Source organism: Halomonas sp. 72 (assembly GCF_052379785.1).
GTDB lineage: Bacteria > Pseudomonadota > Gammaproteobacteria > Pseudomonadales > Halomonadaceae > Vreelandella > Vreelandella citrativorans.
In genome coordinates this window covers 227,960-272,697 of record NZ_JBQSYY010000005.1, presented here as the reverse complement: position 1 = coordinate 272,697, position 44,738 = coordinate 227,960, and the positions used below count along the sequence as shown (strand labels likewise).

The 44,738-nt window shown below is 55.2% G+C and carries 36 protein-coding genes and 1 tRNA gene (1 of these 37 cut by a window edge); 17 read left to right on the top strand and 20 right to left on the bottom strand.

Going from position 1 to position 44,738, the window contains the following annotated elements:
- Window positions 1-124: 124 nt before the first annotated feature.
- The 12 genes from ACT3T6_RS08085 to ACT3T6_RS08030 all read right to left on the bottom strand — a co-directional run bounded on the left by ACT3T6_RS08085 (window position 125) and on the right by ACT3T6_RS08030 (window position 20,364).
- Window positions 125-634 (bottom strand): REP-associated tyrosine transposase, encoded by a 510-nt coding sequence (locus ACT3T6_RS08085; protein ID WP_172116192.1) that lies wholly within the window; start codon window positions 632-634, stop codon window positions 125-127.
- 179 nt (window positions 635-813) lie between these two features.
- Window positions 814-1,227, bottom strand: a complete 414-nt coding sequence (gene rnk, locus ACT3T6_RS08080; protein WP_193053109.1) for a nucleoside diphosphate kinase regulator — start codon at window positions 1,225-1,227, stop codon at window positions 814-816.
- Window positions 1,228-1,378: 151 nt separating this feature from the next.
- Window positions 1,379-2,731, bottom strand: a complete 1,353-nt coding sequence (gene gdhA, locus ACT3T6_RS08075) for an NADP-specific glutamate dehydrogenase (RefSeq protein ID WP_193053110.1) — start codon at window positions 2,729-2,731, stop codon at window positions 1,379-1,381.
- 152 nt (window positions 2,732-2,883) lie between these two features.
- A complete protein-coding gene (locus tag ACT3T6_RS08070) occupies window positions 2,884-3,150 on the bottom strand; it encodes a hypothetical protein (RefSeq protein ID WP_287077758.1) in 267 nt (88 codons plus the stop codon).
- Window positions 3,151-3,718: 568 nt separating this feature from the next.
- Window positions 3,719-5,326, bottom strand: coding sequence for a gamma-glutamyltransferase family protein (locus tag ACT3T6_RS08065; protein WP_193053880.1), 1,608 nt, complete (start codon window positions 5,324-5,326; stop codon window positions 3,719-3,721).
- A gap of 116 nt (window positions 5,327-5,442) precedes the next feature.
- Window positions 5,443-5,988, bottom strand: coding sequence for a transcription/translation regulatory transformer protein RfaH (rfaH, locus tag ACT3T6_RS08060; RefSeq protein WP_193053879.1), 546 nt, complete (start codon window positions 5,986-5,988; stop codon window positions 5,443-5,445).
- A 4-nt stretch (window positions 5,989-5,992) separates the two neighbouring features.
- Entirely contained in the window at window positions 5,993-7,342 is a 1,350-nt protein-coding gene (locus ACT3T6_RS08055) for an aminotransferase class I/II-fold pyridoxal phosphate-dependent enzyme (protein ID WP_193053878.1), read from the bottom strand.
- On the bottom strand, window positions 7,339-14,688 hold the full coding sequence (locus ACT3T6_RS08050; RefSeq protein WP_193053877.1) for a type I polyketide synthase: 7,350 nt from the start codon (window positions 14,686-14,688) through the stop codon (window positions 7,339-7,341). The genes ACT3T6_RS08055 and ACT3T6_RS08050 overlap by 4 nt, the downstream gene beginning before the upstream one ends.
- A complete protein-coding gene (locus tag ACT3T6_RS08045; RefSeq protein WP_193053876.1) occupies window positions 14,685-16,316 on the bottom strand; it encodes an LTA synthase family protein in 1,632 nt (543 codons plus the stop codon). Before ACT3T6_RS08045 ends, ACT3T6_RS08050 begins: the two co-directional genes overlap by 4 nt.
- 1 nt (window position 16,317) lies before the next feature.
- Window positions 16,318-17,127 carry an SDR family NAD(P)-dependent oxidoreductase gene (locus ACT3T6_RS08040; protein WP_193053875.1) on the bottom strand — a complete coding sequence of 270 codons (810 nt, stop codon included), beginning with the start codon at window positions 17,125-17,127 and terminating at the stop codon, window positions 16,318-16,320.
- A complete protein-coding gene (locus ACT3T6_RS08035; RefSeq protein ID WP_193053874.1) occupies window positions 17,124-18,359 on the bottom strand; it encodes a capsule biosynthesis protein in 1,236 nt (411 codons plus the stop codon). Before ACT3T6_RS08035 ends, ACT3T6_RS08040 begins: the two co-directional genes overlap by 4 nt.
- 1 nt (window position 18,360) lies before the next feature.
- Window positions 18,361-20,364, bottom strand: coding sequence for a capsular polysaccharide biosynthesis protein (locus ACT3T6_RS08030; protein WP_193053873.1), 2,004 nt, complete (start codon window positions 20,362-20,364; stop codon window positions 18,361-18,363).
- Between the two features lie 604 nt (window positions 20,365-20,968).
- On the opposite strand from ACT3T6_RS08030, the gene ACT3T6_RS08025 reads away from it, so the two are divergent.
- Together ACT3T6_RS08025 and ACT3T6_RS08020 are read left to right on the top strand one after the other, a co-directional pair.
- Window positions 20,969-21,916 (top strand): AEC family transporter, encoded by a 948-nt coding sequence (locus ACT3T6_RS08025; RefSeq protein WP_193053872.1) that lies wholly within the window; start codon window positions 20,969-20,971, stop codon window positions 21,914-21,916.
- Between the two features lie 67 nt (window positions 21,917-21,983).
- Window positions 21,984-22,060: transfer RNA gene (locus tag ACT3T6_RS08020), tRNA-Arg, on the top strand.
- Between the two features lie 4 nt (window positions 22,061-22,064).
- On the opposite strand, the gene ACT3T6_RS08015 is transcribed toward ACT3T6_RS08020, so the two are convergent.
- Window positions 22,065-23,429, bottom strand: a complete 1,365-nt coding sequence (locus ACT3T6_RS08015) for an aminotransferase-like domain-containing protein (protein ID WP_193053871.1) — start codon at window positions 23,427-23,429, stop codon at window positions 22,065-22,067.
- Between the two features lie 178 nt (window positions 23,430-23,607).
- Between ACT3T6_RS08015 and ACT3T6_RS08010 the strand changes: the two genes are divergently transcribed.
- From ACT3T6_RS08010 to hmpA, 7 genes are all read left to right on the top strand, one after another.
- Window positions 23,608-23,841, top strand: coding sequence for a hypothetical protein (locus tag ACT3T6_RS08010; RefSeq protein WP_193053870.1), 234 nt, complete (start codon window positions 23,608-23,610; stop codon window positions 23,839-23,841).
- Between the two features lie 2 nt (window positions 23,842-23,843).
- Entirely contained in the window at window positions 23,844-25,196 is a 1,353-nt protein-coding gene (locus tag ACT3T6_RS08005) for a tripartite tricarboxylate transporter permease (RefSeq protein WP_192528551.1), read from the top strand.
- Between the two features lie 99 nt (window positions 25,197-25,295).
- Window positions 25,296-26,555, top strand: coding sequence for a hydroxymethylglutaryl-CoA reductase, degradative (locus ACT3T6_RS08000; protein WP_193053869.1), 1,260 nt, complete (start codon window positions 25,296-25,298; stop codon window positions 26,553-26,555).
- Between the two features lie 9 nt (window positions 26,556-26,564).
- A complete protein-coding gene (locus ACT3T6_RS07995) occupies window positions 26,565-27,470 on the top strand; it encodes a hydroxymethylglutaryl-CoA lyase (RefSeq protein WP_193053868.1) in 906 nt (301 codons plus the stop codon).
- Between the two features lie 135 nt (window positions 27,471-27,605).
- Complete coding sequence (locus ACT3T6_RS07990; protein WP_193053867.1) at window positions 27,606-27,845, top strand: DUF333 domain-containing protein; 240 nt, start codon at window positions 27,606-27,608, stop codon at window positions 27,843-27,845.
- Between the two features lie 129 nt (window positions 27,846-27,974).
- On the top strand, window positions 27,975-28,466 hold the full coding sequence (locus ACT3T6_RS07985) for a CreA family protein (RefSeq protein WP_193053866.1): 492 nt from the start codon (window positions 27,975-27,977) through the stop codon (window positions 28,464-28,466).
- A gap of 207 nt (window positions 28,467-28,673) precedes the next feature.
- Window positions 28,674-29,843: an NO-inducible flavohemoprotein gene (gene hmpA, locus ACT3T6_RS07980; protein ID WP_193053865.1), complete on the top strand. Its 1,170-nt coding sequence runs from the start codon at window positions 28,674-28,676 to the stop codon at window positions 29,841-29,843.
- Window positions 29,844-29,991: 148 nt separating this feature from the next.
- Here hmpA and ACT3T6_RS07975 read toward each other — a convergent pair whose 3' ends face one another.
- From ACT3T6_RS07975 to ACT3T6_RS07960, 4 genes are all read right to left on the bottom strand, one after another.
- Window positions 29,992-30,969: a cation diffusion facilitator family transporter gene (locus ACT3T6_RS07975; protein ID WP_193053864.1), complete on the bottom strand. Its 978-nt coding sequence runs from the start codon at window positions 30,967-30,969 to the stop codon at window positions 29,992-29,994.
- Complete coding sequence (locus ACT3T6_RS07970) at window positions 30,966-31,646, bottom strand: transporter substrate-binding domain-containing protein (RefSeq protein ID WP_226913465.1); 681 nt, start codon at window positions 31,644-31,646, stop codon at window positions 30,966-30,968. The genes ACT3T6_RS07975 and ACT3T6_RS07970 overlap by 4 nt, the downstream gene beginning before the upstream one ends.
- A 201-nt stretch (window positions 31,647-31,847) precedes the next feature.
- A complete protein-coding gene (locus ACT3T6_RS07965) occupies window positions 31,848-32,009 on the bottom strand; it encodes a four-helix bundle copper-binding protein (protein WP_328514786.1) in 162 nt (53 codons plus the stop codon).
- 541 nt (window positions 32,010-32,550) lie between these two features.
- Window positions 32,551-33,726, bottom strand: a complete 1,176-nt coding sequence (locus ACT3T6_RS07960) for an alpha-hydroxy acid oxidase (protein ID WP_193053862.1) — start codon at window positions 33,724-33,726, stop codon at window positions 32,551-32,553.
- Between the two features lie 114 nt (window positions 33,727-33,840).
- Here ACT3T6_RS07960 and ACT3T6_RS07955 point away from each other — a divergent pair, with 114 nt between their 5' ends.
- The 8 genes from ACT3T6_RS07955 (at window position 33,841) to uxuA (ending at window position 42,494) form a co-directional block, all read left to right on the top strand.
- Window positions 33,841-34,587 carry a GntR family transcriptional regulator gene (locus ACT3T6_RS07955; protein ID WP_193053861.1) on the top strand — a complete coding sequence of 249 codons (747 nt, stop codon included), beginning with the start codon at window positions 33,841-33,843 and terminating at the stop codon, window positions 34,585-34,587.
- Window positions 34,584-35,795, top strand: a complete 1,212-nt coding sequence (gene manD, locus ACT3T6_RS07950) for a D-mannonate dehydratase ManD (protein WP_192526269.1) — start codon at window positions 34,584-34,586, stop codon at window positions 35,793-35,795. Before ACT3T6_RS07955 ends, manD begins: the two co-directional genes overlap by 4 nt.
- Before the next feature lie 30 nt (window positions 35,796-35,825).
- Complete coding sequence (locus ACT3T6_RS07945; RefSeq protein WP_193053860.1) at window positions 35,826-36,848, top strand: Zn-dependent oxidoreductase; 1,023 nt, start codon at window positions 35,826-35,828, stop codon at window positions 36,846-36,848.
- A gap of 65 nt (window positions 36,849-36,913) precedes the next feature.
- Window positions 36,914-37,882, top strand: a complete 969-nt coding sequence (locus ACT3T6_RS07940) for a TRAP transporter substrate-binding protein (RefSeq protein WP_193053859.1) — start codon at window positions 36,914-36,916, stop codon at window positions 37,880-37,882.
- Window positions 37,883-37,965: 83 nt separating this feature from the next.
- The gene (locus ACT3T6_RS07935; protein ID WP_193053858.1) at window positions 37,966-38,547 is read left to right on the top strand and encodes a TRAP transporter small permease; all 582 of its coding nucleotides are present in this window, start codon (window positions 37,966-37,968) and stop codon (window positions 38,545-38,547) included.
- 2 nt (window positions 38,548-38,549) lie between these two features.
- Window positions 38,550-39,833 (top strand): TRAP transporter large permease, encoded by a 1,284-nt coding sequence (locus tag ACT3T6_RS07930; RefSeq protein ID WP_192526273.1) that lies wholly within the window; start codon window positions 38,550-38,552, stop codon window positions 39,831-39,833.
- 2 nt (window positions 39,834-39,835) lie between these two features.
- On the top strand, window positions 39,836-41,308 hold the full coding sequence (locus ACT3T6_RS07925; RefSeq protein ID WP_193053857.1) for a mannitol dehydrogenase family protein: 1,473 nt from the start codon (window positions 39,836-39,838) through the stop codon (window positions 41,306-41,308).
- A gap of 10 nt (window positions 41,309-41,318) precedes the next feature.
- The gene (gene uxuA / locus ACT3T6_RS07920) at window positions 41,319-42,494 is read left to right on the top strand and encodes a mannonate dehydratase (protein ID WP_193053856.1); all 1,176 of its coding nucleotides are present in this window, start codon (window positions 41,319-41,321) and stop codon (window positions 42,492-42,494) included.
- Between the two features lie 117 nt (window positions 42,495-42,611).
- On the opposite strand, the gene ACT3T6_RS07915 is transcribed toward uxuA, so the two are convergent.
- The 3 genes in view from ACT3T6_RS07915 to ACT3T6_RS07905 are tightly spaced (at most 35 nt apart) and all read right to left on the bottom strand, a layout consistent with a single transcriptional unit that may run on beyond the window.
- On the bottom strand, window positions 42,612-43,307 hold the full coding sequence (locus tag ACT3T6_RS07915; RefSeq protein ID WP_226911979.1) for an HAD family hydrolase: 696 nt from the start codon (window positions 43,305-43,307) through the stop codon (window positions 42,612-42,614).
- Window positions 43,304-44,278, bottom strand: coding sequence for a 2-hydroxyacid dehydrogenase (locus tag ACT3T6_RS07910; RefSeq protein ID WP_193053855.1), 975 nt, complete (start codon window positions 44,276-44,278; stop codon window positions 43,304-43,306). Before ACT3T6_RS07910 ends, ACT3T6_RS07915 begins: the two co-directional genes overlap by 4 nt.
- 35 nt (window positions 44,279-44,313) lie before the next feature.
- Window positions 44,314-44,738: the 3' portion of a sugar kinase gene (locus tag ACT3T6_RS07905; protein ID WP_193053854.1), read on the bottom strand. Its footprint extends 544 nt past the window's final position; 425 of the gene's 969 nt are visible here — the last part of the coding sequence; its start codon lies beyond the right edge, outside the window; it ends in the stop codon at window positions 44,314-44,316.

The following is a 44,738-nucleotide window of genomic DNA, read 5'->3' as shown; positions in this document are numbered from 1 at the left end:
GATTCTGCGCATGCTTCAACCGTAGTGCGGTGTAAGCGTAGCGCACCCGCAGCGGCGGCCCGGCGCAAAGCAGCGCACCGCGCTGCCGGGGTTGGATGCGGCTATAGATGCTGCTCATGGGCTGTTATTCCCAGTCCATTGTGGAAACGTCGGGAATGCGTTCTGAACCCCAATCGCTTTCGTACCACCCTTTTTTTACGTATTGATGGAAGCTTGACCACTTCCAATCGCGAGGTGCTCTGCTCCAGCCGTGTTTCACCGGGTTATAGTGAATGTAATCGATATGCTGCTGCCAGTCGTTTTCGTCCCGAATAACGTGCTCCCAAAAGCCTCGTTGCCAAGCGTTTGGGTTTCCAGGGGGAAGGAGGAAATCTTTCGATGCATACTTTTTGATATCTCTCCAACGAGAAGAGTAATCAGAATCATCTTCCGGGAGGGTCCAAAGGCAGTGAAGGTGGTCGGGGAGAAGTACAAATGCCTCCATCACAAAAGGTTGCTCCTCGCGTACTCGACGAAAAGCTCTCCCAAGCGCATTAATATTGAGTTGATCGGCGAGTAGCGGCTGGCGTGAATGGGTCACGACCGTAAAGAAATAGCTGCCTCCGGGCACGTAGGCTCGCCGATAAATTGCCATTACTGCCTTCCTTTAAAATATTATAAATATTACGAGGTAAGGTTAATGGCTTATGAGGTGTATGTCATCTTGAGGGCATTTTGCTCGCGGGTGCGCTAACGCCACATTACAAGGTTTGAATGTAGTGCGCGGCAGGGCTTTGGCGCGCCCGCGATGGTGCCAAAAGGCGGTAAGAGCGTTTAACGATGGTGCTGCTGTTCGCGTTCGGGCTGCCACAAGATGGCGTCGATACGCAGGCGGACTTCGGAGTTATTGGGTAAAGGCCAATCAATAATATCGCCTACTTTAAGGCCGATAAGGCCCGCGCCAATGGGTGCCATTACCGAAATGCCGTCCTCAACCGTGCTGAGTGCATGTGGGTAAACCAGTGTACGCACCATTTGGCGCCCACGGGTTAAGTCAGTGAAGCGGATTTGGCTGTTCATGCTGACCACGTTGTCGGGGATTTCCTGAGGATCAATCACTTCCCCGCGGGATAGCTCTTCCTCAAGCAGCGTGGCCACGGCAAGTTCCTTATCCGTAGCGTTATCAATCAAGCGCTGCAAGCGCTCTGCATCAAGACGGTTAATAGTAATGGGAGGACGTTGTCCCATGGTCACTCTCCTTGGAAAGCAATGAAATCAATCGGATAATTTTATTTAACAGTAAATAAACGATTTTATAGCTGTCAATAAAAACAGTCCTCCCTGAAAAGGGAGGACTGTTCGCCATGACCAGTGTAAGCGATCTAGCAGAGGAAGGCGATTACATTACTCCTTGCTCAATCATGGCATCCGCCACCTTTCTGAACCCGGCAATATTAGCGCCCAGTACCAGGTTGGTGGGGTCGCCAAACTCTTCCGCCGTGGTGGCGCACTGCTGGAAAATATTGGCCATTATCTCTTTGAGTTTTTGGTCAACTTTTTCCAAGGGCCACTGCTCCATGCTGCTGTTCTGCGCCATCTCCAGTTGGCTTGTCGCCACGCCGCCGGCATTAGCGGCTTTACCTGGGCCATAGGCAATTTTAGCGGCCAGGAAGCAGTCAACAGCCTCGGTGGTCGAAGGCATGTTGGCGCCTTCGCTCACGCAGGTAATCTGATTGGCGAGGAGCGTTTTGGCATCAAGCTCGGTTAGCTCGTTTTGGGTGGCACAGGGGAAAGCGGCGTCTGCCTGAATGTGCCAAACCGCATGCCCACCTTGCGGATAATCCCGTGCGCTAATGTAGTGCGCGTCAGGATGCTCGCTTAGGTACTCTTCAAGCGATACCCGTTTGACTTCTTTAAGCTGCTTAAGAAGCCCAAGGTCGATACCCTTTGGATCGTGGACTGTGCCGCGTGAGTCGCTACAGGTGATGGGGGTGGCGCCCAGCTCATACAGTTTTTCGATGGTGTAAATGGACACGTTCCCCGCGCCAGATACCAGGCAGGTTTTGCCTCCCAGGGTCTCGCCGCGGGCCGCCAGCATGTTTTGCGCGAAGTAAACAGCGCCGTATCCGGTGGCTTCTTTACGACCAAGCGAGCCGCCCCAATTTAGGCCTTTGCCGGTTAATACGCCTTCATAGCGACCTGTCAGGCGTTTGTACTGCCCATACATATAGCCGATTTCACGCGCGCCAACCCCAATGTCGCCAGCCGGTACATCGCGGGTAGGGCCGATGTGGCGGTAAAGCTCTGACATGAAGGCTTGGCAAAAACGCATGATTTCGTTGTCTGACTTACCCTTCGGGTCGAAGTCAGAGCCACCTTTGCCGCCGCCGATAGGCAGTCCGGTTAAGGCATTTTTGAAAATCTGCTCAAACCCTAAAAACTTGATGGTGCCTGCCGTAACGCTTGGGTGAAAGCGTAAGCCGCCTTTGTAGGGCCCAAGGGCTGAGTTGAACTGAATACGATAGCCTTTGTTGACCTGTACGCGGCCAGCATCATCTAACCAGCAAACGCGGAACATGATTTGGCGCTCTGGTTCGACCATACGTTCAATAATGCTGTGCTGTAGGTAGTGCGGCTGGCGCTCAAACAGAGGACGCAAACACTCTAATACTTCTTCTGCCGCTTGATAAAATTCAACCTGAGCGGGACTGCTAAGCTTTAAACGGGACAGCGTATCGTGAACGTAGGGCATGAAAAAATACCATGTGTAATTACTAAAGACGTTGTTAGCTGGTCAGCTATTTGAGGGACATTAAACGAGGGATGCGCTTTCTTGCATACCCTATGTCGTTTCGGAATGGGTAAAAAAATAGTGGAATTTAGACCAAAGTCGCAGTGTTTTGCTTAGAAAAGCAGAATGTTAACAAAGTCAGTTAAACGGTATTTAAACGTAATGCGGTGCATATCGCCAGCCATCATCGCCATGTTGGTGAGGCTCAATCGTAGTGCGGTGTAAGCGAAGCGCACCCGCAGCGGCGGCCCGGCGCAAAAGCAGCGCCCTGCGCTGCCGGGGTTAGGGTTGGGTGCGGCTCTAGGCCAAGGCGGCACATCCGGGCGGCTGGCGCCGCCTTTCGCGGGTGCCGCAGGCTCGTTTCTCGCCTGCGTTACCACGCGCTACAATTCTGCGTATATCGATGCAGAGTGCTGTAACCGTAGTGCGGTGTAAGCGAAGCGCACCCGCAGCGGCGCGGCCCGGCGCAAAAGCAGCGCACCGCGCTGCCGGGGTTGGTGTTGGGTGCGGCTCCGGGCCAAGGCGGCGCATCCGGGCGGCTGGCGCCGCCTTTCGCGGGTGCCGCAGGCTCGTTCCTCGCCTGCGTTACCGCGCGCTACAATTCTGCGCATATCAATGCGGAGTGCTTCAACCGTAGTGCGCGGTAAGCGAAGCGCACCCGCAGCGGCGGCCCGGCGCAAAAGCAGCGCCCTGCGCTGCCGGGGTTAGGGTTGGGTGCGGCTCTGGGCCAAGGCGGCACATCCGGGCGGCTGGCGCCGCCTTTCGCGGGTGCCGCAGGCTCGTTCCTCGCCTGCGTTACCACGCGCTACAATTGCCATGTTGAGGTGGCGTGGCTCAACCATGGGGCTCGGCATTGTTATTGTGGCGATGGTTCATCACATCTCGATGTGACGCACGCCGGGCACGGCATTTGTTATCGTGCGGGCGCGGTAATGGCGTTTATCGGCGCTATACGGGCAGGACGGCGCCATCTGTGCGGGGTTCGGTGCCGCCCTGGAATGTGCCGGTGGCGGCGTTGCGGAGGATGATTTGCCCGCGGCCAAAGGTTAGCGCATCGTTCGTCCTGACAATGTGATGCCCGCGCCGTTCTAATGCTTGGGCGAGGTGGTCGGGAAAGCTGGGTTCCACCTCAACGTTTTTGCCTGCTACCCATTTCCAGCGCGGTAGGTCCAGTGCCGCCTGTGGGTTGAGCCTGTCTTCCAGTAGGCTGGTAACTACCTGTACGTGGCCTTGAGGCTGCATGTAACCGCCCATAACGCCGAAGGGGCCGACCACTTGATTATCCTTGGTGATAAAGCCGGGGATAATGGTGTGGTAGGTGCGCTTGCCGGGGCGCAATACGTTGGCGTCTTCTTCGTTAAGCGAGAATGACCAGCCCCGGTTTTGCAGGCTGATACCGGTGCCTGGCACGACAATACCTGAACCGAAGCCTTCAAAGTTGCTTTGGATAAACGAGACCATATTGCCTTCGTCATCCGCAGTGGCGAGGTATACCGTGCCGCCCAGAAGTGGATTGCCGTGTACGGGGTCAATGGCTTCGTTTCCGATCAGCTTACTGCGCTGTGCCAAGTAGGCCGGTGAGAGCATCTGTTCGACGCTTGGTGTCATATCTTCACGCTCGGTGATATAACGCAGCCCATCCACATAACCCAGCTTGGTCGCTTCGATGCGACGATGCAGCGATTCAACCGCATCGCGTGGCTCATCGCCCAGTGCTTCCAGCATGCCGAGTGCCTGTAGCGCGATTAAACCGCTGCCGTTGGGCGGAATTTCCCAGATATCATGACCGCGATAACGAATGCTAATTGGGTCAACCCATTCAGGTCTAAAGGCTGCAAGATCTTCCTTACGTAGAAAGCCCCCATGCTGGCGCGAAAAAGCATCCATGGCATCGGCTAGCTCGCCTTCGTAGAACGCATTGGCGCCGCTTTCAGCTATCGCGCGTAGCGTGTTGGCCATGTCGGGTGAATGCCAAATGTCGCCCGCTTTTGGGGCATGGCCGTGTGGCGCAAAGTGTTCAAACCAGGGGGCAAACTCAGGGCGGTTGTACTGCTTGTAACGGGTGAAGGCTTTGTGCCATAGCTGACTCACCACGGGAGAAACTGCAAAGCCCTCTTCGGCCAGGGTAATCGCCGGGGCCAACAGTGTCGCAAGGGGAAGCTTGCCAAAGCGCTCAGAAAGCGTGGCCCAGGCAGCGGGGGCGCCGGGTACGGTCACTGGGGTTAGTCCGTGGGCGGGCATTGCATCCAGGCCAAGCTCTCGTACGGCGTCAATACTAATCCCCATTGGGGCTCTGCCGCTGGCATTAAGGCCGTGTAATGTATCCTTCACCCATACCAGGGCAAATGCATCGCTGCCAATACCGTTGGAGGTGGGTTCAACCACGGTAAGTGCGGCGGCTGTCGCAATAGCCGCGTCAATCGCGTTGCCGCCATTACGCAGAATATCGGCACCCACTTGGGCGGCAAGCGTTTGGGAGGTGGCGACCATGCCGCGCTTACCCAACGTCACCATGCGTCGGGAGGCGGCCGGGTAGTAATGAGGGTCGAGGTTCATTGAATTATCCTTGTGCGATATGCCAAGCAGGCCACTGTAGGGCTCAACATTAGCAGGATAATCTTATGAACGTCTTCTGATAGCCTTTTGATTCGAACCGTTGGGGGGCTCACCTTTCAGGGCTTACGCAACAGTTCAATCGGCACGTTAAGGTGTTGCGGGCGCTGGAGTACATTCAGCAACACAATGGCGCGCTCTTCGCCCTTGCAGCGCTCGAATATAGCGTCAAGGTCTTTAAAGGGGCCGTCAGTAATGGTGACTTTTTCGCCTGCGCAGAAATAGGTATGGCTCCCTTCTGAGCGGTGAGGTTGGGCGCGAAGCGTCTCCACCAGTGTATTGGGCACGCTAATGGGCGTATTGCCAAACGTCAGCAGGCGTAATACACCACGGGTAGAGCGAATGGGGCGCCAATTGCTGACAACCAGGTCTAAACGAATAAACAGGTAATAGGGAAACAGCGGTTCGCTCACCGTGGCAAGCTTGCCCTGGCGCTTGCGTTGTACATTCAGTACTGGATGAAACACCTCATAACCCTGGTGAGCGAGGTGTTCGGCCGCGCGGAATGATTCGCTGCCTTTGCACTGAATAACGTACCAGTTGGGCAGGGCGCGCTCTTCAATGCTGGACTCGGAAGTGGTTAGCTCTAGGTCAGTAGGTTCCATGCCGTTAGCTCTGTGCCTGGGCGAGCAGTGTAGCGAGTGCTTCTAGGGTTTGGTCGATATGTGCCTGAGTATGATCATAGGCAAGGAAAAAGCGTAGCCGGGCGCTCTTTTCCGGTACGGCTGGGTAAAGAATCGGCTGAACATTGATGTGGTACTGTTCAAGCAGCGTGTGAGAGAGGTGTGCTGCCAACGGTGAACTGCCCACAATGATGGGAACAACGGCTGCGCCGATGCTGTGCCCGGTATCCATGCCGTGTTTTTTGGCTTGCTGCAGGAAGTAGCGCGAGATCGAGTGAAGTTTTTCCACCCGTTCAGGCTCTTGCTGCATAAGCGCTAGCACTTTGATCGAAGGGGCGGCGACCTGGGCAGGCATTCCCACACTGTACAAGAAACCGGGCGCAAAGTAGCGCAGCGTTTCAACCAGCGCTTTAGTGCCCGCAATGTACCCGCCGCAGCCGGAGAGCGTTTTGCTCATCGTGCCCATCCAGATATCCACATCACGTGGGTCGATGGCAAAGTACTCATGAAGCCCTAAGCCGTTATTACCCATAACGCCGAAGGAGTGTGCTTCATCAACCATCAGCCATACCTGGTGCCGCTTTTTGAGCTCGATAAAGCGAGGCAGATCAGGAATGTCGCCATCCATGCTGTAAAGCCCTTCGATGACGACAATCACCCGTTCAAATTGATGACGGTGGCGGCTAAGCAAGGCATCGAGGGCATCGGGGTCGTTATGGGAAAACGACATGCGTTTGGCGCCGGAAAGCTGCGCGCCAACCAGTGAGCTGTTGTGAATATACTCGTCATGTAGCACGAGGTCTTTAGGCCCAAGCAGATAGCCAAGCGTTGATACGTTAGTGGCATGCCCGCTTACAAATGCGACCGCATCATCGACCTGATACGCCTTGGCAATGGCGTGTTCCAGCTCCCGATGAATAGGGCGCTCACCAGAAACTACCCGGCTGGCCGATACGGAGCTGCCGTAACGCGTCACCGCCTCGCAAGCGGCTTGGTTAACGCGCGGGTCACCCGAATAGCCAAGGTAGTTGTAGCTGGCGAAGTTGATGCACGGTTGCCCCTGAATAACGCTGGTTGCTCCGGCAATGCCTTCATGCACCTTAAAGAAGGGGTCTTTTAACCCCAACTGTTCAGCACCTTGGCGCAGCATGGCAAGCTGCTGATAGCCTGGGTGGGCATCAAACCGTGTAAAGCGCTCGGGCACCGGGCTGGTTGAGTCGTTGCCCGGTGAGGAGCTGGCAGCGTTGGCCATTGCGTGTGGCGTCGTACGTGACGTAGTACGTTTACGTGCTTGTTCCAACAGTTGCCGTTTTAAATCAGAGCGCTTGGCGGTCATGGTGTCTCGGTTGTCGATGATGTTGATGCAGGCTCAGTGAAGCCGTCTGCCCCGTGGCGAGCGGCCAGAGAGGCTAACGCATCTTGCGGTGCTTCTTCAACATCGTCGTCATGCTGATGGAGCTTTTGAATCAGCACACCCGCCAGCTTGTTAAGTGTTGAGGCTTCGCTAAGTATCATTACCGGCACCTGAACACCCAAGCGGTTCTCGATTGCTGTCATCAGCTCGACCCCCATCAGCGAGTCAAAACCCATGTCGTAGACCGAGCGATTAACGTCAATCTTTTCCTCTTCAATTAACAGGATGCTGGCAAGCTCTGCTCGAAGCAGCTCTGTGACCGTACTATGCAACTCTTCCGGGGAAAGGTCGGCAAGCAGAGCGCTGATATCGTCATCGGCATCGTTGCTACTGTCGTCATCGCTGGCACGGGCAATCTCGTTAAAGCGTGGCGCATTGGCGGTCGGCAAGAAGCGGGCGAGCGCGCCCCATTCAAGCTCCAGTACGCCAAGGCTGGGGCCGGGGGATACCAGCATCTGCTCAAGCACGTTAAGCGCATCATCTGAACAAAGGGCAGAACCGCCTAAACGCTCTTGCAGCGCGTCACGCGTGCGCGTGTTGCGCGCCAGGAAGCCGACATCTTCAATGGCACCCCAGCGTACACAGGTTGCAGGAAGACCGGCGGCACGACGATTAGCGGTAAACGCTTCGAGCCAATGGTTGGCGGCCACGTAATTGGCCTGACCTGGGTTGCCAAATAGCGTGGTCGCTGACGAGTAGAGGATAAAGAAGTCCAAGTGCTCATTACGCGTTAGCGCATCCAAGTGGCGAGCACCCTCTATTTTGGGCGCTAGCACCTTTTGAATGCGTTCGGCGTCCAGGTTACGAATCAAGCTGTCATCTATCACCGTGGCGGCATGCACGATACCGCGCAGCGGGCCCAGCTCATCCTTGGCGCGTGCTAACACGTTGGCCAGTGCATCGCGGTTGGTAATGTCGCAGGCTGCGGCCATTACCTGTACGCCCTGAGCATTAAAATCCGCAATAGCAGCTTGTGCTTCTTCGCTGGCCGGGCCGCTGCGGCTAAGCAGAATCAGTTGGCGAGCGCCTTTGCTTACCAGCCATTGGGCGGTTTTAAGGCCGAACCCGCCCAAGCCGCCGGTCACCAAGTAGCTGCCATCGTTTGATAGGCTCAGCGTTTCACGGCCCAGCGCTTCGTTTCTGGGCGGCGCAATAGGCTGCTCATAGGTAACGACGACTTTGCCGATCTGGCGCGCTTGCTGCATATAGCGGAAAGCATCGATGACCTGGCTATGGCTGAACGCGGTAAACGGTAGCGGGCTGAGGGTGCCGTCGTTAAACAGCGCCATCATTTCCCCGAACAACCGCTGGGTCAGCGCAGGCTGTACTTTCATTAGCTGATCAGAGTCGATACCGAAATAGCTTAAGTTATTGCGGAAAGGACGCAGGCCAATGTGGGTATTCTCGTAGAAATCGCGTTTACCCAGCTCCAGGAATCGACCAAAGGGGCGCAGGGCGCGCAGGTTTTGGTTGATGGCTTCCCCGGCAAGTGAGTTCAGTACGATATCGACACCTTCGCCCTGAGTGTCTTCAAGAATTTCTTCGGCAAAGGTGAGCGAGCGGGAATCATAAAGGTGCTCCACGCCCATTAGTCGTAAAAAGTCGCGCTTCTCTTCCGAGCCCACCGTGGCGTAAATTTCCGCGCCAAGCCATTGGGCAATTTGCAGCGCGGCAATACCGACACCACCGGCTGCGCCATGAATCAAGACTTTTTCACCTGGCTCCAGGCGTGCCAAGTGTTTAAGCGCGTAATACACGGTAAAAAACGTGGTCGGGATAGTGGCAGCGGCGGCGTAACTCACGCCTTCTGGAAGAGGCGCTATCGCGTGCTGACTGGCAATCAGCCGGTCACTAAAACTGGCTGGCCCAAAGCCGACGATGGCTTGCCCTGGGGCTACGTGAGTAACGTTGTCGCCCACGGCAATAACTTCACCAGAGAACTCAAGGCCCAGTGTGGGCCCCGCAAAGCCGTTCTCGATCGCTTCGTCAGAAAGCAGGCCGAGCGTGTACATCACGTCACGGAAGTTAAGCCCGGTAGCTTTTACCTTGACCTCAACCTCATCGGCCTTAAGCGCAGGTAACGCTCGTGGGCGCCACTGTAACTGGCGCAACTGCCCGGGTAGCGCAAAGCCGAGGGTCATTGCTTGACGGGCAGGCGTGTTAACGGTTTGTTGAGGTGTTGGTGCAGGCAAGGTGCGCAAGCGGGTGGCAAAGCGTTCACCGCCTGCATGGATGACGACTTCGTTTTCGCTGTCCGCGATAGTCAGCGATGCAGCCCATGTACTTAACGCTGCATCGCTAACCTCATAGGGGATATCCAGCAAGCTGGCCGTATGACCCACGGCTTCATTGGCAAGCGAGCGGCCAAAGCCCCAAAGTGCTGCATCATCGGGTACGTTGTCGTGTGCTTGCTGAGTGTCCCAAAGCAGGCTAACACCTTGAGTGGTAAGCCATAGCGTTGCCGAGGTGAGTTTGGCCGCTTCCAGCGCCAGGCTCCACTGCTGGGCACGATAACAACGCAAGGTTTGCACGGTGGTGTCGTTACCGCCCAGGTCGCGTAGGTCAATCACATTCAACGTTTGAGCAGCATCGCCCCATTCGCCGAGTGCATTTTGCAATAGCGTATCGGGTGCGTCGTCGCTTTGCTCAACCCGGACCTTGGCCTGGTGTGCGGTAAGCGCTTTAGCCAAGCGCGCCGCAAGCGCCTCGTTAGTCGGGTCGGTGATGATTAACTGGCAAGGCGTGTCGGCAAGGCTTTCATCCGCCTGAGAAGCGGCGGATACCAGTGGCAGCTGGGCATGCAGCAGGTAAGCGCCCGCCGAGCTCTCTTCAAGCTCGATGGGGGCTGAAACCATAAAGCCTTGGGCACTTAGCCAATCGCTTAGTGTGCTGTGTTCCAACGCTGCCTGGTCGATGCCTGGCGTTGCCAGCACGTCGTCTAGCCACTGGCTGGGGGCAATGCCCATCACCATAAGGTGGGCGCCAGGGGCCATCTGGGCAGGCAAGGCTTCAATCAGCTGGCGCGTGCGAGCAGGTTGGGTGGCATCGCTGCTGATGAAGGCGAGCTGGGCTTTTTCTGCGTTTGCTAACGTGTGTGGCGCATCATCCAGCGACTGCACATCAATAAGCGGGTAGCGCTCTTGCAGCTGTTCAGCCTGGTGACGTGCGCTGTCATGTGTGGTAATCACTCGGTAATGGTGATTGCCTGCCTGGCCCGCATTGGCTAGCTGTTCCAGCAGTCGCTGGCCCAGCGCAGGCGCGCAGGGGCCCGCTTCAAGCAGTTGCAGGCGCTCGCCTTGGCCCAATAGGGAAAGTGAGGCTTCAATCAGACTGCCAAGCTCAGTGGCAAGCGCTTGCCAACCGCATTCGCCGATCAGTACACGGTTTAGCCTTGCCATTAGCTCAGTGGTAATGCCCAGTGTCTCAAGCGATGTCGTGCCGTTGAGTAGTGCATCACGGTGCAAGCCCAAGCGGCCCACCAGATGAATCGGTGCAAAATAGTCGGGGTAATCCTGCACCAGCAGTTGCCAGATAGCCTCGGGCGCCAGTGCTTCCTCGTCGCCTTCAATGGCATAGCCATGCTGGGTAAATGCTTCGCTTAGGCTATCGAGTAACGGAGCGACTTCCTGGGCGTAGCGTTGACCGGTATATGACGCGTAGTGGCTGCTTAGTTGTGCCAAACGGTTTAGGGCGTCGGCCGCCAAGGGCAGTGGCTTGGCGTCAAGCGGCGCTGGGGTAAGCTCAACATCCAGATAGCTAAACGATTGATGATGCGCGCGGTTCAAACGAATCGCCTTGAAGCGTGTTTGGCTCAGCACGGCCACGGCGTTTCCACTCGCATCGTACAGTTCAAAATCTGCGGTAAACGAGTGGGGTGCGCGTTTGCCCATCACGGCGCGAGCCAGTACCGGCACACCCGCTTCGAGGTTGACCTGTATACGACCAACCCGAACAGGCACGAAAGCAAGCTGTGCGGCAAACTCGCTGTGCTGCGCTAGCAAGGGGATAAACATCTGGAAGGCGCTATCCAGAATGCCGGGATGAAGATGAAGCGTCGCTAGCTGTGCCTGCACATCACTGGATAAATCGATTGCGCCGATGACGGCGTTATCTTCAATCCATCCGTGGCTAATTGCCTGGAAGGCAGGCCCATAGTGCAGGCCGATGCGCTCGGCCATTTGCAGGTGTTCCGTTAGCGTGTAGTCCGGTGCGCGCGAAGGCAGTTTAGGTGCCCGACGGTTGAGCAGAAAGCCACGGCTTTCGTGCATATTGCGCGCTACCGCGTTTAACTGCCATTCGTGACCATTGGCTGGTTCACGGGAGTGAATGGCGATGCGGCCATCTTCCGAATTGAGCGCTAAGCGCAGAGCACGACCATTAGGTCCATCCAGCAGGAGGGGGGCACGAATTTCCAGCTCTTCGATATCCAAAAGTGGGGTATCTTTTTGCTGTAATGCGGCGGCCAGGGTTAGCTCAACAAACCCGGCACCGGGGAACACCGCGCCTTCACCCACCACGTGATCGGCAAGCCAAGGCTGACGTTTAATGTCCAACTGGCTTTCCCAGGTGTGCTCTTGCTGCGCCAGCGGGTAGCCCAGTAGAGGATGCTGGTAATAGCGTGAAAGTAGTCCTTGGCTGTCTTGTGTGCTGTTGACCCAGTGCCGCGTGCGTTGCCATGGGTAGCGGGGCAGTAAGGTGCGTTGGCCTTCCACGGGGAACACATGACGCATATCAAATGAGAGCCCGCTCAACAGTAACTGGCCAACGCTTTGCAGCAGTTGTTCAAGACCAGGCTTGTGCCGCTCAATGGTGCCAATTGCCAGCCCTTTACGCTCTTGCTGGCGTAGTGTTTCATTGAGGTAGCGGCGCAAAATGGGATGCGCGCCAACTTCTACAAATACGTTATAACCCTGTTGTATCAGCGCGGTGGCTGCGTTATCAAACAGGACCGGTTCGCGGATGTTTTTCCACCAATACGTGGCGTCAAGCTCAGTGCCCAGGCTAAGTTCACCGGTAACCGTTGAGTAGTAGGGCAGCTGTGTTTTACAAGGGGTAATGTCGGCCAGGGCATCAATAACCCCCTGCTGGATGCTATCCATGGCAGGGCTATGGAAGGCGTAGTCCAGCGGTAGGCGTTTGGCGAAAGTGCCTTGTTCACTTAACGCGGCTTCAAGCTCGGCCAATTGATCACGGTTACCTGCCAGCGTGATGCCTTTAGGACTGTTAATACCCGCGAGGCAAACCTGGTCAAATTCTGGCTTGGCAAGCCATGGCGCTATGTCTTCGGCACTCATGGCGACGGCGCTCATTTCGCCCTTGCCACGGGTTTTTCCTTGATAAAAACTGCGGAAATAAATGACCTTGACGGCGTCTTCAAGACTGAGTGCGCCTGCAGCCCAAGCCGCAGCGACTTCCCCGACACTATGCCCAAACACAGCGGTAGGCATGATGCCCTGCGCTTTTAGCCATTCTGTTAGCGCGACCTGTAGAGCAAACAGGGCTGGCTGAGCGATTTCGGTAAGCTCGAAGCGGTTCTCTCCGTTCTGCCCCTCAAGCTCAGTACGTAGCGAGAAATCGCCGTGCTGCTGAAACAGGCTGTCCACGCGGTCAATAGCGTCGGCAAAAACGGGGGCTGTATTGAGCAGTTCACGGCCCATGGTTTCCCACTGGCAGCCATTGCCGTCATAAACAAATACCGGGCCACGTGCATTGGGCAGTCGTTCCAGCGTGATCACATGCGGGGTGTCTTCGCCCTTGGCAAATTGGCTCAGCGCCGCTGCGGCTTCTTCTGGCGTTTGTGCAAAGCAAAGTGCGCCAAAGGTGTGCTGTTCACGGTGGTTAAACAGTGTATGGGCAACATTGTAGAAGGCGTCACTGCCTTCCATGAGATGCTCTGCTAATAAGTGAGCGCTATCCGTCAGTGCGTCCTGGCTTTTAGCACTTAGCCGGATGGGCAATGCATGAGCGGAGGTGTGGCCAGCTGCTGCCGGTTTTTCCGGTGCACTTTCTAAAATAACGTGGGCATTGGCGCCGCCAAAGCCAAACGAGTTAATCCCGATGACCAAGCGGCCCTCTTTTTTAAGAGGCTGCGCTTTGGTAACGACATGCAGGTTCCATTCATCAAATTTGATGCGTGAATTAAGCTTGCGAATGCCGATGGTAGCAGGCACTTCACGGTGTTGCAGGCTATAAAGCGCTTTGGCAATCCCCGCGACCCCTGACGCCGTTTCCAAGTGGCCGACGTTACTTTTTATAGAGCCAATCGGCAGGGGGGCCTGGCGATACTTGCCCAGGGCTTCACCAATAGCACGGGTTTCTATTGGGTCGCCAACGGCGGTGCCCGTGCCGTGGGCTTCCAGATAGTCGATCTCGTCGGGGCTGATGCCTGCCTGTTCGTAGGCGCGGCGCATTAGGTCAATCTGTGCGCTGGGGTTGGGTACCGTAATGCCTGATTTATGGCCATCGGTATTCACCGCCGAGCCAGCGACCACCGCGAGAATATTGTCGCCGTCAGCGACCGCCTGGTCGTAATCCTTGAGCAGGAAAAGCCCCGCGCCTTCAGAGCGCACATAGCCATCGCCTGAATCATCAAACACCTGGCAGCGGCCCGTTGGCGAAAGCATGCTCGCCTTGGAGAATATAATGAACCCATAAGGGTGCAGATGAAGGCTGATACCCCCCGCCAGCGCCATGGTCGTTTCACCGCTGCGAATGGATTGGCAGGCTTGATGAAACGCCACCATGGATGACGAACAGGCGGTATCCAGCGACATGCTTGGGCCATGTAGGTCAAACACGTAAGAGAGACGGTTGGAGGCAATGCTTGACGTGTTACCCGTCGCGGTTGACGCATCAATGGCCGCCATGTCATCCGCCATGCGATACGAGTAGTCAAGGCTGGCGACCCCCAGGAACACGCCGCACTGGCTGCCGCGTAAGCTGCTGGGGACGATGCCGGCGCTTTCGATGGCTTCCCAGGCGAGCTCTAGCAGCATGCGCTGCTGTGGGTCCATATTGGCCGCTTCGCGGGGCGAAATACCAAAAAACTCGGCATCAAACCCGCTGATGTCGCCAAGGCTACCTGCCGCGAAGGTAACGCTGGTGCCTGGGTGGCGCTTGTCGGGGTGCAAAAAAGCCTCATGGCTCCAGCGGTCAGAGGCCACTTGGGTGACCAGATCTTTTTCGGCTTGCAGGTCCTGCCAGAACGTTTCAGGGGTGGTGCCGGGGAAACGATGGGCGGCGCCGATAATGGCAACGCGTCTAGTCATTCTTGCTCCTGAGGTTCTGGTTCTGCCTTGATCACATCGCTACTTATATCGTGTCCAAACGCTTGTTTAAATAGCTGGACGCCAAGTTCACTGGCGGTTAACGCGCACGTGTCATGCTGTTCGGGCATAAAGTCGTTCGACCACTCTTTAGTCTGCGTCGACCATATCATGTACGGCGTCGTGCCAGCCGGTAACGAGAAGTGCTCATACGCTTCGGGCAATATAGGTACATGATCACCATACCAGCCCAGCAATCCTGGCCGCTTATGTTCATCCAGCGTGCTTTTAACGCTAGCCAACATTTTGTCGGCCTCGCCTAGATGGCGCAAGTACACGGCTAAATCGTGTAAATGTGCAGGTAGCGGCCAAGGCGCTGTGGGCAGTGCAGCCGCAAGGCTTTCCTGGTGAGGTGCTTCCAGGTGCAACGGCCCATGGTTTTCCATGGTAATCACAAATATAAAAAGAGGCCCATTATCGCTATCTTCAAGCAGGCGTCCAACCTTTCGTGCAACGGCCAGGTCGCCGATGTACTGGCCTTGCTTGTCGCTACTCTCAAAACCGGTGAGATCGATAAACTGGTCGAACCCTAACGGGGGGATCACTTTATGGCGCATATAAAAGCTGGCGGGGTAGGGGTGAACGCATACCGTACGGTACCCCGCTGCCTTAAATGCACTGGCCAGGCTTGGCAGTGGGTGGCGCGACAGCGTGCGATAGGGGTTAAATTGGCGCGGGCCCCACGCGGCCGGTGAAAGTCCGGTAAGTACAGCACATTCGGTACGCACGGTATTAGCACCCCATGCGGGCACCTTCAGCTCGCCATGCAGCTGCGCTTGTAAGCGCGTAGCATCAAAATTCTTTAATAAGCTGTCACTAATGTCAGGGTGCCAGGGGCGTGGGTCGAAAAAGGATTCGCTTTGCACCAGTACGACATTAGGACGTACGTTCGATGTTGCGGTGAGGCGACTGGCTTCAATCTTTTGGGTTAACAGATAAAACGGGGATTGTTCAGGCGCGGGAGGAGATGAACGCATAAGGGCGATGCCATAGGCCCATAGGCTTGCAAATAATCCCAAACGATTTATGTCATCTACCGGGTTCAATGTGGTGGGAGCGAGTGCCCGCCAGCCCAAGGCGATAAGCGGCGCACCTATTGCGACGAGTAAGCCGCAGAGCGTGATAAAGCGTTGCCCGCCCCACTGAGATACAAGCGAAGGCTCCCAGTACAGAAACGCTCCGATGGCTGCGGCTCCCGCGCCAATGGCGGCTATGGCAAGGCCGGTCCCAAAAAAGGGCACATAAAGGCGGGGGTGGAGAATGGCATCCCAAAAGTACTCAAAATCGTGGCAGATGAACGGCTCACAGAGTGTGCGAGATTTTGTATTGCTGGATTGAACGAGCACCAACTGAAGCGCCAGAATAAACACCACCGTAAACCAGGGCCGCTGAAGCACCAGAATAAACGCGCCAAACAGCAATAGCCAGCTGCCTACATGGACGCAGTTAGCCGCCAGACCACGCCGCCAAAGCGGCTGAGGGCGAGGGTTAAGGAGGGCTTCGAAGATGATCGTCCCCATCCCTCCAACCAGCAATGGCCAAAAAAGCGCAAAGGGCAGCGAGGCTGTCATATCAATCGCTCCCCGAATGGTCAGTATGATTAAAGCCCAGGCGTTTGATTAGCCATTGTGAAATAGCGGCCGGAAGTACGGCCAGCCACCAGGTGCCAAAATTGAGTGGGAACGGAAAGCTGATACGAGCCCGGTTTGCATCAATGCCCCGCTTAATTACCTTCGCAGCCCGTTCTGGTGGCCATTCAAATGGCTTGGGACCTGGCATGGCATTGCACATGGGCGAGGTTACATAGCCCGGCATTACGACCGTTACCCCCACCCCATGAGGGGCCAGCAGCCCACGTAAGCCTTCCCCGTAAGCCTTAATCCCTGCTTTGCTGGCGCTGTAAGTGGGCGTGGTAGGCAGGCCGTGCCAAGCGGCGAGCGAGCTAATCAACACTAACTGCCCGCTGCCTCGTTTTTGCATGGCAGGCACCAAATGCTGGGCCATGGCGATGGGCGTTTTCAGATTGATATCCAGAAGCGCTTGAACATCGTCCCAAGGCTCTAACGCCCCGTTTGGTTGGGGATGGGTGTTCTTGCCAGCGGTGGCGATCACAATATCAGGCAGGTGTTCTTTACGCAGTGTATGAAGCCACTGCTTGAGTGCTTCTTCATCGACCAGGTTAACTGAGCTGGTTGTCACCTGAGCGCCCAGCGCCCGGCAAGCATCCGCCAGGCGGGATAGTGCGTCTTGTTGCCTGCCATGCAGCACCAGGTGAGTGCGCGGGGCGGCATAGGCGCGTGCCAAGGCACCACCTATGGCGCCGGTTGCTCCTGTAATCAGCACGCAGCGCTCAGGTGTGGTGAGGTTTGGAGCGGCACTCAAAGTAGTTTCTCCAACGGCGACGGGCAGGCTTCCAGTATGTGCGCTGCGTTGTTAACGGCCAGGTCAATGCTTGGCTGGCAGTAAAAACCGCCGTTCACTTGAACGCTATGCATCACCGTATTACGAAAATAGGTGAACAGTGCTTGGCTTGGCGGCGGCGGCCGATTCCAAAACTCGTCGAGGCTACCTTCATAGGTAAGCCCGGCAAGATTGTAAATGGGGTCGCTTAGCGCAAACGTAGGGCACTGTTTTTCCAAAGAAACAAAGCCGACAGTGCTGTTAACCGTCACAGTGCCCACTGCATGTTTAATCAGCAAGTCCAGGTTGCCGGACTCCAGGTAGACGATACGACCTTGCAAGCCGTAAAACTGGGCAAGCTGTTCAATAATCCTGGCGTAATTGACCAGCCCCATATCCAGTGGGTGATTCTTGATGCAAAGCAGGGCATCGCTTGGTGCATGTTCGGCAAACGAGCCCATCACATGATCCATCACTTCTTGCATATTGGCATAGGGTGAGTGATCACGAATTTGGGCATCGGTGTTGAGCTGAAGCGGCAACATAAAGTAGGGCTTGGCGCTTTCAATCAAGGTTTTTATGCGTTGGGCATCCTGCTTTTTCCACTTCCTTAATAGCGCAAAGCGTTTGATATAGCCTGCGTATTCAACCGGCGCAGTAATCGGTGCATGGTTCCGGTAGTGCGGTGCCACCAACGGGTTGGCTAACCCCGCCAAGTGATAACTGACATCGTGCATGGCGCGGATCTTGAATGATGACCTAAAACGCACCGGTGGGGGTAACTGGGGTAGCGCCTTACCCGTTTCATAAAACCAGCTGGGGTCGCGGGGTAAGAGCGAGTGACCATTTACGCCGTCGCGCTCAAGCGTTACCCAAAATGGGCGAAAGTAGCCCTCTTCAAACACGTGGGTGCGTACCCCTGCCGCAGGGGCGTTCTCTACCGCGGGCCGGTGGATAGGGCGGCGGTCACCGAACATGACCTGGTCGGTAATCGCATGGCGCTGCCAGAGCGATGCTATGTAGTCAGGCAGCTCACTTAACGATTCACGAAACAGGTAGTTCTCACTGTGGGTACGTTGCCAGTAAACAATATCGCCAGCGTTGAAGTTAACCTTTACGACGCGGTGCCCGTCCTCTGTCAAGCGACGTGCTAAACGTTGATAAAAGGGCGAGCAGACCCCTTGTAAGAATAAGAATGCGCGCTTTGACTTCAACTCAGTGTCTTCCAATCAATAAATTACGGTAAAGCCGGTAGAGGCGCTGCTTCCATGTCAGCGTCGGTTGCTGTGTGCGTGCCTGCTCTAAAAGGCTAACGACGGTTTCCGCATTACAGAGCTGACGGCTCGAGGGAGCGACGTAGCATGGATACAGAATTAGCGTGCCCGCCACCAATGCTTCCAGCGTTAATACACGAGAACGGCGCGGGCAGTGCATGGCATCCTGTGTTAACCCCCAGCCTGCGTAAAACGGCATACCATACGTATGTACTTTGCGGTGACGTAATAGCGCCTCGAAGCCTGTCAGCGAACTCATGGTATGAACCGCATCGACGCGCTCAAGTAGTGTGGTGATTTCCACATGGCTGGCATCCAGATCATACAGGTGTTTAGTATCGGGTTCGAGTGCTCCGATGCGAGCACCGCTGACCACGTCGGGATGTGCCTTATAAATAATAAACGCATGGGGGTGAGTACGGCGCACCTCACGTAAAAGCGCGCTGTTGGTACGAATATGCGGCGAGCCAGTGGCAATGGACGCATCACTCTCGACCTGGCCGGGTACGAGTATTATCAGCCGGTTATTGGGCAGCTCAAGAGTGTCGTGGCCGCGCACGTTATATTTGGAGAGCTTTAATGCCACTAAACGCTCTCGTAGTTGGTCGGCACGCTCTAGTAGGTCGTCACTAAAATCGGAATATTCAAGCAGCGACTCCAGGTCACTGGGTTGGCTTGGGTCGTAATAGATCCCTTGAGCATCAATGACCAGTGATAGCGGTTGAGTAAGATCAACCCCTAGGCCTACAGAGCGGATAAAGCCATCTTCAATCCGCCATAAATGGGGCATCAGTGCGGCGTGCTGCTGCTCGAAGGTGTGATCAATACGGCTAGACCACACTAAAAGCTTTTGTGAAGGTGGCGCCTCGGGCAGTGTTTTCTGGTACGTAAGCTGTGCGGCACCGCCTAAAAAGTCATGAATAAAGCGTCGCTTCCACGAGGAGAAGCCACAGCCTATCCACTTGCCGCGTAGCCGCTCCTGCTGGCGCTTTTGGTCGGCAATTAGCGCAATGGTCTCCTCTAGCGTGGCAGGTTTTAGCGTATACGGATTGGCATAGCGCGTATAACGCAGATAAGCCGCCGCGAATACTTCATGGAGCGTGCGCTTTGTATGTCGTCGCGAGCAGGCTAGCCGGTCTTCGGTGAGCCCCCAGCCTGCGTAAAAGGGCAGGCCAAAGCAGTGAACGCGTTTGCCCGCCAGCAACGCTTCAAAACCGAGCTGGCTGGTCACGACATATACAGTTTCAACCTGATCAAATAATGCCCAAGGGTTAATGTCTTCACTGATCACGCGGCAGCGGGGGTGGTTTTGCGCGCTGAGCAGGTGGCCCTGTTTTTTGCCTGCGATAACATCCGGGTGAATCTTGACCAGAATCTCAGCCGTAGGGTGGTCGGTAAGCGCTGCGGCCAGCATCTGCTCGAAACTATCCGCATTCGCTCCCCCAAACTCAATAGAGGCATCGCCTGCGGTTTGATCAACAACCAGCACTCTCTCTTGGGGCGAATTGCTTGAAGCAGGATCTGGCGCGTGGTTGTACTTGGATAGACGATAGCGCGCAAGCTGCTTAATGCACCGCTCGGCCTGGTTGATTTCGTCGGTAGTAAAAGTGGCGTTGTTAAGCCAGTTTTCTAAATCGGAAGGTTTTGAAGCATCGTAATAAATACCGGTGTGATCAACGACCAGGCTATGCCCTTGATAGCCCGCTACTCCCAGCCCAAGCGAGCGCAAAAAGCCGTCTTCCAAAGCAATATAGGGTAGCTGGCGGCGCTTGGCATACCGCCTTGCCTGAAGGCTTGATGGCTTTAGTCCCCAACCAATCACGACGTCAGGTTTGTTTTGCAGTGGTCGTAAGTAAGAAAAGTGGCTAAATTCAGGCAGCAAGGCAGGCAGTGCGCTAATTTTTCCGATACCTGATGAGGTAAAGCCTGCCGTTTTATTTGCCATAGGTATTGTCATTCGTAACGGAACAAAAAGTTAGGCGAGCGAACATACGTGAAACAGGCCCGCTTATCAATTAGTCACAGTAAGTGCTTACGGGATTACAGAAATTTGTGTTTATAGTCACGAAGCTGAATGATCGTTTAAATTTAATTTAATGCGGCGCGAGAAAATCTGCTGTTTTGATAGGGTGGTGTAATAGAAACAAGGTGTTAGGGCCGTGCAGTATACTCCAGGCGTATGCTCAAGTTTGGCTTGCCAATTGGGTAATTGGACGTTATTTACCTTATAGTGGCGTGGGAAGTACGGTGTAGCGACCACGTTGCCCGCCAAGGGGGCGATGAATTTGGCGTGTACACTGGGGCAAGCGCAAACCCATTGCGGAGGCACTGTGCCAGGCAGTCAGTCAGGTGTCGGTTATCCACTCAGGCAAAGGGCGCAACAGCGTGGTGGTTAACGCAGCGACCGACCAGACCCTTCAGGAACTCTTTGATTACGTTATTAGGTCACGACGCTACGCTGTCCGGCGTCTGCCTTTCTTGATATGCATTCGATAAACTACCCGCCACCGCAAACTGAAAGGGCACGCTGAATTGGCTGAGGCAACACTGTGAACCTACTTGAATTGTTTACTCAAACACTTGATATCACTTTACCCGTGTTTGCCATGGTTTTTCTGGGGATTGGCCTAAAGCGCCTGGGGTGGATTGATCGCACCTTTGTCACCACCGCGTCTGCGTTGGTGTTTAAAGCCACGCTGCCCACCTTGATCTTTTTAAGTTTGATTAAAGCCGATATTAGCGTTGCGCTGGATATCTCGTTAATGGTGTTTTTTGCCATCGCCACACTGGGGCAGTTTGTGTTGAGTTGGCTATGGGCACACTTTCGCGTTCCTTATGCCGAGCGCGGGATTTATGTTCAAGGAGCCTTTCGCGGTAATTGCGGTGTCGTTGGGCTGGCGTTGGCAGCGGGCATGTACGGCAACTATGGGCTGTCAACGGGCAGCCTGTTGGTGGGTGTGGTCATTATTATGTACAACGCGCTATCGGTAGTGGTGCTGACCGCGTATCAAGCGGAAAAAGCCGCTAATTGGCGCAGCATTCTCAAGCATATTGCGACGAATCCGCTGATTATTTCAGTGATCGTGGCCTTGCCGTTTACTGCTTTTTCCATTTCGCTCCCCAGTTGGGTGATGACCTCTGGGGATTATTTTGCGTCGCTCACGCTACCGTTGGCATTGATCTGTATTGGCGCAACGCTCTCAATGTCCAGCATTCGGGATAAAAGCGACATTGCGGTGAGCTCCAGCATTATGAAGATGGCCATCTTGCCTGTGCTCTCTACCGTAGCTGCCTGGCTGTTAGGCTTTGAAGGCGAACAATTGGGTTTGTTGTTCCTCTTTTTTGCCAGCCCCACCGCCGCCGCCAGCTTTGTCATGGTAAAAGCCATGGGCGGCAACGCAGGCCTGGCCGCCAACATCATTGCGATCACCACCTTAATGGCCAGTATTTCGGTAACCCTGGGCATTTTTGCGCTGCGTTTGTTGGGATGGGTGTAAGAAGGGCAGAGGCGGGTTGGAGTGTTATCTGTAACACGTTATACTGTGCGCCCCTTCTGCAAGCAAAGTCTCTGTAGCTCAGTAGGATAGAGCAGCCGCCTCCTAAGCGGCAGGTCGCAGGTTCGACTCCTGCCAGGGACGCCAAATCCTACCCCAAACAACGCTCAAGAAACCCCAAAAACCGATGATCATTAGCGTAGGCAATATGCATACGCATGGACGATGCATCCGGCCCATTGGGGCGTAGTGAAAAGATGCTGCCAGGGGCGATGAAAATACCTTCGTCCGAGGCTTTTTTGGCTAGCTGCATTGCGTCAATGTTGTTCGGCAGGCGCGCCCATAAGTAATAACCTTCCCCTGGCCCCTCTATATTCTCAAGCCCCACCTCTTTCAACGCGGTAATGGTACTGGCGCTGGCCTTGGTAATGCGTTCGCGAAGCTGTACCAGGTGGCGGCGGTAACGCCCGTGGTTAATCATGTCGTGAATTAGGCGCTCGCTGAAGGTAGAGCTGTTAACGACGGTGACCATTTTGATATCGGTAAGTGCATTAACCAGCGCAGGGTTTGCCGCTAAATAGCCCGAGCGAATGCCGGTGGAAAGCGTCTTGGAAAACGTGCCTACGTAAATCACGCGACTCAGGTCATCCAGTGCCGCCAAGTGGGCGCTTCCTCGGTGGAGCAGGTCGGCAAAGGCGTCGTCTTCTACCAGTATCAGGTTGTAGCGCTCTGCGAGTGTCAGTAGCCGGTACAGCTGGTTGAGTGAAAGGGTAGAGCCCGTCGGGTTGTGAGCATTGGGCTGTAGAAAGAAAACATTGGGGCGGTATTGAATAATTTTGCGCTCAAGGTCATCAAGGTCCAACCCTTCGTGGCTACGCGAAACGCCAATCAGCTTCGCCTTGGCCAGGCGCAGCTTGCCAAATAACGGGTAATAGCCGGGCGTTTCCACCAGAACTCGGTCGCCTGGGGCGATCAGGTGGCGAATAATAAGATCGAAAGCGTGATTGGCGCCGAAGGTCAGCAGTACCTGTTCATGGGAAGCATGAATAGAGCGCCCGGCCAATACCCTGGCAATCGTTTCACGCAGAGGGAGATACCCTTGTGGGGCACCGTACTCGATATCATCGTTGCCGATGGACGTTAGCCGCTTGGCCTGACGTGCAAGCGCCGCGCCGCCCATCCAGCTAGCGGGTGCTCGGCCGTCGCCTACCCGCACCTGAAAATTACCTACTAACTGCTCTCTCAAAAGCGAGACGCTATCAACGGCTTCATTTAGCTCGTGGGTCTTTTCCAGCGCTTCAAGCGCGGGTGGCTGCGTAACAAAAAAGCCGGCTCCTTGCCGGGCGCGCAACCTGCCCAGTGCAATCAGCTGATCATAGGCATCAACAATCGTGTTTTTCGAAACCCCATGCTGGCGGGCGGCTTCGCGTATAGAGGCGAGCCTGGCACCCGGTGCCAGGCGGCCTTCTTCGATAGCCTTGAGGATGGTGTCAGCCACGTGTCTGGATTTCGACATGGTAGGTGCCTCCCGTAAATGGGCTAAACCCAACCCGGTGAAATCAGTGTACCTCTCTTTTGATAGGTACAGTACCTCGTACAATCTCACTAACTGTACCTGTCAGTAAGCCGCAAGTTTACCCATCATGAGCGGCATTAAAAAAGAAACATCCATAATAAATTCAAGGAGACACGCTATGGCTGAGCAAAAGAACCGGTTTCTCAATGTGTGGGATGACACGGTGAGTGGGAGAGACCTCCTGCTGTCACTGTGTATTTCTACGCCGTTAACACTAGGCGGCTATCTGCTTGCCCCGGCGCAGCCTCCGCTGCCGCTTATTCTGGGGCTAAGCGGCGCTATTCTGGGGTTCTTCATCAATGCGCTGCTGTTTCGCCCTAAGCGGCAGCTGCAAACCGGTGAGGAGACGTAGTAATGGATCCCGTCTTATTACTTCAAATGCTGGCGGCCGCGATTATTGCTGTCGTCGTTTATACCGCCATTGGCGTTGCGCCGGGTACTGATGAAACCGCCGTACTGGCTCCCGTAATCTTGGCCCTGGTGGTCGCGGGTATACCGCTTCCCGTGGTGCTGGCTTTCTTTATGGCGGCAATCGTTGCCAAGAAGCTGACCGACTCTATCCCCGTTTCGGTAGCCGGTATACCGGGCGGGGTGATGTCGGCCCCTATGGTCGAACACGCGCTGATTCTAAAGCGGGAAGGGCACGCCACCCTGGCGATTCGTAAAATGGCCTCCGGGTCGGTCATCGGTACGCTGGTGGCGATCCCCATTAGCCTGTTTCTGGCCTTTCTGTTAACGCCGCTAGCCGATGTGCTTGGCCAGTACGCCAGCCAGATTTTCTTTGGCGGTGCCGTATTTCTGGCGCTGATGAGCAAGGAGAAAGTCATCAGTCTGATCAGTATTGTGCTGTTGGCGGCTCTGATCCAGGGGTTACGGCACCTGTATTGGGGAATGGGCGTCATTCCAGAAGGACAGACGGTCTTCATTTCGTTCTTTTTGGGCATCACCATTGGTCCGATGATGTTTAATCTGGCGCAGCTTACGGTCAACAGTGAGCGCCATAAAATGGTGGAGTCTGAGCCCAAGCAGATCCAGATCTACGGTGACGACGAGAAAGGGCAGCTACCTAATCCGTTTCGTATTCTGACGCGCCAGGAAACCGCCTCGGCCGCGGCAAGCTCCGTACTGGGCTCGGTTACGTTCTTCATGAGCCCAGTGGGCATCACGATTTTTCTGGGCGAGGTAATGTCGAGCTGGGTGAAGGGCACGGTCAATAAGGCCAGCCGAGCGCTCTCTTCAATGGATGCGGTCACCAATGCTTCTTACATCGCGGGCATCTTGATTCCCCTGGCGGCGCTGGGCATTCCCATGAGCCCGATGGCGATTGGTCCGGGCAATGCCTTCTTCAACGCACCGCCGGTGCTGACGCTTGAGCAGAACGCTCACCACTTGATGAGTTTTTCTGAAATTACCATCGCCAGCATTTTGGGCGCCGGTGTCGCTTTGCTGATTACTTACCCGATTGCGGTTCGGTACGCGCGGCGTATCTGCATCTTTGTCTTCAAGCACATTCCCCACGAAGCGTTTCTGGCGATGTTCTTCTCGCTGGTCATGCTGCTCGCCTATATGGATGCTGGCGTAATGGGCATTTTGGGCGTGATGGTGTTGGCACTGATGGCGGGCCTGCTCAACCGGTGGGGCGTCAACTACGGTGTGCAGTTCATGACGCTATATGCCGCGCCGTGGATTTTAGGGCTGCTTGCTTAATACGTTTGGTTCATGCCTGAAGCATATGCAGCGTCCTGGTAAACCGCCTGCTTCAGGCACATTTACTTATTCAACCTCAATTGATCAGAGGCATTATCAATGGCACACAGCACATCACGCATTCCCGGTTTTTATCAGCTTCCCCCCAGCGAGCGGCTTGATAAAGTCATTGAAATAGCCGGGCTTGGCAACGAGGTTCGCGCGCACTTTTCCGATACGGGCAATATTTCGTCAGCCACTGCCGACGCCATGATCGAGAACGTCATCGGTACGCTGAACCTGCCCATCGGGGTTGCTACCAATCTGGTCATTGATGGCGAGGAACAGCTAGTGCCCATGGCGACCGAGGAGTCCTCCGTGGTCGCCGCCGTCTGTAATGCGGCCAGGCAGTGTCGCGCATCGGGTGGGTTTTATACCGATACGTCAGAGCCCATCATGATTGCACAGGTGCAACTGCTGGATGTGCCCAATCCTGAGTTTGCGCGCCTCCGGCTGCTTTCCGAGTTTGAGCAGGTAAAAAGCATTTGCGATGCAACCGACCCGGTGTTGCTGCAGCACGGGGGCGGTTTTCGCGAGCTGGAAGTGCGCGTGCTCGACAACATGCTGATCGTGCATCTGCTGGTGGATGTGCGTGACGCCATGGGTGCTAATGCCGTCAACTCGATGGCGGAAGCCGTTGCGCCTTCTCTGGCACAGTGGAGTGGTGGGCGCAGTTGCCTGCGTATTCTTTCCAACCTTGCAGATCGGCGCATTGCGCGAGCGCGTGCTACCTGGAAGCTCGAAGATCTTGGCGGCGAGTCGGTACGTGATGGCATGCTTAATGCGTATCGCTTTGCTGATCAGGACCCTTACCGGGCAGCCACCCACAACAAAGGCATCATGAACGGGGTGAGTGCGGTCGTACTGGCAACCGGTAACGATACCCGTGCGGTGGAAGCGGGCGCGCATGCCTACGCCGCGCGTACCGGGCGCTACCGTTCCTTGACACATTGGGAGGCTGATAGCGAAGGGAACCTGACCGGAACTCTGGAAATGCCCATGCCGGTAGGCCTGGTGGGTGGCGCTACTCGCTCGCATCCCAGTGCTCGGCATTGCCTGGATATTTTGGGTGTAAAAACAGCGGATCGCTTGGCGCGTATTATCGTCGCAGTAGGGTTGGCGCAAAATTTTGCCGCCATGAAGGCGCTGGCAACCACTGGTATTCAGAAAGGCCATATGGCGCTGCACGCCAAGAATATCGCAGTGATGGCCGGGGCCGAAAATGAGGAAGTTGACCGGATCGCGGCGCTGCTTGTGGATGGCGGTAAGGTGCGTGTGGATATCGCCCAACAGCTTCTTGAACAGTTGCGTAACGGATAAGGAGAAGACATGACCCTGCCATCCTCTGTGCGTCTGGTCGAGGTCGGCCCGCGCGACGGTTTGCAAAATGAACAGGCGCGCGTGCCGACTCATCTGAAGCTTGCGTTTATCAAGCGCTTGATAGAAGCGGGCTGTACTAATATCGAGGCGGCGAGCTTCGTGTCACCTCGCTGGGTGCCGCAGATGGCTGATCACCGGGAAGTAATGCAGGGTGTTGAGCGGCGCCCCGGCGTGGTCTATTCAGCCTTGACGCCTAACCTGAAAGGCCTGGAGGCGGCGATTGAGTGTGGTGTTGAAGAGGTCGCTGTATTTGGTGCGGCGAGCGAAGCCTTCTCGCACAAGAACATAAACTGCTCTATCGCCGAGTCGCTCGAACGCTTTGAGCCGGTGGTCGACCGTGCGCATCAGGCCGGGCTGCGCGTGCGGGGGTATGTTTCCTGCGTGCTTGGCTGCCCTTATGAGGGAGAAGTCGAACCTTTACAGGTGGCGCGGGTGGCCAAGGCGCTATACCAGATGGGCTGTTATGAGGTATCGCTGGGCGATACGATTGGCACCGGCACGCCATCCAAAGCCAAGCGTATGCTGGCGGCTGTTGCCGCCCAAGTCCCGGTGAATAATCTGGCCGCTCACTTTCATGATACCTACGGTCAAGCACTTGCTAATCTCTATGCGGTGCTGGAAGAGGGCGTAAGCGTTATTGATAGCTCCGTCGCCGGTTTGGGTGGCTGCCCCTATGCCAAAGGGGCTTCTGGCAATGTGGCCAGCGAAGATGTGGTGTATATGCTTGAAGGTTTGGGTATCGCGTCAGGCATCAATTTAAACGCGCTAGCAAGAACAGGGGATTGGATCACGCAAGCGATCAACGCCCCTAACCGGTCACGCGCGGGCAGCGCCTTGATGGCAGCGGCGGTATAACGGCCTTGACTGTTCTCCCTTGGCTGTTCTCCTTTGACCCAGGAAAGCCAGAATATTGACTATAGTGAACCAGGCGCAGGCGTTCTTGGACGCCAATGAACGCTGTTCAACACATTGACGCAAAGGGAGGCGCGAATGGCTCGTTATGGCCTGCTGGCTTTGATAGCCATTGCACTGGCTGGGTGTTCAACGCAAGGTACGGTGGATGGTGCACAAGAAGCACACCGCTATGCCGTTGAATATTGCGAACGTGAGGGTGGGGAAGTGCGCAGACGTGAATCTGGCGGTACTCAACGTGACTACTGCCATTTAGTTGAAGGCCGCGTTGTTGAAGTGAATATGCTGTATCGAACCGAAGGGCTGAGAAACGACTGATACACAAGGCGGGCGTTCTCTTTGCTGGCCCATTTCGGCATTAGGGTTAATGCGGCTCCCCTGAATAGGCGCACTCAGGTATGCTCGTCGCCTACTTATTACCTCGTCGCTTCTTCAAGGACACTGCCCATGTTGTCGCCTAACCGTATCGCCAGTGCATCGTTGGCGGGTTTACTTGCTCTGCTTCCTGCCTCGTTATTGGCTCAGGAGGCGCATATTGGTAGCGTGCGCACCGAGTTCAGAATGCTGGGGCCTAACAATACCATTGAAGTCGAGCGGTTCGATGACCCGAAAGTGCAGGGTATCTCCTGTTATATTTCCTACTCCCAGATTGGTGGGATTTCAGGCGCGATAGGGCTTGCTGAAGAAGCCAGCGAAGCAAGCGTGGCCTGCAGGCAAACGGGCGAGATTGTTTTTAATCCCGATGAGATAGATCCGCAAGAGGTAGTGTTCACCCAGCGCCGCTCGGTGCTCTTCAAGAATATGCGCGTAGTGCGCATGCATGATACTGAAACACAAACCTTTGTGTATCTGACCTATAGCACCAAGCTGGTGGATGGCTCGCCAAAAAATGCGGTTACCGCTGTGCATTACGGCGACCTAACGCCGGGTACGCGCTGATAAAAAGTAGCTCTGTTAATAGCAGGGAAGGCGCTGGGCGTGCATTGCCTAAACTCTGTGTTCAATAGGTGGCATCAGGGTTGTTGGCGTTTTTCTTTTCCCTATGAGGAGCGATTTATTGACGCAGCTCATGCCATGGCTTGCTGAAACCTGATATTTTAAAGGTGTATTTAAAATGAATCTTTAAGCTATAGGGAAGAGGCCTCCATGCTCACACCGGCACAAGAACAGATCATTGCTGCTACAGCCCCCGTTGTGGCTGAGCATCTCGATACGATTACCCAGCGCTTTTATCCGTTAATGTTTGAGCGCTATCCTGAGGTGAAGTCACTTTTCAACCAAACGCATCAGCAAAATGGCGGGCAGCCACGAGCGCTGGCAGGTTCCATTCTGGCGTATGTGCAGGTTCGCCAAAATCCTGAAACGGCGCGCCACATTATGGAAACTGTGGTTAACAAGCATATCTCGCTGGATATTCAGCCGCATCAGTACCCGATTGTTGGGGAATGCCTGATGGAGGCTATCGGTGAGGTTCTGGGCGATGCGGTGACGCCTGAAGTTGCGGATGCCTGGGGGGCGTTGTACCAGGAGCTTGCCGCTTTGTTGATCGAGCTTGAAGAGCAGCGCTATCAGGAGTTCGAGCAGCGCCTTGGCGGCTGGCGCAGCACGCGGCGCTTTCGTATTGAGAAAATACAGCAGGAGAGTAGCGTTATTCGCTCGTTCATCCTGGTGCCTGAAGATGGCGGCCCGGTCGCAAACTATACGCCCGGCCAGTATATCGGCGTGAAGCTTATGATTGATGGCGAGCCGGTACATCGCCATTACAGCTTGTCAGGTATGCCGGATGGGCGTTCTTACCGCCTGTCTATCAAGCGTGAACCTCATGGGCTTGCCAGCCGCTATTTTCACGACCATCTAAACGTAGGCGATACGATTGAGTTGCTGCCGCCAGCGGGTGAGATGACACTCGTGCCGGGCGATGAGCCCCTGTTGTTGGTGAGTGGCGGCATCGGTCAAACGCCCTTATTGCCGATTGCTCAAGAGGCGCTGCAACAAGGCCGTAAGGTTGCTTATCTGCATGCCGCGATAGACGCTGAGCACCGTGCCTTTGCGACCACGCTACAGGAGTTGGCACACGCGTATCCTGAGCAGTTAAGCGTCGTCACCGTATTTGAGCAGGATGACAGCGGTGACTACCAGGGGCGTATCAGTGATGAGCTTTTGGCGAAACATATCGTGTCCGGCGAGCGCTGTTACTTTGTCGGGCCTCATGGCTTTATGAGTGCGGTGGATGACAGCTTGACTCGCTTGGGCGTGCCCGAGTCACACCGCCACTTCGAGCACTTCGGCCCGGCGAAGGCGTTAGACATCGCTTAGTCGAATAGTATCGAACCGCCTCCTTCGCCGTGGGTGAATGCGAAAGAGGCGGCCTTGAGTTTAGAACATCGTTAATCCGCTAGGCCAAAGCGGTTCAGGAACAGGGGTTATGAAAAAAGGATTATGAAAAAAGGTCATGAAAAAGCAGTTATAAAGGAGTGGCATTGGCGGGGGAAGGTATGTGCTCTTCATTGGGCCATGCGGTAACGACAACTTCATAAATGCGCCAGTCGTAATTATTAAGGTGCTGAGAGGCTTCTTTCAGATGCTGCGCCAAATCATCATTACTATGTGGGGTGACAAAGGCCTCGCCGCTGAAGATGGGGCCTTCTTCACGTAAGCGTACTGAGGCGGTGGCTACCCAAGGCATGGCGCAAAGTTCGGCCTCAAGTGCTTCTTCCATGTGCTCCGGCTTTTCGCGAGATGTAAAGTGAGGGCGGCGATCAAGCAGGTCGCCTACGGCCTCTTTTAAATTGGTAATGCCATCCTTGGTAACGTCCAGGGCAATAATGGCTGCAGCAACTGCGTCTGCCCACCAAAAACCGGCCCCTACGCCCAGCACGCCTACAATGGCAGCCATCCCGGTCATCCAGTCAGCTTTGCTCATTTTGCCATCCGCAAAGACGGTTTTCTCATGCACTTTGGCGGCGGCTTTGGTCTGTAAGCGCCCGATAATAACCGGCGGAATGACACTGTAGATAAGCACGCCAACCATCACCCAGCCCATCCATATCGTCTCACCAAACAGCGTGATGGCGCCGATACTGGGGTGCTCCTGGTGGGCAAGCTTTAGCAGCGAGTCTCCTAGTAAAAACAGGCCCATCGCGCTTAGTGCAGTGGCGGTGCATAAAAAGGCAATGATCGTGGCGCGTTGATACCCATAAGGGTAGGTCTTATTAGGCGGGCGATTGCGAAACCGGACGGCCAGCAAGAAAGCGATAGGCGGAATGAGCGAAAGCATGTCTTCCAGCCATGCGACTTTCATTGCCTGGCTGTTGCCCAATACCGAACCCAGTACCGCTACAATGGAAAGACGAAACGCTAAATTCCACCATTCAAGGCGGATCAGGTAGTCGAGATCCTGCTGTTTCTCCGGAGGCAGGTGATAAAGCTTGCGTATTTTCATTGTTCAGCCTCCAGCTGTTGAAGGCGTTGTTCAATACCGGGGTAGCTATTTAAATGGCGCTGTACGACCAGCATCCAGGCATTTTCTCCTTTGGGTAGCGCCATAACATGCTGGTCGGTGGCGATTTCCCACTCTCCAACCTGATAGTTATGCGCATGAAGCCACCAGGAGGGGTTGGCAACCGCTTGGTTTAGTGCATCAAGATTGGAAGTGGGGCGGGGAATCGCGCCCTCTTTTTTAAGCGCATGGGCGATATGATTAACGGCAGGAAGGGCGACCTCAACACCTTCAAGATGGCTGGGTAAGGAAGTGCTTCTGGGTACCCCGACTGAATAGTGGCTCTCATAGTAGGCCTTGGTGGGGGTGGCGAGGGCGCTCACATTTGAATCCTGGGTAAGCCCACCGGCCACCAGGTCAAGCTGGTATTGAGAGAGCGCTGCTAACAGATTTCCTTCGCTATCCCAGTGCCAGTTAACGGTGGCATCCATATCTTCTGCAAGCGCACGAATGATGTCGACTTCCAGCCCTGCCGGGCCTTGGTCAGTATGTATGACCCAAGGCGGGTTCTCGGAAAGGCCAACGTTCAGCTCCCCGCCCTGCATCTCCGTCATGGGGCGTTCAATATTGACCGGATAACGGCAACCTGCCAAAGCGAAAACTGCAAAAATGAGCAGCATGTTGGTCCGAAAAACACATGATATAAAGCTATCCTTGCTTTGCATCGTATAATCGCTCCCGTTAAGGGGATGTAGATAACCGCTCATTAATAAGGCTTACAAAAAAGTGAGCATAGGGTCGCTCAAGCCTTGCTCACTTTATACATTAGGCGTAATCAGCTATTTTCCAAATGAAGGGCTGGGTTTAGCAGCGCTGCCTTTTTATGCCACCATTGATGCACATAGGCTGGCGCACAGATGACATGCCTGGGCGCACTCTTGGCAATGCTCTGCGTCATGTTGGTCGCATTCATCACCGCACTTTTGACAGATATCCGCACACAGCTGGCAGACATCCTGAGCATATTCGCTATTCTGGGCCATAAAGGAGACGGCCAACCGGCAAATTTGTGCACACTGAATATCTAACCGAATACATTCAGCCATGTGTTCAATGTTGGGTTCTTGAAGACAGGAGGCCGCGCAGTTATCGCAATAGACCGCACATATATTACAGGCTTCGATGCACTCTTTAAACTTCGGTATACTCACGTTATTACCTCCTTTATGAAGATACGCCTTTACACTAATTTAGTTTGAAGAATAGCCGGAAAAGGCGTTTACGCTTAATAAGTAGTTGATGATGCTAGCCATTGTTTGATAATAGGATCTAAGTGGGTGTTTTGCGTAGGATAAGAGGATCTTTAATATTTTTTAAACCCTGTGGCACAGGTTGCTCTTTTTCTTTTAATGTTTCTGGCTTGGTTTATGCAGCATGAAAGAAGATAAGCAATAGCGTAATAGAGAGGATTTTTATGTATGGATCGTTAATTTTGTTGTGTCAGTAACCTGGTTTTTTAAACGCAATTGCAAGCGCTGAGCATACGCAATTGCGTTATAGGTAATCAGAGGTTTCATAAGTAATTCAACGTGGTCGCTTGACCAGGCACGCTGAGGTTAAATCCTCAATATTGGTGTGGCCCAACAAGCCTAACGTTCTGTCTACTTCTCCTCTCAGCAGGTTTAAAGCATGCGCTGCACCCGCTTGGCCACCCGCCGCAAGCCCGTAAAGCGTCGCTCTTCCAAGCCAAACGGCGTCTGCGCCTAATGCCAGTGCTTTTATAATATCGGTGCCGCGCCGAAACCCGCTATCCACAAACACATGGCAGCGTTCCCCTACGCAGGCTTTTACGTCGGCGAGGGTATCCATGGGCGAGAGCGAGTGATTGAGCTGCCTTCCACCGTGGTTGGAAAGCACGATACCGTCAACGCCAAGTTTTACGGCCTGCTCGGCTTCTTCCGGCGCCAGAATTCCTTTGAGAATTATCTTGCCTGGCCACGTCTCACGTAACCAGGCAATGTCTTCCCAGTTAAGCGACGGGTCCAACTGCGAGCCGATAATTTGCGATGCGCCTTGGGCGCCACGCTTTTCCGGTGGCAGAAGCTCATCCAGGTTTTTAAAGGTAGGTAGGCCGGGCAGCAACACATCCAGCATCCAGCGAGGCTTGGTCATCATGTGTGCCAGGTTGGCGAAGGTGGGTTTCATGGGCCGCCGGAAATTGCGCACGTCCCACTCACGGTTGCCGTAAATGGCGCTATCCGTAGTGATCACAATGGCTTCAAAACGGGCGTCCTGGCAGCGCTTGATAAGCGATTTTACGAAGGCTCGGTCACGATAGAAGTACAGCTGCATCCACGCCGTCAAGCCTTCAATGGCCTGGATATCTTCCATGGCGGTGGTAGAGACATTGCTCAGCACAAACGGGATATTCGCATCGCGGGCGGCACAGGCAAGTTTTCGGTCGCCATCACGCGTCAGCATGCCGTTAAATCCTGTTGGACCAATCGCTACTGGCATTTGGTAAGAACGGTCAAACAGTGTGGTGCTTAAATCCCGCGTACCCACCTTTGTCATTGTTCTGGGTTCAAACAGGTATTGATCAAACACAGTGCGATTATGATGCAGCGTATGTTCGTCATCGCTTCCGCCATACACATATTCAAACACGAAGTTCGGCAGTCTTTTTTTGGCGATGCGTTCAAGATCGTTGATGTTTATTGATTTCTTATAGTTTGAACCCGTGTAAAGCTGGCGTTTCATGTGCGTTACCTTCAACCAAAGTATAGGGCGTTTAGGCTTTTGTTTGTCTCGCCATACTACCATACTAGTTGTATCAGATAAGGGCGTCATGCCCCTTTACCCAGGCGGCGGCAGATGAGTGATACAAACACTACGCTACAAGCGCTATGGCAGGAGACGTCGGAGACCGAGTCGGTGCGTCAGCGTCTTTACCAGGTACTGCGCCAGTCGATTATTCAAATGGTGTTGGAACCTGGCCGAGCGCTGTCTGAAAAAGAAGTGGCGGACGCTTTTTCGGTCAGCCGTCAGCCGGTGCGCGAGGCCTTTATCCGCCTTTCTGAAACAGGGCTCGTCGAAGTCCGGCCACAGCGTGGTACTTATGTGGTCAGAATATCTCAGCGAGCAGTGCTTGAAGCGCGCTTTGTACGTGAGGCGGTTGAGGTAGCGGTAGTGCGTCAGGCAACGGTCAAAGGGCTTCCCGACGAAGTGCTCACCGAGTTACACGACTTGCTGGAGCGCCAGCGCCGCTGTATTGAGCCGCACGACACCATTCGTTTCTACCGGCTGGATGAGCGCTTTCACAAGACATTGTCGCTAGCCGTTGGGCAGCAGGCCGCTTGGAAAGTCATTGAAGAGGTAAGAGCTCAGATGGATCGCGTACGCTACTTGAGCGTCCCCGATACCACCCCCATCGCCCGTTTGATTGATCAGCACGCCCATATTGTGGCCGCCATTGAAGACCGCGATATAGCAATGGCTGAGCAATCCATGCGGCGCCATTTGCGTGAAATTTTTGTTTCACTTCCCGATCTAGTACAGCGGTTTCCCGAGATGTTCGATACTCAGGAAACGGTATCCCTCATTGAGGAGGCAACCCCATGAAAATCGAACACGCCTATACCATTGTCACCTCGCCGGGGCGCAACTTCGTTACCTTGAAAATCGTTACCGACCAGGGGACCTACGGTATCGGAGATGCCACGCTAAACGGTCGGGAAATGGCCGTGGTCGCCTATTTGGATGAGCACGTAATCCCGGCCTTGATTGGCCGTGATCCTCAGCGCATCGAAGACATTTGGCACTACTTGTATCGTGGCGCTTACTGGCGTCGTGGCCCGGTTACCATGAGCGCGATTGCCGCTGTCGACATGGCCCTTTGGGATATCAAAGCGAAACTCGCGGGTATGCCGCTTTACCAACTGCTGGGCGGCAAGAGCCGCGACCGCGTAATGGTGTATGGCCACGCCACAGGGCGCGATATCGATTCATGCCTTGAAGAGGTCGCCCGCCATGTAGACGAAGGCTATAAAGCCGTGCGTGTGCAGGCCGGTGTGCCGGGTATCGCAAGTATTTATGGCGTTGCCAAGAAAGACGGCGAGCCCTACGAGCCTGCGGATGCCGATTTACCCGCCGAGCACGTCTGGAGCACCAGCAAATATTTGAACCACGTGCCCAAACTGTTTGCCGCTGTACGTGAGCGCTTTGGTGATGATCTGCATATTTTGCACGATGTTCACCACCGCCTAACACCCATTGAAGCGGCCCGCTTGGGCAAGGAAGTTGAGCCTTACCATCTTTTCTGGCTTGAGGACTGCGTACCGGCTGAAAACCAGGAGGCGTTTGGCCTTATACGTCAACACACCACCACACCGCTAGCGGTAGGTGAGGTATTCAATAGTATTCATGACGCCAAAGCGCTGATCGAAAACCAGTGGATCGACTATATTCGTGCCACGTTGACTCACGCTGGTGGCATCACTCATGTGCGCCGTATTGCTGATTTAGCGGGTCTTTACCACGTGCGTACCGGTTTCCACGGGCCGACCGATCTTTCTCCGGTGTGCCTGGGGTCAGCTATTCACTTTGATACCTGGGTGCCTAACTTTGGTATTCAGGAGTACATGCCGCATACCAGCGCGACTGACGAGGTGTTTCCTCACGATTACCGTTTTGAGGATGGCCACTTTATCGTGGGCGAAACGCCAGGGCATGGCGTGGATATCGACGAAGAGCTTGCCAAACAATACCCCTATAAGCGTGCCAGCCTGCCGGTTAACCGGTTGGAAGACGGCACTCTTTGGCATTGGTGACCTAACGAACGGGTAAGGAGTTTTGCATCCATGAAAGCATTTCAGGTCAAGGCGCCCCATGACTACCAGGTCGCCGATGTTGAAGTACCCACCGCCGCCGCAGGTGAAGTACGGGTACGCGTAGCGTTTGCCGGTATCTGCGGTTCGGATATGCATATTATCCACGGCGATAATGCCTTTGTGCGCTTTCCACGTATCACGGGCCACGAATTTGCGGGCGTTATTGACGCGGTTGGCGAAGGCGTAGCTGATGTTTCGGTGGGTGATCGCGTCTGCGTTGACCCGGTTATTAGTTGCGGCACCTGCTACCCCTGCCGCATTGGCCGCCCCAACGTGTGCGGCGCCCTTGAAGTCATTGGCGTACACCGTAACGGCGGTTTTGAAGAGTTCGTGGCGGTGCCCGCAGCGAATGTGCACAAGCTGCCGGAGCATATCAGCCTGGACGCCGCTGCCCTGGTAGAGCCCTACACCATTGCCGCCAACGTGCTGGACCGCATGCAGCCGCACCCCGGTGATCGGCTGCTGATTTTGGGCGCAGGCGTGATCGGCATGACGATCCTGCAGATGGCTCGGGCCTTGGGTATTGAAGAGATCATCGTTACCGACGTTATCAATGAGCGCCTGGAGGCCGCAAAAGCGTTGGGCGCCACGCACGTTCTCAACAGCCGTGAGCAGGATGTCGAAAAAGAGGTGCTGGCCCTAACCCAGGGTGAAGGCGTACCGCTGATTGCCGACGCTGCATGTGTGCCGGCGCTGCTTCCCCAGATGCTGCGGCTGGCATCGCCCGCGGGCCGTATTGGCCTGCTCGGGTTCAGCGTTCAGCCAAGCGATTTGGTGCAGCTTGAAGTGATCAAAAAAGAGCTGACGCTGGTCGGCTCACGGCTTAATAATCGTAAGTTTCCGGAGGTGCTAGCGTTAATGGCAAGTGGCAAGCTGGACCCGTTGGCGCTGGTTAGCCATCGGTTACCGCTGAGCGATATGCCGGGTGCTATCGATATGCTTGATCACCGTCCTGAAGAAGCTCGTAAAGTGCTGATTCAAGTCAGTGCTTAACGACGCCCATTCACATTAACCACACGCACTAACAACCAACAACGCAAAGTGCAGGAGCGATAAAAATGATCAAGAAGCTATTAACCAGTGCGGTACTTGGAACGGTTCTTCTCAGTGCGCAATCCGCGCTGGCCGCCGACTACACGCTGCGTTTTGGCCATTTGGCTAACGAGCAGAACATCTGGCACCAGGCGGCCGAGAAGTTCAAGGAAGAAGTAGAAGCCAACTCTGACGGCCGTATTGAAGTTCGCCTTTATCCCAGCGAGCAGCTGGGTAATGAAATGGATGTGATCAACAGCATTCAGCTGGGCACAGCGGACATGACGATTACCGGCGAGAGCCTGCAAAACTGGGCGCCCAAGGCGGCCATGATGGCCGTGCCTTATGCCTTCCGCGACTCCGAGCATCTGCACGCAGCCGTTAATGGTGAGATCGGCACCGAGATTGAAGAGCAGATCACCGAGCGTACCAACTTGGTGCCCTTGGCCTGGTTTGAGCGTGGCCCTCGCGAGCTGACGTCCAACCGTCCGATCCGCACGCCCGAAGACTTAAACGACTTACGCCTGCGCGTACCTAACGTGCCGCTTTTCGTGGATACCTGGCAGGCGATGGGCGCACGCCCAACACCCATGGCGTTCAGTGAAGTGTTCACCGCACTTCAACAGAACACGCTGGAAGGTCAGGAAAACCCGCTTAGCCTGATCGAAAGCGCCAGCTTCAACGAGGTGCAGGACTACGTCAACATGACCGGTCATGTGCGCAGTTGGATCTACGTTGTGATTGGCCGTAACCAGTTGGAAAACATGCCTGAAGATCTTCAGCAGGTGGTACGTGATGCTGCAGCGACCATGCAAGCGTATGAGTCAGAGTTGTTTGTCGAAGACCAAACGCGTCTGGAACAGGCACTGCAAGAGCGCGGCATGGAGTTCGTTGAGGTGGATGTTGATGCCTTCGCTGAAGCGGCCCGTCCAGCGGTACTCGAAGCATTGACTCCTGAACAGCGTGAGATTTTCGACGCCATTCAAGGCCTGTAAGTCGGTAAGTAATGAGGATGGGCTGGCCGTGCGCCAGCCCATCGTCTATCTGCAAGAGTGGTTTATCCCATGAGGATACGTTTATGAGCTCGGATCAAAAAGCGCTTGAGCAAGAAGCGTTGGAGAGTTTGGATTCGATGTCGGTAGTACCCAGGCTGCAAGGTCCTATTGGGCGCTTGATTGACTGGGTGGATACCTGTTTTCTAACCCTGGCTGTGCTTGCACTGGTCGCTATTGCGGGCACGGTGTTGTTGCAAGTGAGTTCTCGGCTATTTCTGCCGTTCTCCATTGCCTGGACAGAAGAGCTCTCGCGCTATCTGTTTATCTACATGGTGGCGCTCTCGGTCGGCGTGGTGATGCGCCAGCACCGCAATATCAGTGTCGAGCTGTTCCATCATATGCTTGGCCCACGCGTGAAAGCCGCGTTTCAGGCGCTGATCTGCTTGATGATTGGGGTATTTGCGTTTCTGGTGCTGCCCTATGCTTGGCAGTATGCCCAGAACGGTACCTGGCAGACCTCGCCAACGCTACGTATTCCCATGCTGTATATCTTTTTCTCAACGGTAGTCACCTTTGCGCTACTCCTGGCTTATAGCGTGCTGGGGTGTCTTGAGGGAATTATCGCAATGTGTCGTCCCTCTGCCACCCGTAAACAGGAGTCGTAAGCATGGAAGTTATTATTCTGTTTAGTGTTTTTCTGATACTTCTCGTGGTGGGTATGCCCATTGCGTTTGCGCTTGGTATCGCCTCTGTATCGTATCTATTGCTGGAGGGCATTTCGCTCACCATCGTACCCCAGCGTATGTACGCGGGTATCGACACCTTCGTTCTGCTATGTATTCCGGGGTTTGTGCTGGCCGGTAATCTGATGAACGTGGGCAATATCACCGAACATATCGTGCGCTTCTCCAATGCGCTGCTTGGCCATATTCGCGGCGGGCTAGGCCTTGCCAACGTAGGCGGCTCGATGATTTTTGGCGGTATTTCCGGTACCGCTGTGGCGGACTCCGCGAGTATCGGCTCGGTGATGATTCCGGGCATGGCGCGCTCGGGCTATGACAAGCCCTTTGCCGCCGCGGTGACGGCCGCCTCGTCAACCATAGGGCCGATTATTCCACCCAGCGTGCCGATGATTATTGCAGGCTCATTAAGTGGTATCTCCGTAGGCCGGATGTTTTTGGCTGGTGCGGTGCCTGGCCTTTTAATGGGTCTGGCCATGATGGTCACGGTGTACATTCTGGCTGTTCGTCGCGGCTACCCCAAGGAGAAGCGCGTGCCGGTCCTGCAGCTTCTGCGCGAAGCGAAAACAGCCTTCTGGGCGCTGTTGATGACTGTGATTATTCTGTACGGCATCATTGGCGGCTTCTTTACGCCCACCGAAGCCTCGATTGTGGCCAGTCTTTACGCCCTGGTGGTAGGCATGTATGTCTACAAGGGGCTTACTTGGCGCAAACTGCCGGGCATTCTGGTCGATACCGTTTTGACCTCGTCAGCGCTTTTGTTGATGGTGGGCCTGGCTAACCTGTTCGGCTGGATTCTGACCAGCGAGCAGATTCCTCAGATGATCGCCACGCTGATTCTTTCCATCAGTGAAAACCCGCTGATCGTGCTGCTGATTCTCAACCTGATCCTGCTGTTTGTCGGCGCCTTCATGGAAACCATCGCCGCGCTGATCATTCTATTCCCGGCCCTCGTAGGCGTGGCCACCGGTGTGGGTGTGGACCCAGTGCACTTTGCCGTCATTGCCGTGCTTAACCTGATGATTGGCCTGACCACGCCGCCGGTCGGGGTGTGTCTGTTTGTCGTCGCTGGCATCGGTAAGCTGCCCATGCTTTCGGTAGCGCGAGCGATTGTCCCTTTCCTGCTATGCAACCTGGCAGTACTGATGCTGGTGACCTACGTACCGGCTATTTCACTCTGGCTGCCTAATCTGCTGATGGGGAGTAACTAGGCATGTCCATGAAACGTATTAATGCAGCGCCGCCATCCGGCCATATCAGCATTGTCCATCTTGGCTTGGGCGCGTTTCACCGTGCTCACCAAGCGGTTTATCTTGAGCGCTATCGCCAGCGCACAGGCGATGGCGAGTGGGGCGTATGTAGCGCCAATTTACGCTCGAGTGTTGACCTGGTAGATAGCCTGCGCAAGGCGGGTTACCACTATCAGGTGGCGGAATATGCCGACAGCCAGACGCTGACGCTACGCGAGATCGGCGTGATTGAAGAAACGCTGTTTTCCGGCCGCGATGCGTCGGGCAACTGGGGGCGGGATAGAGACGCGCTGCTTGAGCGGCTGGCGGCGCCAGCGACGCGTATTGTCACGCTGACCGTGACGGAAAAAGGGTATTTCCTGAACCCGGCCAGCGGTGAGCTGCGCCTGGATGACCCCATGGTAGCGGGCGATATCGCCTCACCTGGCGAGCCGCGGACCGCTCCTGGCTTACTGGTTGAAGCGCTGGCTCGGCGGCACGCCGCGGGCGTGGCACCGTTTACCGTGCTTTCGTGCGATAACATGCCACACAACGGTCAGCGTACTCGTAAAGCCGTGGTTAAGCTTGCCCAGCAGCGTAGTGCTGAACTTGCCGAGTGGATTGATGCGGAAGTGGCGTTTCCAAGCTCCATGGTCGACCGCATTGTGCCAGCGATGACCGACGCTGACTTTGAGCGCTTAGCTACCTTGGGCGTTGCTGATCCTAATGCCGTGGTGGGTGAGGCATTCTCGCAGTGGGTGGTAGAGGACAACTTCCCCACCGGGCGGCCAAGCTGGGAGGCCGACGGCGTAGAAATGGTCGCCGATGTTGCCCCGTTTGAAACCATGAAGCTGCGAATGTTGAACGGTAGCCATTCTCTGCTGGCCTATCTGGGTGCTTTGGAAGGTGTTGAAACGGTGTATGACGGCATCAACCAACCGGCACTGCGCGCGCTGCTGCGCCGCTACATGCTGGAAGAAGCCGCACCGACGCTTAATATGCCCGAAGGCACTGACCTTGCGGCGTACGCTGATTCGCTACTTTCACGCTTTACCAATGACAGCTTGCGCCACCGTTTGCAGCAGATCGCCATGGACGGCAGCCAGAAGCTGCCCCAGCGCTGGCTGAGCGGCGCTCTTGAGCGTATTCAAGTGGGTCAGGCATCGCCTTGCACTGCATTAGGAATGGCTGGGTGGATTCGTTATACCGATGGCCAAGAGCTAAACGGCAAGCTTTATACCGTTGATGATCCCATGGCAAAGCAGTTTGCTGAGCTACATCAGACTCACGGTGGCCAGCCGGTCGCGTTGGTAAACGCATTTTTAGCCATGGACGAAGTGGTACCGCCCGCGTTGGCAACACATCAGCCGTTTGTCGACGACGTAGTAGCGGCCTATCGCGCCTTAACGCAAGATGGGTTAAATGCCGCGTTAGCAGCGCTAGGCATCGAAGGATAGGGAGTTATTTATGGAGCATACCTGGCGCTGGTTCGGCCCTAACGATGCGATACGTCTTGAAGAAATTCGCCAGGCCGGTGCGACCGGCATTGTGACGGCACTGCATGAAATACCTAATCACCAAGTGTGGCCGGTCGAGGCTATTCAAGCGCGCAAGAACCTGATTGAGACCGCCGGGCTTCGCTGGTCGGTGGTTGAGAGTGTGCCGGTCCATGAAGCGATAAAGCAGGGCCTGCCCGAGCGCGATGCGTTGATTGCTACGTACTGCCAAACGCTACGTAATTTGGCAGCTTGCGGTATCGACACCGTTTGTTACAACTTTATGCCGGTGCTCGACTGGACGCGAACCGATCTCGTCCATGCACTGCCGGATGGTGCGCTGGCGCTGCGCTTTGATCACACCGCGTTTGCGGCGTTTGATCTCTATATTCTTAAGCGGCCAGGGGCCGAGGCTGAGTATAGCGAAGCGGATAAGAGTATGGCCCAACGCTACCTTGAGACGCTTGATCAGACCGCCCGCGACAAGCTGGTGACGACACTGATCGCCGGGCTGCCTGGGGCGGAAGAGCACTATACGCTGGAACAGTTTCGGGATGTACTGGCGGAGTATGCCGAGATTGATGCGCAAAAGCTGCGCGAAAATCTTGGCTGCTTTTTACAGGCGATTATTCCGGTGGCTGAAGAAGTCGGCATTCGTATGGCGATCCACCCGGATGACCCACCCCGGTCGCTTCTGGGCTTGCCGCGAGTGGTGTCAACTCATGAGGATGCACAGTGGGTGGTGGATCATGTGCCCAGCCCGGCCAATGGCCTAACGTTTTGCACCGGCTCTTATGGTGTTCGTGAAGACAACGACCTGGTTGCCATGGCTCGCCACTTTGCCCCGCATATTCACTTTATCCACCTGCGTGCCACAAAGCGCGAGGCGGACCCACGTTCGTTCCACGAAGCACCTCACCTGGAAGGTAACGTTGATATGGTCGGCGTTATCCAGGCACTGGTCGAAGAAGAGCGTCGCCGTGAAAAGGAGGGCGGGGCGCGCTTGCCGTTACGCCCTGATCATGGCCATCATATTCTTGACGACCAACAGCGTAAAACCGCGCCGGGCTACCCGCTTTATGGCCGTATGCGCGGGCTTGCCGAACTGCGCGGTATTGAGCTTGCGGTACGCCAGTTGATGGATTAAATAGCTATCTGAAGCGTGCTGAAAAGTAGCCCACCCTGAATCGGGACCTCAAAGAACCTCACTGCTTAAGCAGCCGTGGGGTTCTTTTTGTCGGTGCACTCGTGTGTCGGTAATTATCTAAGCGACTAAACGGGCAATCACGCTAGGCAATTCATTGGCATGCTGAATGCTAACGGCGCCTTCGGGCGTGCTCTCTTCATCAGGAAAGTGGTTAATATGGATAACGTGCATACCTGCAGCCAACCCGGCTTCTACGCCTACGGCCGCATCGTCGATCACAATGCACTGCTCGGGCGCGTAGCCCATTGCCGCCGCCGCCTTGCGGTAAAGCTCGGGGTCGGGTTTCCAGACATTCAGGGTATAAGCACTGAATAAATTCCCTTTAAAATGGTGGCCTAAACCAGTGCTTTCCATGGCACAGCGGATCTTGCGCTCGGGGCCGTTAGATACCACGGCTTTGGCGTAGCTGCTTAATTGATCAAGCGCATCTGGAATGCCAGCGATGGGTTCAAGCTCTGCCCGCATGCGGGCTTCCATGCGTGTCCGCATACCGGCTTCAAGCGTCGCCGCCTGGTCTTCTGTGAGGGGCTGAAAGCGCGCTTCTAACGTATTGACTATCGTGTGAAAGCGTACTCCACGAAACTCTTCCATATACTGACGCGCAGAGAACGGTAGGCCGAACTCCGGAAGAATGTCGCCCATTACCTCTGCAAGGAGTACTTCGCTGTCTACCAGCGTGCCATCGCTGTCAAACAGTAGGCAGTAAGCGGCGGTCGTTGCGCTGGGCGTTACTCTGGGCATAGCAGGACTCATTGGCGTACGTCCTCGTTAACCAGGTTAATGGGGGGCTTGCCCTGTAGGGCCAAGCGAATATTATCCACGGCGCGCTGAGCCATTGCCTGGCGAGTCTCATGTGTTGCGGACCCAATATGGGGCAGGGCGACGACGTTGGTCATGTTAAGTAGAGGGGAGGTGGCTGGCAGCGGTTCCTGCTCGAAGACATCCAGACCCGCTGCTTTAATGGTGCCTTTCTCAAGTGCGTCAATTAGCGCTGATTCATCGACGACTTTACCGCGAGCAATGTTGATGAAAATACCTGAGGACTTCATGCGTGCAAACTCGTCGGCACCGATTAGGTGCTTGGTCTCTGCGGTTAGCGGGACGGTCACACAGACAAAGTCTGCTTTTTCCAATAGTTCGTTAAGCTCACAGCGCTTGGCACCTAGCTCTGCTTCGCGTTCAGGTTTGGGAGACGCGTTTGAGTAGAGAATCGACATGCCAAAGCCAAGTGCACCGCGCCGGGCAACCGCTTGGCCGATGCGTCCAAAACCTATCATGCCCAGCGTTTTTCCGTGTACGTCGTTACCAAAGTGATCAGGGCCAAGGCTAGCTTTCCAGTTGCCCGCTTTTACCCATTCGGCAAGCTCTGTTACCCGGCGTGCTGAGGCCATCACCAGCGCAAAACCGGTATCAGCGGTCGTTTCAGTGAGCACATCAGGCGTGTTGCACAGCATAATGCCACGCTTGGTTAACTCATCCACGGGGATGCTGTCGTAACCCACCGAAATTGTCGAAATAACTTCAAGCGCGGGCGCCGCATCCAGTAATTCAGGTGTAATGGGCAGCCCTGAGCCGATAATGCCGTGTGCCTTCGATAGCATGTCGAGCACATCTTGCTGAGTGGGATCAAGTGGCCCTGAGTGCTCAATAAGCTCAAAGTGTTGCGCTAGCGTTTCTTTTAGTGGATCGCCAAGTCGTCCTGTCACAATGATACTTTTTTTCATACTATCTCCTCGTGTTGTGATCGTTACATGTGACCTTAGTGCTCAAGCTGTTCCAGCTTGTCCCTGGTGGGCAAACCTTCCATATCACCGACGACTTGTACGGCCTGGGCGCCGACCAGATTGCCACGTTTAAGCGCATCACGAGCAGTTAGGCCATCCAGCAGTGCGCTGATCGCACCGACCGCGAAGCCATCGCCAGCCCCCACGGTATCAACAACGTTGGCGACCGGCTGGCCGGGCACGTTGATGCTTTCCAAAGAGCCTCCCAGCGTGCCGCGATAATAGCTGCCCTCTGGTCCCAGCTTGATGATAACGGCCTTGGCACCGCGCTCAAGGTAGAAGTCGGCAATCGCTTCGGGCGATTCGCAGCCGGTCAAAAGCCGCCCTTCGGAAAGTCCTGGTAGTACCCAGTCAGCCAGACTTGCCAGCTCATTTAAGGTATCACGCATGACAGCTTCGC

Coding starts and splice junctions, on each gene's coding strand:
- ACT3T6_RS08085 (WP_172116192.1), bottom strand. CDS start 634: ATGGCAATTTATCGGCGAGCCTACGTGCCCGGAGGCAGCTATTTCTTT.
- rnk (WP_193053109.1), bottom strand. CDS start 1,227: ATGGGACAACGTCCTCCCATTACTATTAACCGTCTTGATGCAGAGCGC.
- gdhA (WP_193053110.1), bottom strand. CDS start 2,731: ATGCCCTACGTTCACGATACGCTGTCCCGTTTAAAGCTTAGCAGTCCC.
- ACT3T6_RS08065 (WP_193053880.1), bottom strand. CDS start 5,326: ATGAACCTCGACCCTCATTACTACCCGGCCGCCTCCCGACGCATGGTG.
- rfaH (WP_193053879.1), bottom strand. CDS start 5,988: ATGGAACCTACTGACCTAGAGCTAACCACTTCCGAGTCCAGCATTGAA.
- ACT3T6_RS08055 (WP_193053878.1), bottom strand. CDS start 7,342: ATGACCGCCAAGCGCTCTGATTTAAAACGGCAACTGTTGGAACAAGCA.
- ACT3T6_RS08050 (WP_193053877.1), bottom strand. CDS start 14,688: ATGACTAGACGCGTTGCCATTATCGGCGCCGCCCATCGTTTCCCCGGC.
- ACT3T6_RS08045 (WP_193053876.1), bottom strand. CDS start 16,316: ATGACAGCCTCGCTGCCCTTTGCGCTTTTTTGGCCATTGCTGGTTGGA.
- ACT3T6_RS08030 (WP_193053873.1), bottom strand. CDS start 20,364: ATGGCAAATAAAACGGCAGGCTTTACCTCATCAGGTATCGGAAAAATT.
- ACT3T6_RS08015 (WP_193053871.1), bottom strand. CDS start 23,429: ATGTCGAAATCCAGACACGTGGCTGACACCATCCTCAAGGCTATCGAA.
- ACT3T6_RS08010 (WP_193053870.1), top strand. CDS start 23,608: ATGGCTGAGCAAAAGAACCGGTTTCTCAATGTGTGGGATGACACGGTG.
- ACT3T6_RS08005 (WP_192528551.1), top strand. CDS start 23,844: ATGGATCCCGTCTTATTACTTCAAATGCTGGCGGCCGCGATTATTGCT.
- ACT3T6_RS08000 (WP_193053869.1), top strand. CDS start 25,296: ATGGCACACAGCACATCACGCATTCCCGGTTTTTATCAGCTTCCCCCC.
- ACT3T6_RS07995 (WP_193053868.1), top strand. CDS start 26,565: ATGACCCTGCCATCCTCTGTGCGTCTGGTCGAGGTCGGCCCGCGCGAC.
- ACT3T6_RS07990 (WP_193053867.1), top strand. CDS start 27,606: ATGGCTCGTTATGGCCTGCTGGCTTTGATAGCCATTGCACTGGCTGGG.
- ACT3T6_RS07985 (WP_193053866.1), top strand. CDS start 27,975: ATGTTGTCGCCTAACCGTATCGCCAGTGCATCGTTGGCGGGTTTACTT.
- hmpA (WP_193053865.1), top strand. CDS start 28,674: ATGCTCACACCGGCACAAGAACAGATCATTGCTGCTACAGCCCCCGTT.
- ACT3T6_RS07975 (WP_193053864.1), bottom strand. CDS start 30,969: ATGAAAATACGCAAGCTTTATCACCTGCCTCCGGAGAAACAGCAGGAT.
- ACT3T6_RS07970 (WP_226913465.1), bottom strand. CDS start 31,646: ATGCTGCTCATTTTTGCAGTTTTCGCTTTGGCAGGTTGCCGTTATCCG.
- ACT3T6_RS07965 (WP_328514786.1), bottom strand. CDS start 32,009: ATGGCCCAGAATAGCGAATATGCTCAGGATGTCTGCCAGCTGTGTGCG.
- ACT3T6_RS07960 (WP_193053862.1), bottom strand. CDS start 33,726: ATGAAACGCCAGCTTTACACGGGTTCAAACTATAAGAAATCAATAAAC.
- ACT3T6_RS07955 (WP_193053861.1), top strand. CDS start 33,841: ATGAGTGATACAAACACTACGCTACAAGCGCTATGGCAGGAGACGTCG.
- manD (WP_192526269.1), top strand. CDS start 34,584: ATGAAAATCGAACACGCCTATACCATTGTCACCTCGCCGGGGCGCAAC.
- ACT3T6_RS07945 (WP_193053860.1), top strand. CDS start 35,826: ATGAAAGCATTTCAGGTCAAGGCGCCCCATGACTACCAGGTCGCCGAT.
- ACT3T6_RS07940 (WP_193053859.1), top strand. CDS start 36,914: ATGATCAAGAAGCTATTAACCAGTGCGGTACTTGGAACGGTTCTTCTC.
- ACT3T6_RS07935 (WP_193053858.1), top strand. CDS start 37,966: ATGAGCTCGGATCAAAAAGCGCTTGAGCAAGAAGCGTTGGAGAGTTTG.
- ACT3T6_RS07930 (WP_192526273.1), top strand. CDS start 38,550: ATGGAAGTTATTATTCTGTTTAGTGTTTTTCTGATACTTCTCGTGGTG.
- ACT3T6_RS07925 (WP_193053857.1), top strand. CDS start 39,836: ATGTCCATGAAACGTATTAATGCAGCGCCGCCATCCGGCCATATCAGC.
- uxuA (WP_193053856.1), top strand. CDS start 41,319: ATGGAGCATACCTGGCGCTGGTTCGGCCCTAACGATGCGATACGTCTT.
- ACT3T6_RS07915 (WP_226911979.1), bottom strand. CDS start 43,307: ATGAGTCCTGCTATGCCCAGAGTAACGCCCAGCGCAACGACCGCCGCT.
- ACT3T6_RS07910 (WP_193053855.1), bottom strand. CDS start 44,278: ATGAAAAAAAGTATCATTGTGACAGGACGACTTGGCGATCCACTAAAA.